Annotated in this window: 56 protein-coding genes (1 of these 56 running past the window's edge); 32 read left to right on the top strand and 24 right to left on the bottom strand. The window is 71.1% G+C overall.

Translation table 11 applies throughout. The features are described from left to right. Positions 1 to 138: 138 nt before the first annotated feature. The 3 genes from G412_RS34015 to G412_RS34025 all read left to right on the top strand — a co-directional run bounded on the left by G412_RS34015 (position 139) and on the right by G412_RS34025 (position 2397). Positions 139 to 606, top strand: coding sequence for a DUF7919 family protein (locus tag G412_RS34015; RefSeq protein ID WP_157839077.1), 468 nt, complete (start codon positions 139 to 141; stop codon positions 604 to 606). A 69-nt stretch (positions 607 to 675) separates the two neighbouring features. Next, the gene (locus G412_RS34020) at positions 676 to 1272 is read left to right on the top strand and encodes a GNAT family N-acetyltransferase (RefSeq protein ID WP_051338283.1); all 597 of its coding nucleotides are present in this window, start codon (positions 676 to 678) and stop codon (positions 1270 to 1272) included. A gap of 51 nt (positions 1273 to 1323) precedes the next feature. After that, entirely contained in the window at positions 1324 to 2397 is a 1074-nt protein-coding gene (locus G412_RS34025; protein ID WP_051338284.1) for a hypothetical protein, read from the top strand. 80 nt (positions 2398 to 2477) lie between these two features. Here the strand turns inward: G412_RS34025 and G412_RS0111110 are convergent, their stop codons facing one another. Continuing rightward, positions 2478 to 3527: an NAD(P)-dependent alcohol dehydrogenase gene (locus G412_RS0111110; protein WP_028812159.1), complete on the bottom strand. Its 1050-nt coding sequence runs from the start codon at positions 3525 to 3527 to the stop codon at positions 2478 to 2480. 119 nt (positions 3528 to 3646) lie between these two features. Here G412_RS0111110 and G412_RS0111115 point away from each other — a divergent pair, with 119 nt between their 5' ends. Together G412_RS0111115 and G412_RS0111120 are read left to right on the top strand one after the other, a co-directional pair. Further along, positions 3647 to 4507 carry a helix-turn-helix transcriptional regulator gene (locus G412_RS0111115; protein WP_028812160.1) on the top strand — a complete coding sequence of 287 codons (861 nt, stop codon included), beginning with the start codon at positions 3647 to 3649 and terminating at the stop codon, positions 4505 to 4507. Next, positions 4504 to 4968: a GNAT family N-acetyltransferase gene (locus G412_RS0111120; RefSeq protein ID WP_028812161.1), complete on the top strand. Its 465-nt coding sequence runs from the start codon at positions 4504 to 4506 to the stop codon at positions 4966 to 4968. Before G412_RS0111115 ends, G412_RS0111120 begins: the two co-directional genes overlap by 4 nt. A 79-nt stretch (positions 4969 to 5047) precedes the next feature. Here the strand turns inward: G412_RS0111120 and G412_RS0111125 are convergent, their stop codons facing one another. The 3 genes from G412_RS0111125 to G412_RS0111135 form a co-directional block, all read right to left on the bottom strand. Further along, complete coding sequence (locus G412_RS0111125) at positions 5048 to 5734, bottom strand: ABC transporter ATP-binding protein (protein ID WP_028812162.1); 687 nt, start codon at positions 5732 to 5734, stop codon at positions 5048 to 5050. 300 nt (positions 5735 to 6034) lie between these two features. Next, positions 6035 to 7303: a L,D-transpeptidase gene (locus G412_RS0111130; protein ID WP_028812163.1), complete on the bottom strand. Its 1269-nt coding sequence runs from the start codon at positions 7301 to 7303 to the stop codon at positions 6035 to 6037. Between the two features lie 201 nt (positions 7304 to 7504). Further along, positions 7505 to 7831, bottom strand: a complete 327-nt coding sequence (locus G412_RS0111135; RefSeq protein ID WP_078606913.1) for a hypothetical protein — start codon at positions 7829 to 7831, stop codon at positions 7505 to 7507. 109 nt (positions 7832 to 7940) lie between these two features. Between G412_RS0111135 and G412_RS0111140 the strand changes: the two genes are divergently transcribed. Beyond that, positions 7941 to 8303, top strand: coding sequence for a hypothetical protein (locus tag G412_RS0111140; RefSeq protein ID WP_037648490.1), 363 nt, complete (start codon positions 7941 to 7943; stop codon positions 8301 to 8303). A gap of 37 nt (positions 8304 to 8340) precedes the next feature. Here the strand turns inward: G412_RS0111140 and hutH are convergent, their stop codons facing one another. The 5 genes from hutH to G412_RS0111165 all read right to left on the bottom strand — a co-directional run bounded on the left by hutH (position 8341) and on the right by G412_RS0111165 (position 14509). Continuing rightward, complete coding sequence (gene hutH / locus G412_RS0111145; RefSeq protein ID WP_037648492.1) at positions 8341 to 9885, bottom strand: histidine ammonia-lyase; 1545 nt, start codon at positions 9883 to 9885, stop codon at positions 8341 to 8343. Between the two features lie 155 nt (positions 9886 to 10040). Next, positions 10041 to 11192, bottom strand: coding sequence for a GGDEF domain-containing protein (locus tag G412_RS0111150; protein ID WP_028812167.1), 1152 nt, complete (start codon positions 11190 to 11192; stop codon positions 10041 to 10043). A gap of 59 nt (positions 11193 to 11251) precedes the next feature. Then, positions 11252 to 12052 carry an enoyl-CoA hydratase/isomerase family protein gene (locus tag G412_RS0111155; protein ID WP_028812168.1) on the bottom strand — a complete coding sequence of 267 codons (801 nt, stop codon included), beginning with the start codon at positions 12050 to 12052 and terminating at the stop codon, positions 11252 to 11254. Positions 12053 to 12093: 41 nt separating this feature from the next. Next, positions 12094 to 13239: an adenylate/guanylate cyclase domain-containing protein gene (locus G412_RS0111160; protein WP_051338311.1), complete on the bottom strand. Its 1146-nt coding sequence runs from the start codon at positions 13237 to 13239 to the stop codon at positions 12094 to 12096. 388 nt (positions 13240 to 13627) lie between these two features. After that, complete coding sequence (locus tag G412_RS0111165; protein WP_028812170.1) at positions 13628 to 14509, bottom strand: biotin--[acetyl-CoA-carboxylase] ligase; 882 nt, start codon at positions 14507 to 14509, stop codon at positions 13628 to 13630. 105 nt (positions 14510 to 14614) lie between these two features. On the opposite strand from G412_RS0111165, the gene G412_RS0111170 reads away from it, so the two are divergent. Together G412_RS0111170 and G412_RS0111175 are read left to right on the top strand one after the other, a co-directional pair. Next, positions 14615 to 16201 (top strand): acyl-CoA carboxylase subunit beta, encoded by a 1587-nt coding sequence (locus G412_RS0111170; protein ID WP_028812171.1) that lies wholly within the window; start codon positions 14615 to 14617, stop codon positions 16199 to 16201. Positions 16202 to 16216: 15 nt separating this feature from the next. Beyond that, the gene (locus tag G412_RS0111175; RefSeq protein ID WP_028812172.1) at positions 16217 to 16423 is read left to right on the top strand and encodes an acyl-CoA carboxylase epsilon subunit; all 207 of its coding nucleotides are present in this window, start codon (positions 16217 to 16219) and stop codon (positions 16421 to 16423) included. A 56-nt stretch (positions 16424 to 16479) separates the two neighbouring features. Here the strand turns inward: G412_RS0111175 and G412_RS0111180 are convergent, their stop codons facing one another. Next, positions 16480 to 17748: an SGNH/GDSL hydrolase family protein gene (locus tag G412_RS0111180; RefSeq protein ID WP_028812173.1), complete on the bottom strand. Its 1269-nt coding sequence runs from the start codon at positions 17746 to 17748 to the stop codon at positions 16480 to 16482. Between the two features lie 72 nt (positions 17749 to 17820). Here G412_RS0111180 and G412_RS0111185 point away from each other — a divergent pair, with 72 nt between their 5' ends. From G412_RS0111185 to G412_RS0111195, 3 genes are all read left to right on the top strand, one after another. Then, on the top strand, positions 17821 to 18453 hold the full coding sequence (locus G412_RS0111185) for a TetR/AcrR family transcriptional regulator (RefSeq protein WP_028812174.1): 633 nt from the start codon (positions 17821 to 17823) through the stop codon (positions 18451 to 18453). A gap of 71 nt (positions 18454 to 18524) precedes the next feature. Further along, entirely contained in the window at positions 18525 to 18653 is a 129-nt protein-coding gene (gene mmpB, locus G412_RS41380) for a morphogenic membrane protein MmpB (protein ID WP_279626767.1), read from the top strand. Between the two features lie 250 nt (positions 18654 to 18903). Next, positions 18904 to 19509, top strand: coding sequence for a Maf family protein (locus G412_RS0111195; protein ID WP_028812175.1), 606 nt, complete (start codon positions 18904 to 18906; stop codon positions 19507 to 19509). Here G412_RS0111195 and pdxR read toward each other — a convergent pair. Next, positions 19490 to 21046 (bottom strand): MocR-like pyridoxine biosynthesis transcription factor PdxR, encoded by a 1557-nt coding sequence (gene pdxR / locus G412_RS0111200; RefSeq protein WP_028812176.1) that lies wholly within the window; start codon positions 21044 to 21046, stop codon positions 19490 to 19492. The genes G412_RS0111195 and pdxR overlap by 20 nt on opposite strands. Positions 21047 to 21144: 98 nt before the next feature. Between pdxR and G412_RS0111205 the strand changes: the two genes are divergently transcribed. Continuing rightward, on the top strand, positions 21145 to 21840 hold the full coding sequence (locus G412_RS0111205) for a B3/B4 domain-containing protein (RefSeq protein WP_028812177.1): 696 nt from the start codon (positions 21145 to 21147) through the stop codon (positions 21838 to 21840). 24 nt (positions 21841 to 21864) lie between these two features. Here the strand turns inward: G412_RS0111205 and G412_RS0111210 are convergent, their stop codons facing one another. Then, positions 21865 to 22350, bottom strand: a complete 486-nt coding sequence (locus G412_RS0111210; RefSeq protein ID WP_425274465.1) for a hypothetical protein — start codon at positions 22348 to 22350, stop codon at positions 21865 to 21867. Positions 22351 to 22713: 363 nt separating this feature from the next. On the opposite strand from G412_RS0111210, the gene G412_RS0111215 reads away from it, so the two are divergent. Continuing rightward, positions 22714 to 24468 (top strand): acetyl/propionyl/methylcrotonyl-CoA carboxylase subunit alpha, encoded by a 1755-nt coding sequence (locus G412_RS0111215; protein ID WP_028812179.1) that lies wholly within the window; start codon positions 22714 to 22716, stop codon positions 24466 to 24468. Positions 24469 to 24758: 290 nt separating this feature from the next. Further along, positions 24759 to 25319 (top strand): TetR/AcrR family transcriptional regulator, encoded by a 561-nt coding sequence (locus G412_RS0111220; RefSeq protein ID WP_028812180.1) that lies wholly within the window; start codon positions 24759 to 24761, stop codon positions 25317 to 25319. A 17-nt stretch (positions 25320 to 25336) separates the two neighbouring features. Here the strand turns inward: G412_RS0111220 and G412_RS0111225 are convergent, their stop codons facing one another. Together G412_RS0111225 and G412_RS0111230 are read right to left on the bottom strand one after the other, a co-directional pair. Continuing rightward, positions 25337 to 26311, bottom strand: coding sequence for a DeoR/GlpR family DNA-binding transcription regulator (locus G412_RS0111225; RefSeq protein WP_078606914.1), 975 nt, complete (start codon positions 26309 to 26311; stop codon positions 25337 to 25339). A gap of 143 nt (positions 26312 to 26454) precedes the next feature. Beyond that, positions 26455 to 27894: an NAD(P)H-quinone dehydrogenase gene (locus G412_RS0111230; protein WP_028812182.1), complete on the bottom strand. Its 1440-nt coding sequence runs from the start codon at positions 27892 to 27894 to the stop codon at positions 26455 to 26457. A gap of 192 nt (positions 27895 to 28086) precedes the next feature. On the opposite strand from G412_RS0111230, the gene G412_RS0111235 reads away from it, so the two are divergent. From G412_RS0111235 to G412_RS0111245, 3 genes are all read left to right on the top strand, one after another. Continuing rightward, positions 28087 to 28524 (top strand): gamma-glutamylcyclotransferase family protein, encoded by a 438-nt coding sequence (locus G412_RS0111235; protein ID WP_028812183.1) that lies wholly within the window; start codon positions 28087 to 28089, stop codon positions 28522 to 28524. Between the two features lie 101 nt (positions 28525 to 28625). After that, positions 28626 to 29456 (top strand): purine-nucleoside phosphorylase, encoded by an 831-nt coding sequence (locus G412_RS0111240; RefSeq protein WP_028812184.1) that lies wholly within the window; start codon positions 28626 to 28628, stop codon positions 29454 to 29456. A gap of 135 nt (positions 29457 to 29591) precedes the next feature. Then, on the top strand, positions 29592 to 31244 hold the full coding sequence (locus G412_RS0111245; protein ID WP_028812185.1) for a phospho-sugar mutase: 1653 nt from the start codon (positions 29592 to 29594) through the stop codon (positions 31242 to 31244). Between the two features lie 524 nt (positions 31245 to 31768). On the opposite strand, the gene G412_RS34030 is transcribed toward G412_RS0111245, so the two are convergent. Continuing rightward, on the bottom strand, positions 31769 to 32443 hold the full coding sequence (locus G412_RS34030; protein WP_051338286.1) for a PH domain-containing protein: 675 nt from the start codon (positions 32441 to 32443) through the stop codon (positions 31769 to 31771). 89 nt (positions 32444 to 32532) lie between these two features. On the opposite strand from G412_RS34030, the gene deoC reads away from it, so the two are divergent. Genes deoC through G412_RS0111265 form a run of 3 tightly spaced genes read left to right on the top strand, consistent with a single transcriptional unit; the run spans position 32533 to position 35853 of the window. Further along, complete coding sequence (gene deoC, locus G412_RS0111255) at positions 32533 to 33483, top strand: deoxyribose-phosphate aldolase (RefSeq protein WP_028812186.1); 951 nt, start codon at positions 32533 to 32535, stop codon at positions 33481 to 33483. 5 nt (positions 33484 to 33488) lie between these two features. Beyond that, a complete protein-coding gene (locus G412_RS0111260) occupies positions 33489 to 34961 on the top strand; it encodes an aldehyde dehydrogenase family protein (RefSeq protein ID WP_028812187.1) in 1473 nt (490 codons plus the stop codon). Continuing rightward, the gene (locus G412_RS0111265) at positions 34954 to 35853 is read left to right on the top strand and encodes an aldehyde dehydrogenase family protein (protein ID WP_028812188.1); all 900 of its coding nucleotides are present in this window, start codon (positions 34954 to 34956) and stop codon (positions 35851 to 35853) included. Before G412_RS0111260 ends, G412_RS0111265 begins: the two co-directional genes overlap by 8 nt. A 66-nt stretch (positions 35854 to 35919) precedes the next feature. Here G412_RS0111265 and G412_RS0111270 read toward each other — a convergent pair whose 3' ends face one another. Beyond that, the gene (locus G412_RS0111270; protein WP_028812189.1) at positions 35920 to 36333 is read right to left on the bottom strand and encodes a hypothetical protein; all 414 of its coding nucleotides are present in this window, start codon (positions 36331 to 36333) and stop codon (positions 35920 to 35922) included. A gap of 114 nt (positions 36334 to 36447) precedes the next feature. On the opposite strand from G412_RS0111270, the gene G412_RS0111275 reads away from it, so the two are divergent. After that, on the top strand, positions 36448 to 37083 hold the full coding sequence (locus G412_RS0111275; protein ID WP_244282918.1) for an ATP-binding protein: 636 nt from the start codon (positions 36448 to 36450) through the stop codon (positions 37081 to 37083). 181 nt (positions 37084 to 37264) lie between these two features. Here G412_RS0111275 and G412_RS34035 read toward each other — a convergent pair whose 3' ends face one another. Next, the gene (locus G412_RS34035) at positions 37265 to 38038 is read right to left on the bottom strand and encodes a SigE family RNA polymerase sigma factor (RefSeq protein ID WP_028812191.1); all 774 of its coding nucleotides are present in this window, start codon (positions 38036 to 38038) and stop codon (positions 37265 to 37267) included. Positions 38039 to 38208: 170 nt separating this feature from the next. Between G412_RS34035 and afsQ1 the strand changes: the two genes are divergently transcribed. From afsQ1 to G412_RS0111305, 5 genes are all read left to right on the top strand, one after another. Next, positions 38209 to 38886, top strand: coding sequence for a two-component system response regulator AfsQ1 (afsQ1, locus tag G412_RS0111285; RefSeq protein WP_176733210.1), 678 nt, complete (start codon positions 38209 to 38211; stop codon positions 38884 to 38886). Continuing rightward, positions 38883 to 40436 (top strand): sensor histidine kinase, encoded by a 1554-nt coding sequence (locus tag G412_RS0111290; RefSeq protein ID WP_028812193.1) that lies wholly within the window; start codon positions 38883 to 38885, stop codon positions 40434 to 40436. Before afsQ1 ends, G412_RS0111290 begins: the two co-directional genes overlap by 4 nt. Beyond that, the gene (locus tag G412_RS0111295) at positions 40433 to 41038 is read left to right on the top strand and encodes a hypothetical protein (protein ID WP_028812194.1); all 606 of its coding nucleotides are present in this window, start codon (positions 40433 to 40435) and stop codon (positions 41036 to 41038) included. The genes G412_RS0111290 and G412_RS0111295 overlap by 4 nt, the downstream gene beginning before the upstream one ends. Before the next feature lie 93 nt (positions 41039 to 41131). Further along, positions 41132 to 41686, top strand: coding sequence for a VanZ family protein (locus G412_RS0111300; protein WP_037648509.1), 555 nt, complete (start codon positions 41132 to 41134; stop codon positions 41684 to 41686). 92 nt (positions 41687 to 41778) lie between these two features. Then, positions 41779 to 41979 carry a PspC domain-containing protein gene (locus G412_RS0111305; protein ID WP_028812196.1) on the top strand — a complete coding sequence of 67 codons (201 nt, stop codon included), beginning with the start codon at positions 41779 to 41781 and terminating at the stop codon, positions 41977 to 41979. 141 nt (positions 41980 to 42120) lie between these two features. On the opposite strand, the gene G412_RS0111310 is transcribed toward G412_RS0111305, so the two are convergent. Next, positions 42121 to 42495, bottom strand: coding sequence for a hypothetical protein (locus tag G412_RS0111310; protein WP_028812197.1), 375 nt, complete (start codon positions 42493 to 42495; stop codon positions 42121 to 42123). 133 nt (positions 42496 to 42628) lie between these two features. Next, entirely contained in the window at positions 42629 to 43777 is a 1149-nt protein-coding gene (locus G412_RS0111315; protein ID WP_028812198.1) for an adenosine deaminase, read from the bottom strand. Positions 43778 to 43879: 102 nt separating this feature from the next. Between G412_RS0111315 and G412_RS0111320 the strand changes: the two genes are divergently transcribed. After that, positions 43880 to 44656 (top strand): alpha/beta fold hydrolase, encoded by a 777-nt coding sequence (locus G412_RS0111320; RefSeq protein WP_078606915.1) that lies wholly within the window; start codon positions 43880 to 43882, stop codon positions 44654 to 44656. Between the two features lie 444 nt (positions 44657 to 45100). On the opposite strand, the gene G412_RS0111325 is transcribed toward G412_RS0111320, so the two are convergent. Then, a complete protein-coding gene (locus G412_RS0111325) occupies positions 45101 to 45388 on the bottom strand; it encodes a hypothetical protein (protein WP_051338288.1) in 288 nt (95 codons plus the stop codon). Between the two features lie 79 nt (positions 45389 to 45467). On the opposite strand from G412_RS0111325, the gene G412_RS0111330 reads away from it, so the two are divergent. After that, positions 45468 to 46568: a calcium:cation antiporter gene (locus G412_RS0111330; RefSeq protein ID WP_028812201.1), complete on the top strand. Its 1101-nt coding sequence runs from the start codon at positions 45468 to 45470 to the stop codon at positions 46566 to 46568. Between the two features lie 44 nt (positions 46569 to 46612). Here G412_RS0111330 and G412_RS0111335 read toward each other — a convergent pair whose 3' ends face one another. Further along, the gene (locus G412_RS0111335; protein ID WP_028812202.1) at positions 46613 to 47566 is read right to left on the bottom strand and encodes a LysR family transcriptional regulator; all 954 of its coding nucleotides are present in this window, start codon (positions 47564 to 47566) and stop codon (positions 46613 to 46615) included. Positions 47567 to 47628: 62 nt separating this feature from the next. Between G412_RS0111335 and G412_RS0111340 the strand changes: the two genes are divergently transcribed. Then, positions 47629 to 48927: an MFS transporter gene (locus tag G412_RS0111340; protein WP_028812203.1), complete on the top strand. Its 1299-nt coding sequence runs from the start codon at positions 47629 to 47631 to the stop codon at positions 48925 to 48927. A gap of 101 nt (positions 48928 to 49028) precedes the next feature. After that, the gene (locus G412_RS0111345; protein WP_028812204.1) at positions 49029 to 50015 is read left to right on the top strand and encodes a sigma-70 family RNA polymerase sigma factor; all 987 of its coding nucleotides are present in this window, start codon (positions 49029 to 49031) and stop codon (positions 50013 to 50015) included. Positions 50016 to 50046: 31 nt separating this feature from the next. Here the strand turns inward: G412_RS0111345 and G412_RS0111350 are convergent, their stop codons facing one another. Continuing rightward, the gene (locus G412_RS0111350; protein ID WP_028812205.1) at positions 50047 to 50910 is read right to left on the bottom strand and encodes a tyrosinase family protein; all 864 of its coding nucleotides are present in this window, start codon (positions 50908 to 50910) and stop codon (positions 50047 to 50049) included. Positions 50911 to 50926: 16 nt separating this feature from the next. Next, complete coding sequence (locus tag G412_RS0111355; protein WP_051338289.1) at positions 50927 to 51499, bottom strand: tyrosinase family oxidase copper chaperone; 573 nt, start codon at positions 51497 to 51499, stop codon at positions 50927 to 50929. Positions 51500 to 51841: 342 nt separating this feature from the next. Between G412_RS0111355 and G412_RS0111360 the strand changes: the two genes are divergently transcribed. Both G412_RS0111360 and G412_RS0111365 read left to right on the top strand, forming a co-directional pair. Then, positions 51842 to 53134, top strand: a complete 1293-nt coding sequence (locus tag G412_RS0111360) for a cytochrome P450 (RefSeq protein WP_028812207.1) — start codon at positions 51842 to 51844, stop codon at positions 53132 to 53134. 159 nt (positions 53135 to 53293) lie between these two features. After that, positions 53294 to 54607: a glycoside hydrolase family 26 protein gene (locus G412_RS0111365; RefSeq protein ID WP_028812208.1), complete on the top strand. Its 1314-nt coding sequence runs from the start codon at positions 53294 to 53296 to the stop codon at positions 54605 to 54607. Here G412_RS0111365 and G412_RS0111370 read toward each other — a convergent pair. Next, positions 54561 to 55667: the 3' portion of a GNAT family N-acetyltransferase gene (locus tag G412_RS0111370; RefSeq protein WP_028812209.1), read on the bottom strand. Its footprint extends 102 nt past the window's final position; 1107 of the gene's 1209 nt are visible here — the last part of the coding sequence; the start codon falls outside the window, past its right edge; its stop codon occupies positions 54561 to 54563. The two genes, G412_RS0111365 and G412_RS0111370, sit on opposite strands and share 47 nt — an antisense overlap.

Genomic DNA, 55667 nt, shown 5'->3' on the forward strand with positions numbered 1-55667 from the left:
CCGCCGCCACACTTACTCCAGGCGGCCCCCACCCCAGACGCAACCACCGCCCCAGGCCGACCAACACCCCCACCACACCCCAAAGCCCCGGCCCCCTCCCATACCCGCGCACCGCAATGCCACTGGTAGACAGCAACCATGACTTACTACGCAGACCTGACGCCGTACACCTACGACACCGACAGGTCTTCACCCGGCACCGGACAAACCGCTGGCCCCGGAGAAACCGCTGGCCCCGGAGAAACCGACGGCCCCGCCTCCCGCGCCTTCCGTGGTCTGCCGCAAGTGAATGTGGGCTGGCTCGCGCGTGTCAGGCCGTATGCCAAGGGCGACGCCCCACCCGGCCTGGTGGACGCGCTCAAAGGCATGCGGCACACCCACCGCGTCGAGCAGACCCGCGGCTATCACTTCTGCCCCTGGTGTGCCGCGAGGCTGCTCGGGCTCGTCGGTGCGCGTGACAACTGCCCGCGCGGCAGTGCCGAGATACGAGTCATCGGTGAGGGCGTCGTCTATGCCGCACCCGAGCTGATCACCCATTACGTCGAGGCTCACGGCTACGCACCACCAGCCGAGTTCGTCCGAGCGGTTCTCGCCTCCAGCGGCTGACAACCCAACACGCCACCCCCCTCCACTTATTCATTGGCCGCCACCAGCCGTTGACGCGACGATCAGAAGATGCCCAGCATCTTCCTGGAGACGGAACGGCTCATCCTCCGCCGATTCCGTGACAACGACCTCGAACGGCTCGTCGCACTCCACAGTGACCCCGAAGTCATGCGCTTCATCAACGGAGGGCGCCCCAACTCCCGCGCCTTCGTCATCGAGCGCGTACTGCCACAGCTGACGCACGAATACCCCTGCATTGGAACCCGCGGTTTCTGGGCCGCCGAGGAGAAGACGACCGGAGCGTTCCTCGGCTGGTTCGAGTTCCGGCCGCTGGCCGACGACAGCGCCGATGTCGTCGAACTCGGGTACCGGCTCGGCCGGGCCGCCTGGGGGCGCGGTTACGCCACCGAGGGAGCCCGCGCCCTGATCGCCAAGGGGTTCACCGAGCTCGGCGTGCGGAGGGTCACCGCGGACACCATGTACGTCAACTCCCGTTCCCGGCGCGTGATGGAGAAGGCGGGCCTCATCTTCGTACGCCGCTGGTTCGGGGACTGGCCCGACACCATCGAGGGCTCGGAGCACGGGGAAGTCGAGTACGCCCTCGAACGCAGCCAGTGGAAGGCTGGCCCCAGCGACGCCGGCCACCCCGCCCAGCGAGTCCAGTAATTGTCCCGCTCGTGCGCATAACGTGACCCTGACCAGCGATGATCACGTATCGTGTTCACGAACCTAGTCACCGTCGTCGGCTTGGCCTGTCTTGCCTGGGCCCTCGTCCATGTGACCCGCCTCGCCCTCCGCAACCAGCAGGCCAAGCGCTTCGACGCCACCGCCTACGGCCTCGTCCCCCGCGATCAGCTCGACAGCCGGCGTCCCGGCCCGCCCCGCGACGAACCCGCCCTGCGCATCGCCGTCGAAGCCGCCTGCCGGGGCGACTGGGAGCCCGCCGCCGGCCTGCTGGCCGCAACCACGGACGACGAGGACTGGGAGGCGCGCTGGCGGCTCGTCGAGGTCTTCGCGGACATCGCCGTCGAGGACGAACACTGGCTGCGGATCTGGCGTGCCGAGCGGCCGAAGGACGCCGACGCCGTCGTCGTACACGCGCATGCCCTCCTCCTGCGCGCCTGGGCGGCGCGCGGCGAGAAGTACGCCCAGCAGACCTCGGACGGCCGGATGGAGCTCTTCGCCGAGTTGCTGCCCACCGCGATGTACGCCGCCCAGGAGGCAGCCAGGCTGGCGCCGCGTGACCCGTCGCCGTGGGTCACGATGGTCGCCGCCGCGCGCGGACTCGGGCTCTCGCACGACGAGTTCCGGCACCTGTGGGCGGAACTGACCGCTCGCGCGCCGCAGCATTACGACGCCCACTGGCAGGCACTCCAGTACTGGTGCCAGAAGTGGTACGGCTCGCACAAGCTCATGTTCAAGTTCGCCAAGGAGGCGGCCCAGTCGGCGCCCCCCGGCAGTCTGCTCTCCGGCATCTACCTGCACGCCGTACACGAGGCCGTACTCCAGGAGGGCGACCAGGCCTACCGCACCTGGGCCACCAAGCCGATGCTCGCCCGCGTCCAGGCAGACCTGGCGCAGGTGGCTGCCCCTGACGATCACCGGCTGCCTGCGATACGGCACCTGCTCGCCGCGACGCTCGTCAAGACCGGGCGTTACGCCGAGGCCCTCGCCCAGTTCCGGCTGATCGGAGGCTGGTGCGGAGCCGCTCCGTGGACCGACGCGAACGACCCCGCGCTGGCCTTCGACCACGCCCGCGGCCTCGCCGCGCTGGGATCCGGCCGCCCGTAGTGGTCAGGCAGGGTGCCCCGCGTACCCCGCCGACCACCCACCACAACCACAACCACAACCACCGGACCGCAGGAGTCTCCTCAGATCGTCGCCACGTCGATCACAAAGCGGTAACGGACATCGCTCGCCAGGACCCGCTCGTACGCCTCGTTGATCTGGCCCGCGCTGATCAGTTCGATCTCCGCGCCCAGCCCGTGCCGTGCGCAGAAGTCGAGCATCTCCTGCGTCTCGGCGATACCGCCGATCATCGAACCGGCCAGCGTCTTGTTGCCGCCGATCAGCGAGAACATGTTGATGGAGTTGGGCTCCTCGGGTGCGCCCACGTTCACGAAGGCCCCGCCCACCTTCAGCAGGCCGAGGTACGCGTCCATGTCCAGCGGCGCGGAGACCGTCGAGACGATCAGGTCGAAGGAACCGGCCAGCTCCTCGAAGGTCTTCGGGTCGCTGGTCGCGTAGAAGTGGTCGGCGCCCAGCTTCAGCCCGTCGTCCTTCTTCCGGAGACTCTGGCTCAGTACGGTCACCTCGGCGCCCAGCGCGTCGGCGATCTTGACCCCCATGTGCCCGAGACCGCCCAGGCCAAGGATCGCGACCTTCTTGCCGGGGCCCGCCTGCCAGTGGTTGAGCGGCGAGTAGAGGGTGATGCCGGCGCACAGCAGCGGTGCGGCGATGTCCAGGGACAGGCCGTCGGGGATGCGGACGGCGTAGTTCTCGTCGACGACGAGGTGCGTGGAGTAGCCGCCGTAGGTCGGCTCGCCGTTCTTGTCGAGAGCGTTGTACGTGCCGGTCGCGCCCTTGGCGCAGTGCTGCTCCTGGCCCGCGAGGCAGGCCTCGCACTCGCGGCAGGAGTCGACGAGGCAGCCCACGCCGACCCGGTCGCCGACCGCGTACTTGCTGACTCCGGCGCCGACCTCCGTGACGATGCCGGCGATCTCGTGGCCGGGAACCATCGGGTAGATGCCCTCGCCCCAGCCGTCACGGACCTGGTGGATGTCGGAGTGGCAGATGCCCGCGTACTTGATCTCGATCATCACGTCGTGCTCGCCGACCGGGCGGCGCGGAACGGAGATCTTCTCCAGCGGAGCCTTGACGGAAGGAGCGGCGTACGCCGCGACGGAGGTAGCAGTAGTCATGGTGGAGAGCCTGCCCGACCTGCGCGGATCCACCCAGCCCCCTGTTGTGCGTACGTCTGCTGTGCGTACCACTGGCGGGGACAGGAACACCGTCGTACGACCGGGGATACTTGGCTGCTATGGATCAGCGCGCCGAACTGAGTGAGTTCCTCCGATCCCGCCGCGCGCGGCTCAAGCCGGAGGATGTCGGCCTGCCCGACTTCGGCAGGCACCGCCGTGTCCCCGGCCTGCGCCGCGAGGAGCTGGCGCAGCTTGCCGGGGTCTCGGTGGCGTACTACACGCGTCTTGAGCAGGGCAATGGCCGGAACGTGTCCATGGGAGTGCTGGACGCGATCGCCCGCGCCCTCCGCCTGTCCGACGCCGAGCGCGATCACCTCACGCACCTCGCCAAGCCGTCGCAGAAGCGGAAGCGCCCGGCGCGGCCGCAGCGTCTGCGGCCCAGGGTGCAGCAGCTGATGGACGCCATGGAGGGGGTGCCGGCGTACGTCATGGGGCGGCGCACCGACGTCCTCGGCTGTAACCGGATGGCCCGCTCGCTGTTCGGCGACATCACCGCGCTGCCTCCCGAGGAGCGCAACATCGCCCGTCTCCTCTTCCTGTCGGACGACTTCCGGAGCGTGTACGTCGACTGGGAGCTCAAGGCGTGCGAGGTGGTCAGCCATCTGCGGCTTGAGGCCGGCTGCCATCCGGACGATCCGCTGCTGTCCGCGCTGGTCGGCGAGCTGTCGGTGAAGAACGAGGTGTTCAGGAGCCTGTGGGCCGCGCACCACGTGAAGGACAAGGGGCACGGCACCAAGCGCCTGCGCCACCCCCTGGTGGGTGAACTGACACTGTCGTACGAGACGCTTCGGCTGCCCGACGACCCGGAGCAGCACCTGATCACCTTCCACGCGGAGCCGGGCTCGCCCTCGCAGGACTCCCTGCGGCTGCTGGCGAACTGGGGTGCGGACATGGACATGAACATGGACGTACGCGGATGATCGACACGGCGGTGACCCTGCGCCGGGCGGCCGGCCCCGACGACGCCGCTGCCGTGGCCGACGTGTGGCTGCGGTCGTACGACGCCGTGCTGCCCACGGTGAAGCGGGCGCACAGCGACGACGGGGTGCGGGACTTCTTCCGGTACGTCGTGGTGCCGGAGCAGGAGACGTGGGTGGCGGAGAGCGGCGGCGCCGTGGTCGGGATGATGGCGCTGGAGCCCGGCCGCATCGAGCAGCTGTACCTGGTGCCGGAGCACCGGGGGCGCGGGATCGGCGACCGCTTCGTACAGCTCGCGAAGGAACGGTCGCCCGGCGGCCTCGAGTTGTGGACCTTCCAGGTCAACGAGCCCGCTCACCGCTTCTACGAGCGGCACGGTTTCGGCGTGGCCGAGCGGACGGACGGCTCGCGCAACGAGGAGCGCGAGCCGGACGTCCGCTATGTATGGGCGCCCGAGCGCTGAACCCGGTCGCCCGAGCGCTGAACCCGGTCATTCGAGCGCTGAACCACCCCCGCGTGATGTGTGGTTCTGCCGGCCGCCCTCAGGCGGCAGTCGCGTTCTCCGTCACCGTGACGCGCCCCTTGCGGATGGTGGCGACGCGCGGTGCGCGGCGGGCGATGGCGCTGTCGTGGGTGACCATCACGAAGGTCAGCCCGTGTTCCTTCCACAGCCCTTCCAGCAGCTCCATGATCTCGTCCCGCATCGACTCGTCGAGGTTGCCGGTCGGCTCGTCGGCGAGCAGCACCTTGGGCCGCTTGACGAGCGCACGGGCGATCGCGACGCGCTGCTGCTGGCCACCGGACATCTCGCCGGGCAGGTGGGCGAGGCGCTCGCCGAGGCCCACTGAGTCCAGTGCCTCCGCCGCCCGTTCGCGCCGCGCCGCCGCCTTCAGCCCGAGGGGTACGAGCGCCGTCTCGACGTTCTCCTGAGCGGTGAGGGTGGGGATGAGGTTGAAGCTCTGGAAGACGAAACCGATGCTCTCGGCGCGGACCTTGGTGAGCCGCGCCTCCGGCAGCGCGGCCAGGTCGACGCCGTCGAGTTCGACGCTGCCCGCCGTCGGCCTGTCGAGGCCGCCGAGCATCTGGAGGAGGGTGGATTTGCCGCCGCCGGCGGGCCCCTGGATGACGAGGCGGCCACCGTCCTCGATGGTGAGGTCGACGCCCGCGAGCGCGTTGATGGTTTCCTTGCCGCGCGCATAGCGCTTGGTGACGCCTCTGAGCTGGTACATGGGTGGGGTCAACTCCTGCGGTACGAGAAAGGGTTTACGCAGGCCAGGCCTCGCGGCGCAGCGCGTCGGCCGGGCGACGGTGAGCCCGATCGTGGAGAGGGAGACGGGCGCGCGGTGAGCGCGACCATGGCGCGAAGGTATGGGCGGCTCGTGATGGCTGGATAAGGCCGGTCTGAGAGCCGCATGAGAAGCCCGCAACGCCGAGGGAACGCGAACGACGGCGGGCGCCACCCCCGGAGTTGAGGGGTGACGCCCGCCGCCGTACTGCTACCTACGGGGAAAGGAGAGGGATCAGACCGGTCAGACCGCGGAACCGGCCTTCCACTGCTCCCAGTCCATGTTCCAGCCGTTGAGGCCGTTGTCCGGCTTGATGGTCTTGTCCGGGGAGTTCTTGACGATGACCACGTCGCCGATGAGCGAGTTGTTGAAGAACCAGGCACCGGGCTGGTTCGGGTCGTTCGCGCCCTTGGCGTCGTTCAGGCCCACGCAGCCGTGGCTGGTGTTGGCGCTGCCGAAGATCGAGTCGGCGCCCCAGTAGTTGCCGTGGATGAACGTGCCCGAGGTGGACAGCCGCATGGCGTGCGGCACGTCCTTGATGTCGTACTCGCCCTTGCCGTCGTCGTCCGTGAAGCCGACCGTCGCACCGTTCATCCGGGTCTCCTTGAACTTCTCGGAGATCACCATCTGGCCGTTGTACGTCGGGTTGTCCGGCGCGCCCGCGGAGATCGGGATCGTCTTGACCGTCTTGCCGTCCCGCGTGACCGTCATGGTCTTCGTCTTGGCGTCGACGGTGCTGACCTGGTTTCGGCCCACCGTGAAGGTGACGGTCTTGTCCTGGACGCCGTAGACGCCCTCGGCGCCCTCGACGCGGTCGAGCTCCAGCTTCATCGTTACCGTGGAGCCGCCCTTCCAGTACTCCTTGGGGCGGAAGTCCAGCCGCTGCGAGCTGAACCAGTGGCCGACGACTTCCTGGCCGCTGCTCGACGTGACCGTGATGCCCTTCTGGACGGCGGCCTTGTCGGTGATCGGCTTGTCGAAGTTGATCGACACCGGCATGCCGACGCCGACCTTGGAGCCGTCGTCGGGCGTGAAGTTGCCGATGAAGCTGTTGGCGGGCGAGAGGGTGGTGAAGGAGCCGTTCTCGTGCGCCTCGCGGCCTTCGGAGTCGGCCGCGGTCGCGGAGATCTTGTACGTCGTCGCGCGCTCAAGCTGCGCGTCGGGCTTCCAGCTCTTGCCGTCGGCGGCGATCGTGCCGGCCACCTTCGCACCGGCGGTCGAGGTCATCGTGACCTCGGTCAGCTTGCCCTCGCTGACGGTGACCTTGGTGCCGCGGTTGATGCTGACGTTGTCGGCGCCGCTCTTGGGGGTGATCGCTATTCGGGCCTTGGAGGTGTCCTTGGCCGCCGCCTCGTCGACCTCGGCCTGCGACTTCTTCGAGCTCTGGGCGCTGCTGCCGCCCTTGTCACCGCCGTCGTTGCAGGCCGAAAGGACCAGAACGCCGCTTAGCAGTGCGGACGCGGCCATGAGGCCCCTGCGCCGCTTGCTGTCCGTCATCACACGCTTCTCCATCGTTGCCGATTCCCCACAAATCCCCTGGGCAGAGCCGCTGGGCAGCATCACCCTGCCAATGTCCTAAACACCTGTACCGATTCGTCCGTTCCACATCTGGGGGGAATGTGGGGAACACCACTGATCACAGTGACCGACGCAGCCACGCCGCCGCCGGTTGCGGCGGCGGCGCGCTTTTCTTCGCCGGCCGCACCGGTGAAGTTACGCGGGGCCCTCCTCGTCGTCCTCATCCAGGTCCCACTCCACGGCGTCGGGGTTGTAGTCGATCCGCTCGCTGCTCCACGAGGCCTGCGCGAGCTCCACTCCGGGTACCTCGCTGATCAGATCGAACGGGTCCACGAGGTGGGCAAGGGCCTCCGCGACGTCTTCCCGCACGGCGGCCTCGGCATGCGTGCGTTCGACGTCCGCCGCGTGGGCGTCTTCCGTTACGTGGGCGAGAGCGGCGTCGGTGAGTTCCTGGGCGTCGGAAATTTCCAGCACCAATTCCACCTGGAGCCGGACAAAGCGTGACGTGTTAGTTGCGTTCATGCTTCGGAGCGTAGGCCTCGGGGCTCTCGCGACTTTCCTGCGACCCGCTGCTTTCATTAGCATCGGCGTACACGGCCAATTCCCGGTTGCCTCAAGGGGGATCGATTACGTGTCCGCACGCCGACCGCTGCTGACCGCCACCGCCGCGGGCACACTGCTGTGTGCTCTGTGGTTCGTCCCGTCCGCCAATGCGACGGCGGAGAAGGAGGCGAAGCCCCAGCCCGAGTCGCAGGCCCAGGCGCGGGCCGAGGCCCAGGCCCAGCCACCGGCCGCGGCCGCCGGAAGAAGCGCCTCGCAGGACGGCACCTCCCAGGACAGTGCCTCGCAGGACGGCGCCTCGCAGGACCTCGTGCTCGCCGACACGGGCAGCGTGGACACGACCCCGTACCTGATCGGCGGCACCGCGTTCCTCGGCGTGGGCGCCGGATTCATGACGTACTCGATGCGAAGGGCCGCGCGTCCGGTCATCTGACGCACGGCCCTCGGCACCGATCCATACTTTGTGCCTCTTACGCGAGCGGCCCCGTCACCGGCTCGACGGCCTCCACAAGCCTGCCCGCCCGTACGAACGCATCGGCCGCGGCGAGGTCGGGAGCCAGGTAGCGGTCGGGTCCGGGGCCTTCCACTCCCGCTTCCCGCACGGCCTTGATGACGGCCTGGGAGGCGGGCGCGGGCGTGAGCCCCTCGCGCAGCTCGATGCCGCGCGTGGCGGCGTACAGCTCGACGGCGACGATCCGGGTGAGGTTGTCGATCGTCGTACGCAGCTTGCGCGCCGCCGACCAGCCCATGGAGACGTGGTCCTCCTGCATCGCGGAGGACGGGATCGAGTCGACGGACGCGGGCGCCGCGAGCCGCTTCATCTCGCTGACCAGGGCGGCCTGTGTGTACTGGGCGATCATCAGGCCCGAGTCGACACCGGCGTCGTCGGCGAGGAAGGGCGGAAGTCCGTGCGACCGGTTCTTGTCGAGGAGCCGGTCGGTGCGGCGCTCGCAGATGGAGCCGAGGTCGGCGGCGGCGATGGCCAGGAAGTCGAGTACGTACGCGACGGGCGCCCCGTGGAAGTTGCCGTTGGACTCGACCCTGCCGTCGGGCAGCACGACGGGGTTGTCGACGGCGGAGGCGAGCTCCCGCTCGGCGACGGTCAGCGCGTACGCGATGGTGTCGCGCCCGGCGCCTGCGACCTGCGGGGCGCAGCGCACGGAGTAGGCGTCCTGGACGCGCGGGGCGTCGTCCTGGTGGTGGCCGGTGAGGCCGGAGCCGGCGAGGACGCGGAGCATGTTGTCGGCGGAGTCGCCCTGGCCGGGGTGGGGGCGTATGGCGTGCAGTTCGGGCGCGAGGACCTTGTCGGTGCCGAGGAGGGCTTCGAGGCTGAGGGCGGCGGTGATGTCGGCGGAGGTGTAGAGCCGCTTCAGGTCGGCGATCGCCATAATCAGCATGCCGAGCATGCCGTCGGTGCCGTTGAGGAGGGCCAGGCCTTCCTTCTCGCGCAGCTCGACGGGGACGATGCCGTGCGCGGCAAGCAGCTCGCCGGCGGGCCGGACGATTCCGTCGGGCCCCTGCGCCTCCCCCTCACCCATGAGGGCGAGGGCGCAGTGGCTGAGGGGTGCGAGGTCGCCGGAGCAGCCGAGCGAACCGTACTCGTGGACGACGGGCGTGATCCCGGCGTTGAGGAGGTCCGCCATGGTCTGCGCGACGTGCGGGCGTACGCCGGTGTGGCCGGAGGCGACGGTCTTGAGCCGCAGGAACATCAGCGCGCGTACGACTTCGCGCTCCACGTGCGGGCCCATGCCGGCGGCGTGCGACCGGACGATGTTGCGCTGCAACTGGGCGCGCAGGTCCTGGCTGATGTGGCGGGTGGCGAGGGCGCCGAATCCGGTCGAGACGCCGTAGACGGGCTCCGGCTTGGCTGCCAGGGCGTCGACGATCTCGCGTGAGGCGGCGAGGGCGGCAAGGGCCTCCTGGGAGAGCTCGACCCTGGCGTTGTCCCGGGCGACGGCGATGACATCCGCTGCGGTCGTTCCGGACGTCCCCAGCACGACTGTGTGCATATCCATATTCAGAACCCTACGGACTGAATCCATTCCTGTCACTACCCGACCACCCGTTGACCCCTTACCGGGGCCGGAGCGAGGGGTACCTGCGGCGCCGTTCCCCTACCCACCCCCTTCCCGACACCGGGGGCAAGCCCCAGACCCCAACCCCCGCCCCCTCACTCCGGCCGCGCCCCCCGGAAACTGCGCCGATCGTGCGGCGCGGCCGGTGGCGCGTCCGCGAGCTGGAGCACCGCTCCGTCCCGCCCCGCCACCACTGGCCGCGCCGACCGCGCCGCCTTCGCCCGGTACTGCGCCGCGTCCGCGAGCCGGAAGAGGCGGCGCGCGGTACGGACCGGACCGATCGGATCACCCGTCGAAGCGACCCCGCACGCGACCCCCTCCCCGAGGTCCATCTCCGCCGCCCGTACGCACAGAGCCTCGGCCACCTTCACCACCGCGTCCGACGACGGCCCGACCGCGAGCAGGCAGAACTCGTCGCCCCCGAGCCGCGCCGCCAGCGCGCCGGGCAGCATCGCGCCGCACACCGACAACACCGAGCCGAAACGTTCAAGCAGCCGGTCGCCCACCGCGTGCCCGAGCGAGTCGTTGACCCGCTTCAGGCCGTTCAGGTCGCAGACGACCAGGCTGACGACCGTCCCGGACCTCCGGTGCCGTTCCACCGCCTCGTCGAGCCCCATATCGACGGCCCGCCGGTTCGCCAGCCCCGTCAGCGGGTCCGTGAACGCGAGCTTGCGGACCTCCTCCAGCAGCTCCGTCTGGGCGATGCCCGCCGCCACCACCGCCGCGAGCACCGTCGCGAAGTCCGCGTCGGAACGGCCGAAGACCGGCGCCCCGGCCGGCCTGGCCACGTACAGCTCCCCCCACGCCTGCCCCCGCAGCACGATCGGCGCGACCACGCACGACCCGCGCCCGCGCCTGCGCAGCGCCGCCACCCGCTGATGGCAGTACCCGGCGGGGCCTGCGGCGGAAGTACCCGTGGCCCCCTCCGCCGTCTCCACCCACGCGTTGGGCTCACCCCCGCCCGCCCACTTCTCGTGCAGGAACTCCGCGATCTCCGGAAACTGGTGCACGGGATACGTCTCCGCCTCGGGGAACTCCTCCTCGCCCTCCGCCCGCGCCCCCGCGTTGACGAGCACCCGAAGCTGCCCCAGCTCGCGTTCCCACACCGAAACCGCCGCGAAGCTGCCCCCCAGCGCCTCCTTCGCCCCCAGCGCGGCCGCCCGCCAGGACTCGCGCGGGGTGCGCGCCGCCGCCATCGCCTGCGCCAGCGTCACGACGGCCCGCAGCCGCACATCCTCACCCATCACCCCAGCTTAGGTAGTTTGGTGAGATTTGTATCGTTTGGCCCTTATTCGCGCAGTGGTCCCTATTCGCCCGGCCACTGGGGTGCGCGCTTCTCGTTGAACGCCGCCACCCCCTCCGCCCGGTCGCCCGAGAAGGCCACCGACCGCCATGCCGCGTCCTCGACCTCAAGGCCCGCCCGCAGGTCAAGACCGTGCCCGAGCCGCATCGCCCGCTTCGCCGCCCGCAGTCCCACCGGCGAGTTCCCGGCGATCCGGGCCGCCAGCGCCAGCGCCTCCTCGCGGTCCTGTCCGGCGTCCACCAACTGGTCGACGAGGCCGAGCGCGGCCGCCTCCGCCGCCTCCACCCGCCGCGCCGTGAACACCAGCTCCGCCGCCCGCGCCGCCCCGACCCGCCGGGGCAGCAGTTGCGTACCGCCGCCACCGGGAATGACGCCCACCGACACCTCGGGCAGCCCGACCACCGCCGTACGGTCGGCCACGATCAGGTCGCAGGCCAGCGCCAGCTCGAAGCCGCCGCCCAGCGCGAAGCCGTGCACGGCGGCGATCGCCGGCATGGGGAGTTCGAGTACGCCCGTGTACGCGCCCCGCGCGACCGGCCGCTGACGTACCAGCTCGGCGTCCGTGAAGGAGTTGCGCTCCTTGAGGTCCGCGCCGACGCAGAACGCCCGCTCGTGGCTGGACGTCACCACCGTCACCCGCACCGCCGGGTCCGCGCCCAGCGCGTCGCACGCCGCCGCGATGGAACGGGCCATGTCCGTGGACACCGCGTTCATCGCCTTCGGCCGGTCCAGGACCAGCTCGGCGACGTACCCGTGCCTGCGTACGCCGACGAACTCTCCGAAGCGTTCCTGTTCCCCGCTCATGCCGCACACCCTCCCGGTTAACGATCGTTACCGGGAGGATCCTAGGTGGCGCGCCTGGTCAGAAGCCATGGCTCGACCGTGCCGAGCCCGCGCACCGGCCGCTGCCACATCGGCTGGAGCGCGAAGCGGTACGAGGGCGGCGCGACACCCTCCTTCTCCGCCACCTCCGCCTCGGCCGCCGCCTGCGCCTCGGAGACCGGCGCGTCACCCGTGCGCGACAGCTCCTCGGCGAGCGCCCCGTCCACCAGGAGCGCGTCCTTGGGCGCTATCGAGGTGAGCCTGCTGGCCAGGTTCACCGTCGTACCGAAGACGTCACCCATGCGGGTGGTGACCGTGCCGAAGGCGATGCCGACGCGCAGGGCCGGCATCGTCGGGTTCGCGGCCATCGTCTCGATGAGCCGCAGCGCGATCTCCGCCGCCGTGCCCGCGTCGTCCGCCGCGTACAGGACCTCGTCGCCGAGCGTCTTGATGAGCCGGCCGCCGTGCGCCGCGACCAGGTCCGCGCAGGTCGTCTCGAACGCCTCGACCAGCTCGCCCAGCTCCTCCTCCTCCAGGCGCCGCGTCAGCCGCGTGAAGCCGACGAGGTCCGCGAAGCCGACCGCGAGCCGCCGGTCGACCATTTCCTCGTCGTCGGCGGCCTGGACGACCCGGCCGGTCGCGGCGGCGAGCTGGCGCCGCCAGACGTAACGCAGGAACTCCTCCAGCTCGGGCAGGAGCAGCTCGACCAGCGGATACGTGACTTCGGTACGGGTCATTCCGGGCTCCGGCGGCTCGGTCAGACCCTCCAGGAAGGAATCGATCTGCCATTCCGCCAGCCGGGCGGTGGTCTGCCCGGTGGACCGGGCGACCTGCACCGCCATCGGCTCGCTGAGCAGCCCCGCCTCGACGAGACCGGCGAGCCGCCGCAGGGCGAGGACGTCGGCCTCGGTCAGGGCCTTGGCCTGCCCGATGTCGGCGAAGCCCATGGCCCGCCAGAACCGGGAGGCGAGGTCCATGGAGACGCCTGCCGTACGGGCGGCCTGAAACGGGGTGTAGCGGCGCTCGGCACCGAGGATGAGCTGTTCGAGGCGGATGGCGAGCGGATCGTCGGTCGGCTCGGCGGTGTGGTCGACGGCGTGGTGGGGCGTGGGGTACGGCGAAGGGTCCACGGCGGCGGGCACCCCGCTCTCGCTGCCGTCCGCCCGCAGGACGCCGCGCCCGGGGCCCGCACCGCCCCCGGAACCGGACCGCGCGTCCGCGCCGGGCGCGCTCTCGTGGGGGTCTTCTCCGGTGGCGGACGTGTCCGCACCCGGACCGGACGGATCTGCCGCACCCACAGGGGACTCCTCACCCACAGGGGACTCCGCACCCACAGGGGTCTCCTCACCCGCACCGGGACCGGACGGCACAACCGCACCCGGCTCCGGCTCCGGACCCGTACCCGAGTCCCGCCGCGCCCCCGCAGAGGACCCCGCGTCGTCGACGGTCACCTACCGCCTCCTGCCCGTTCCCTGCGCACTGCCTTGTGCCCTGCCGATCGTCTGTCGCGCCGATCCGTCGCGGATCGCCTCAACGATACGGCAGGTGTGCCCTAGCTCACTCCCCCGTATCGCGCGTCTCCTCTGTACTCGCCCCCGGCCTGAGGTGTACGACGTCACCCGCTCCCACCGGCTGCTGAACCCCTTCCGCCGTCGCCAGCACCAGCCGCCCGTGGCCGTCGACCGCCACCGCCTCGCCGGTCACCGACCGCCCGCCGGGCAGCTCGGCCCGGACCGTACGGCCCAGCGTGGCGCACCCCGCGGCGTACGCCTCCTGGAGCCGGCTGGCCGCCGGATCGCCGCCGGACGCCCGCCAGGCGCCGTACCACTGACCGAGCGAACGCAGGACGGATCTGAGCAGCGGATCGCGGTCCGTCGAGACCGCTCCGGCGAGTGCCAGCGAGCCGGCGCCCGGGATCGGCAGCTCCTTCTCGGTCAGGCTGACGTTGATGCCGATGCCGACGACCACACCGTCCGCGGCCCGCTCGGCGAGGATGCCGCCGGCCTTGCGCTCCTCGCCACCGACCGTCACCAGGAGGTCGTTGGGCCACTTGAGCGCCGTGTCGACGCCCGCGGACCTGGACAGCGCGGTCGCCACCGAGACGCCGGCGAGCAGCGGCAGCCAGCCCCACTTCTCGACGGGCACCTCCGTGGGCTTCAGCAGTACGGAGAAGAAGAGCCCGGAGCGTGCGGGCGCCGACCAGCGCCGGTCGAGGCGCCCACGGCCCTCGGTCTGCTCCTCGGCGACGAGCACCGCGCCTTCGGACAGGTCTTCCGCCCGGCGGGCCAGGTCGGTATTGGTGGAGCCGACGGTGGGTACGACGTCGAGTGACGTCCACAGACTGCCCTCCCGCACCAGTGCGCGGCGCAGCGCGGGGGCGCTGAGCGGCGGCCGGTCGAGGTTGGACCAGCGGTTGTCTGAAGCATCGGGAGGCGTCATGCAACCCAGCGTAGGTGTGGCAAACGACGCACTGCCGAGCGGCACACGCGCCGCTACGCTACGTGCCAGTAGCCGTCCGCTGACCAGGCAGGGAGCCGCATCCCGATGTCCGAGCCCGAGACCGAGACCGACATCCACACCACCGCGGGCAAGATCGCGGATTTGCAGCGACGTATCGACGAAGCCACGCACGCCGGCTCCGAGCGCGCGGTCGAGAAGCAGCACGCCAAGGGCAAGCTGACGGCCCGTGAGCGGATCGGCCTGCTCATGGACGAGGGGTCGTTCGTCGAGCTCGACGAGTTCGCCCGGCACCGCTCGACGAACTTCGGCATCGAGAAGAACCGCCCGTACGGCGACGGTGTCGTCACCGGCTACGGCACGGTCGACGGCCGCCCGGTCTGCGTCTACTCGCAGGACTTCACCATCTTCGGCGGGTCGCTCGGCGAGGTCTACGGCGAGAAGATCGTCAAGGTGATGGACTTCGCGCTGAAGACCGGCTGCCCGGTCGTCGGCATCAACGACGGCGGTGGCGCGCGCATCCAGGAAGGGGTCGTCGCGCTCGGCCTGTTCGCCGAGATCTTCCGCCGCAATGTGCACGCGTCGGGCGTCGTCCCGCAGATCTCACTGATCGTCGGCCCGTGCGCGGGCGGCGCGGTCTACTCGCCCGCGATCACCGACTTCACGGTGATGGTCGACCAGACCTCGCACATGTTCATCACAGGACCCGACGTCATCAAGACGGTCACCGGCGAGGACGTCGGCTTCGAGGAGCTCGGCGGCGCGCGCACCCACAACACCACGTCGGGCGTCGCACACCACATGGCGGGCGACGAGAAGGACGCGATCGACTACGTCAAGTCGCTGCTCTCGTACCTGCCTTCGAACAATCTCAGCGAGCCGCCGGCCTTCCCGGAGGAGGCGGACCTCGCGACCTCCGGCGAGGACCGCGAGCTGGACACGCTCATCCCGGACAGCGCGAACCAGCCGTACGACATGCACACGGCCATCGAGCATGTGCTGGACGACGGTGAGTTCCTGGAGACGCAGGCGCTCTTCGCGCCGAACATCATCACGGGCTTCGGGCGGGTCGAGGGCCACCCGGTCGGCATCGTCGCCAACCAGCCGATGCAGTTCGCGGGCTGCCTGGACATCAACGCGTCCGAGAAGGCCGCGCGTTTCGTCCGCACCTGCGACGCCTTCAACGTCCCGGTGCTCACGTTCGTGGACGTGCCGGGCTTCCTACCGGGCGTGGATCAGGAGTACGGCGGAATCATCCGGCGCGGCGCCAAGCTGATCTACGCGTACGCGGAGGCGACGGTCCCGCTGATCACCGTCATCACGCGCAAGGCGTTCGGCGGCGCGTACGACGTCATGGGCTCCAAGCACCTGGGTGCCGATCTCAACCTGGCGTGGCCGACCGCGCAGATCGCGGTGATGGGCGCTCAGGGCGCGGTGAACATCCTGCACCGCCGTACGATCGCGGCCGCCGACGACCCCGAGGCGACCCGCGCCGAGCTGATCGCCGACTACGAGGACACGCTGCTGAATCCTTACGTCGCCGCCGAGCGCGGCTACGTCGACGCGGTGATCATGCCGTCGGAGACGCGGCGGCACATCGTGCGCGGGCTGCGTCAGCTCCGTACGAAGCGGGAATCCCTCCCCCCGAAGAAGCACGGCAACATCCCGCTCTAGGAAGGGCCGCTGACGATGATCAAGGTCATACGGGGCAACCCGACCCCGGAGGAGCTGGCCGCCGCCCTCGCGGTGGTCCAGGCACGCGCCGCGGCGGCGGCCGGCTCGCCGTCCGGTGCGCAGGAACCGCCGGCCGCGTGGTCGGATCCGGCCAGGGTGGCGCGGCGCCGGCTGCCGCAGCCGGGGCCGACGGCCTGGGGCCGGACGTACTGGCCCGGCTAGAGAGCACGCAGTGAGGGCCGGACCCGCGCAGGGTCCGGCCCTCGGCTATGGGCGCCTCACCCGGCGTCTCGCAGGACTCCGGCGACGGTCTTCGCCATCAGCCGGTAGCCCGCGTCGTTGGGGTGCAGAGCGTCCCCGTAGTCGTACGCCGGGTCGAGGCGGTCGGCGTCGGCCGGGTCGGCGAGGGCCTTGTCGAAGTCGGCGTACGCGTCGAACTCGCCCGACGTACGGATCCAGTGGTTCACCTCGTCGCTGACCCGCGCCGCGTGCGGGCCCCAGTGGTCGGAGCCCTTGAGCGGCAGCAGCGTCGAGCCGACGATCCGCAGGCCCCTGGCGTGGGCGGCGCGGATCAGCTCGCGGTAGCCGGCGATGAGTTCGGCCGAGGAGACGACGGGTGACGGCTTGTAGGTGGGCTGGTTCTTCGCCTCGCTGAAGCCGATGTCGTTGAGGCCTTCGAGTACGACCACGGTGGAGACGCCGGGCTGGTCGAGGGCGTCGCGGCCGAAGCGGGCGGTGGCGCGTTCGCCGTACCAGGCGGAGTCGTTGAGGACGAGGTTGCCGCCGATGCCCTGGTTGACGACGGGTCGGCCGGTGTGTTCGGCGAGGGCGTCGGAGTAGCGGCGGTCGGTGTTCGGGGTCGAGCCGAAGCTGTCGGTGATGGAGTCCCCGAAGAGGACGATGCCGTCGTTCCTGCCGCGCTCTCCGCCGCCGACCTCGACGCCGGAGAGGTAGTACCAGGACTGGGTGGTGTCGGTGAAGGCGGCGCCGGACGCGTCGGCGCGGTGGTCTCCTTCGGCGCGGTAGGTGTCGGCCCAGGCCTGGGAGTGGAAGGTGGCGGGCCCGGTGGTGCCGGCGAGGTAGAGGGTTACGGTCACGGACTCCCGCCGGTCCAGGGGCAGGCGGGCGGCGTCACTGCGCAGCTCCCCGCGGGCGGGGATCTCGACGGACCGCTTGCCGGAGAAGGTGAGGTGGCGGACGCTGCCGGCTTCGACGGCGGCTCGTTCCTTCTTGGCGGTACGGGCGATGGTGGCGCCCGTGATGCTGAGCGGCGAGGTCCCGTAGGCGTTGGAGAGGCGGATACGGACCCGCTCACCGGCGCCGGTGACGCGCACGACCTGGCGGACGGTCTGACGGGAGAAACCCTCCTGGGACCAGTTGGGGGTGAAGCCGGTGCTGGGGAGCTGCGGGGACGCGCCCCAGGCGGCGGTCCAGTGGGAGGCGGAGTGCGGGGACGGCGACGGCCGGGCGGTGCCGAGGAGTCCGAGGGCGAGGGTGGAGGCGACGAGGGGCACGGCGATGCGGCGGCGGGCGAGCTTGGCGTCCATGACAGCAGCCTTTCCCTAATGGGAAGCAAGTTCCGTTAAGATGTGGGGACCGTACCAGACTCGGAGAGCCTAATGGAGCACAATTCCCGTTTGGAAGCCGCCTCGCTCACGCCGGGGACCGTGCGCCCCGGCGGACGGACCGCGAAGGTCCGTGCCGCCGTACTGGAAGCGACGCAGGAGGCGCTGGTGGAGGGGGGGTTCCACGGGCTGAACCTGGATCGGGTCGCGGCGCGCGCGGGCGTCGGCAAGACGACCGTCTACCGCCGCTGGGGCTCGGCGGCCGCCCTCGTCGCCGACCTGCTGCGCGACATGGCGGAGCAGTCGCTGCCCGCCGCGGACACCGGCTCACTGGAGGGCGATCTGCTGGCCAACGCCCATCTCGTACGCCAGACCCTCACCGACCCCCGCATGGGCCCCGTTTTCCAGGCGGTCATCGCGGCGGCGGCGTGCGACGAGGAGTGCGCGACGGCGCTGAACGGTTTCTACGCGACGCGCATCCACGAGTGGGTGCCGTGCGTGGAGCGGGCGGCGGGGCGGGGGGAGGTTCCGGCCGGGACGGACGCGGGTGAGGTGGTCCGGGCGGTGTCGGCCCCGCTCTACTACCGCTTCGCGGTGAGCCGGGAACCGCTGGGCGAGGCGGACGCGGTACGGGCGGCGGGGGCGGCGGTGGCCGCGGCGAAGGCGGGTTGGTTCACCGGGAATTAGTCCATTGGTACTGGCCCGCCTGAGTACACGTACTCAGGCGGCGGAGCTATTTCGGTCGCAGGATCGAAGGCATGCTGTGGTCCGACCCGGAGAACGAGCCTCCGAAAGAACTGCGCGAGACGCAGGCGATGCTCCGGCGCGCGGGCGTACTGCTCGCGCTCGCGATGGTGCTGGCGATGTTCGTACTCGGCGTCCACTGACCCTGCGGCCGAGTCACACCGGCCCCGCCCGCGGCGCGCTTTCCCCTACCCGCCCCTTCCCGAAACCGGGGACAAGTCCCCGGCCCCCATGAACCTCGGCGGCAGCACGAAACCGGGCCGAAGCCCCCCACCCACCACCACCGCCCCGACGGCCAGGGCCTCACCCCGCAGCCACCACCGGCGCCGAGCCGCCCACCGGCCCGCAGGCACGCACCGCCCACACCCCCGCGCGCCTCGTACGATGAACCGCATGACCGATCCGCGCCGCCGTCTCGTCCTCGCCTCCGCCTCGCCCGCCCGCCTCGGGCTCCTCCGCCAGGCCGGCCTCGCCCCCGAGGTGATCGTCAGTGGCGTCGACGAGGACGCGATCACCGCGCCCACGCCGTACGAGCTGGCGCTCGTACTGGCCGAGGCGAAGGCCGTGTCCGTCGCCGCCCGCCCCGAGGCCGCCGGCGCCCTCGTCATCGGCTGCGACTCCGTGCTGGAGCTGGACGGCCAGGCGCTCGGCAAGCCCGCCGACGCCGAGGACGCCACCGCCCGCTGGAAGTCCATGCGAGGCCGCTCCGGCATCCTCCAGACCGGCCACTGCGTGATCGACACCGCCACCGGCCGCCGCGCCTGTGCCACCGCGTCCACCACGGTCCGCTTCGGCGAGCCGACGGACGCCGAGATCTCCGCGTACGTCGCGACCGGCGAGCCCCTCCACGTCGCCGGCGCCTTCACCCTCGACGGGCGCTCGGCCCCGTTCATCGACGGCATCGACGGCGACCCCGGCAACGTCATCGGCCTGTCGCTGCCGCTGCTGCGCCGGTTCCTCGGTGAGCTGGGGACACCGATCACCGCCCTCTGGGCCTGACTTCGGCCACGACCTCGGAGAGGGCCTCGCCCAGCGTGGCGACCCCCTCCGCGATCCCGCCCGGCGGCGTCGCGGCGTAACCGAGCACGAGACCGGGGTGGCCAGGGCGCTGCCTGTGCCACGACAGCGGCTGCACCTTCACGCCGCGCGCGAGCGCCGCCCCGGCCAGCTCGGTGTCGGCGAACTCCGCCGACCCGAAGGTGATCACCAGGTGCAGCCCCGCCGCCGCACCGTGCACCACCGCCCCCGGCAGATGCTCACCGATCGCCGCGATCATCGCGTCCCGGCGCTGCCGGTGCCGTCTGCGCAGTAGCCGCAAGTGGCGTTCCATCTCGCCCGATTCCATCAGCCGGGCCAGCACAAGCTGCGGCAGCACCGCGTTGCCCAGATCCGCGAACCGCTTGGCGTCCACCAGCGCGTCCCGGTACTTCGGCGGCGCCAGCATCCATCCCACCCTCAGCGCGGGCGCGAGCAGCTTGGACACGCTTCCGGCGTAACAGACCCGCTCCGCCAGCACCGACCGCAGCGCGGGCACCGGCGGCCGGTCGTAGCGGTGCTCGGCGTCGTAGTCGTCCTCGACGATCAGGCCGCCCTCCGCCGCCCACCGCATCAACTCCCGGCGCCGTACGCCGCCGAGCACCACCCCGGTCGGGAACTGGTGCGCCGGGGTGAGCAGTACCGCTCGCGCACCGGTGGCACGCAGTTCGTCGACCCGCACCCCCTCCGCGTCGACCGCGACCGGCGGAGTCTCCAACTGCCGGTCGCGCAAGTGGTGCCGGGCCCCGAGCGACCCCGGATCCTCCACCGCCATCGCGCGAACACCGTCGTCCCGGAGGACCTGCGCCAGCAGCCCCAGCCCCTGCGCGGTGCCGGAGGTGATGAGGACCTCGCCGGCGTCCACCCTGATCCCCCGGTTGCGGGCCAGCCAGTTCGCGACCGCACGACGTAACTCCAGTGCGCCGCGTGGATCTCCGTACCCGAGGCCGGACGCCGACAGGCCTTTGAGTACGGCGCGTTCCGCGCGCAGCCACGCCGTTCGCGGGAAGGCGGCCAGGTCGGGGACACCGGGCGACAGATCGATGCGGGCCGGCGCCGCCCGTAACGCGTCGAAGACGTCGGCGCCGGGCGGCGTTACGGCGAACACCGCCCCGGCAGGGCCGCCAGAACCCGCAGCGCGGACGACGGGACCAGGAGCAGCCGCAGGCGCGACCGGTACCGCGACCGGCGCCGCCACCACCACCGTCCCGCCCCTCCCCCGCCCGGCGACATGCCCGTCCTCCGTCAGGCGCTGGTACGCCTCCGTCACCACCCCACGCGACACCCGCAGTTCGCCCGCGAGCACCCGCGTGGCCGGCAACCGGCTCCCCACCGGAAGGCTGCCGTCCGCTATCGCGTCCCTGAGTCTGCGCGCCAGCCAGTCCGACAGCCCGCCGGCCGGCGCCTCCTCCGGGTTGAGCTGAAGGAAGTCAGAACCGGACGCCGCCGGCGCCACCGGAGTTATGGACCGGTCACAGGCGTTCCCAATGGACCTGTTCACCGGGCCATTGTGGCGCGACGCTGAGGACATGACCACAGCGGCGGGCCTCTCGCGCGGCGGCCGGCTCGCGTTCCCCTGACCCCACGAAAGCAGACTTGATGTATTTCCAGCACGCAAGCGACATCTGGCACGACTTCCCCGAGCTGGTCGCCGGGGTCGTCCGCGCCGAAGGCATCACCAGGGACGCCCCCGCCGACCGTACGGTCACCAAGTACAACGCGATCGCGGAGTCCCGGCTCGCGCTCGCCACAGAAGGAGAGCTGCCCGAGATCCAGGCCTGGCGGCGCGCCTTTTCGAGGATGGGCCACCGGCCGACCCAGTACCGCTGCGCCTCCGAATCGCTCCTCCGGCGGTTCAGGAAAGAGAAGTCGCTCCCCCGGATTCATCCGCTGATCGACGTCTGCAACGCCGTCTCGCTCGCCTTCGCGATCCCGGTGGGCGTCTTCGACGTTTCGGAGATCTCCGGGGATCTGGAAGTACGCCGCGCGACCGGTGACGAGAAGTACGTGACGTTCTCCGGCGAGACGGAGAACCCCGGCACCGGTGAAGTGATCTTCGCGGACGAAGCCGGACAGGCACACTCCCGGCGCTGGACCAACCGGCAGAGCGGCGCGTCGGCCGTCCGCGACACAACGGGCAGTGTGCTGATCATCGCCGAGGCGATGCACGGTTCGGCCCCCGAGGACGTCCGGCGCCTCACCGCCGCGCTCGCCGACGAGTTGAGCGCTCTGTGGCCCGTGACCTCGAAATCCTCCGCGATCCTTACCTCCGTCGCGCCGCGATTCGCGTTCTGAGCTCCCGCGCCCGCCGTCCATCCGTCAGGCCGGGGCGGGAGTCCCGTTCTCCGGCCCGGCCGGCGGAGCGCCCGGAGCGTCCACGGGGCCCGCGACACCATCGGCATCCTGCCGCTCGTCCCGTTTCCCGTACGCGATGACCGACAGGACGATCAGACCGAACGCGGCCATCAGCACGACGAAGGCGGCCCAGCCGACCAGCCCGACGCACAGCGCCCCGAGCACCCCGTGCACCACCGCGCACGCGATCAGCAGGATCCGCCCGAGGCGGCCCGGCGCACGATCCGACAGCGCGGCGCGCAGCAGGACGACGCCGCACGTCACCAGGTAGAGACCGAAGCCGCCACCCATCACCAACGTCGACGTGGACATCACGTCGGGGTCCAGGCCGGCGAGGGACATCGACTGGCCGCTGACGACCTTGCCGAGGATCCAGTGGACGAACACGATCCCGACGGCTTCGACGAACAGCACGGCCGCGGCCGCGGCAGCTATCGGTCTGCGCGCCACGGCGCCCACCTTCTTCCGGCTGTTACCACTGGTACGAACGCGACGCCCCAAACGCTACTAACGGGTAATCCTCTGTACAAGGGGGCGGACGCCGCCGGCCCGAGGGCAAAGAATCATTCGGCCGTTCGTAGGGAGTCGACAAAGAAAGCTGCCGCCCCACTGGCCGGGCGGACAGAGACCTGCGCCACACCTGAGGGCTACTGTGCGGTGAAGGAACCCGTCGTACCGTGGTGCGACAAGGGAATTCGCGACTCGAGCGAGACTCGTATCACGCTCCGTGTGGGCAAGCTCACCATTGGGGATGGGTCGTAGGTCCGTGTCGGCAGTCCCTAAACTCAGCTTGTTTCAAGGAGGGAGCCAATCGTGCGCAAGGTGCTCATCGCCAACCGAGGCGAAATCGCTGTCCGCGTTGCTCGGGCCTGCCGGGATGCCGGGATCGCGAGCGTAGCCGTCTACGCCGATCCGGACCGGGACGCTCTGCACGTCCGCGCGGCCGACGAGGCGTTCGCTCTGGGCGGTGACACCCCGGCCGCCAGTTACCTGGACATGGCCAAGGTGCTCCAGGCCGCCAAGGATTCGGGGGCGGATGCCGTTCACCCCGGTTACGGCTTCCTTTCCGAGAACGCCGAGTTCGCCCAGGCCGTGCTCGACGCCGGGCTGACCTGGATCGGCCCGCCGCCGCAGGCCATCCGTGACCTCGGCGACAAGGTCGCGGCCCGGCACATCGCCCAGCGCGCGGGCGCCCCGCTCGTCGCCGGTACGCCGGACCCGGTCTCGGGCGCCGACGAGGTCGTCGCGTTCGCCGAGCAGAACGGCCTGCCGATCGCCATCAAGGCGGCGTTCGGCGGCGGCGGCCGCGGCCTGAAGGTCGCCCGTACGCTCGAAGAGGTCCCGGAGCTGTACGACTCCGCAGTGCGCGAGGCCGTAGCCGCCTTCGGCCGCGGCGAGTGCTTCGTCGAGCGCTACCTCGACAAGCCGCGCCACGTCGAGACCCAGTGCCTGGCCGACGCCCACGGCAACGTCGTGGTCGTCTCCACCCGTGACTGTTCGCTCCAGCGCCGCCACCAGAAGCTGGTGGAGGAGGCCCCGGCGCCGTTCCTGAGCGAGGCCCAGAACGCGGAGCTGTACCGCGCGTCCAAGGCCATCCTCAAGGAGGCCGGTTACGTCGGTGCCGGCACCGTCGAGTTCCTCGTCGGCGTCGACGGCACGATCTCCTTCCTGGAGGTCAACACCCGCCTCCAGGTCGAGCACCCGGTCTCCGAAGAGGTCACCGGCATCGACCTGGTCCGCGAGATGTTCCGCATCGCCGACGGCGAGAAGCTGGGTTACGACGACCCGGCCGTGCGCGGGCACTCCATCGAGTTCCGCATCAACGGCGAGGACCCGGGCCGCGGCTTCCTGCCCGCCCCCGGCACGGTGACCGCTTTCGCGCCGCCGTCCGGCCCCGGTGTCCGTCTGGACGCGGGCGTCGAGACCGGGGCGGTCATCGGCCCGGCGTGGGACTCCCTGCTCGCCAAGCTGATCGTCACCGGCGCCACCCGTGAGCAGGCGCTCCAGCGTGCCGCGCGTGCGCTCGCGGAGTTCAACGTCGAGGGCATGGCCACGGCCATCCCCTTCCACCGCGCGGTCGTCGCGGACCCGGCGTTCACCTCCGACCCCTTCAGGGTCCACACCCGGTGGATCGAGACGGAATTCGTCAACGAGATCCCGGCCTACACCGTGCCGGGCGCGGACACGGACGAGGACGAGTCGGGCCGCGAGACCATCGTCGTCGAGGTCGGCGGCAAGCGCCTGGAGGTCTCGCTGCCCTCCTCGCTGGGCATGACCCTGGCCCGGACCGGCCTGGCCGCAGGCGCCAAGCCCAAGCGCCGGGCCGCGAAGAAGTCCGGCCCCGCCGCCTCCGGCGACACCCTCGCCTCGCCCATGCAGGGCACGATCGTCAAGGTCGCGGTCGAGGAGGGCCAGGAGGTCAAGGAGGGCGACCTCGTCGTCGTACTCGAGGCCATGAAGATGGAGCAGCCGCTGAACGCGCACCGCTCCGGCACCGTCAAGGGCCTGGCCGCCGAGGTCGGCGCGTCCGTCACCTCCGGCGCCGTCATCTGCGAGATCAAGGACTGACGTCCGGCCGCAGGCCGACAGAGCCGTACCCGAGCTGAGGGCCCCGCCGACACCGGCGGGGCCCTCAGCTCGCAATGGCATCCTGGAGACCGGAGCAGGAGAGGGGCAGGGCCATGGCGACGAGCAGACGACAGCCGCCGGGGGCACCGGGAGCGCCGACGCCCCGGCCGCCGTCGGCGTCCGGGCCGGGGTCCGGGCCGGCGCGCGCGTCGGCGTCAGGGCCTGCGCCGGCCTCCGGGCCCGGGTCTCAGGCGCGGCAGGCTTCCGCGTCGGCGGCGGGTGTGCGGCCCATGCGGGCCGATGCCCGGCGCAACTACGAGCGCGTCCTGGCGGAGGCGCGTATCGCCTTCGCGGAGCACGGCACCGACGCCTCCCTCGAAGACGTCGCGCGCCGCGCCGGAGTGGGCATCGGCACCCTCTACCGGCACTTCCCCACCCGGCACGCCCTGATGAGCGCCGTCTTCCAGGGCGCCGTCGACGAACTCCTCGCCCACTCCCGTGAACTCGCGGACAGCGAGGCGCCCTGCTCGGCGCTCGTCACCTGGCTGCGCGACATCGTCACTCACGCGGGTGAGTACCGGGGTCTTGCCCGCGAACTCATGTCGGCCTCGCGCGACCGGAGTTCGGCCCTGGCGCGATGCAGTACGCCGATGAACGCCGCCGGTGAGCGGCTGCTCGTACGGGCCCAGGAGAGCGGCGCGGTCAGGCCCGACGTGTCGATCGGCGACCTGATGCAGCTGACGAACGCCATCGCGCTTGCCGCTGAACAGGCCCCCGACGACCCGGAACTGGCGGACCGTCTGCTGACGCTGACGCTGAAAGGCCTGCGGGCGGAGACAACGGCGACGTAACGGCGTAACCGCCTGCTTCAGCGGCGGCGCATGTCGGCGACGCGCGCCCGCTCGGCGGATCCCGGCTGTGGCTCCGCCAGCGATCCGGCGCTGCGCAGTTGCGCACCGCCCCCCGGACCGCCCGGATGCGTACGCCGCTGGCCGGGCAGGGGCATGTCGCGACGGGGCTGGCGCCCGGTCGGGACGCCGTCACCCCCGGCGCCCGCCGTTCCCGGCCCCGCGACGGCGATCTGCACTCCCTGATCGGCCAGGGCCTGCAGTTCGGTCGCCGCACGGTCGTCGTGCGGCGGCGGCTCGTCGGTGACCAGGCGCGTGATCACGTCGGTGGGCACCGTCTGGAACATGGTGTCGGTGCCGAGCTTGGTGTGGTCCGCGAGGACCACGACCTCCGCGGCGGCCTGCACCAGCGCTCTGTCGACGCTCGCCGACAGCATGTTGGAGGTGGACAGGCCGCGCTCGGCGGTCAGTCCGCTGCCGGAGAGGAAGGCTCTGGAGACCCGCAGCCCCTGGAGGGACTGCTCGGCCCCGCTGCCGACCAGTGCGTAGTTGGAACCGCGCAGTGTGCCGCCGGTCATGACGACCTCGACGCGGTTGGCGTGCGCCAACGCCTGGGCCACCAGCAGGGAGTTGGTGACGACGGTGAGCCCGGGGACCCGGGCGAGCCGTCTGGCCAGCTCCTGCGTGGTCGTCCCGGCGCCGACGACGATGGCTTCGCCCTCTTCGACGAGTCCCGCGGCGAGGTCGGCGATAGCCGTCTTCTCCGCGGTCGCGAGATGGGATTTCTGCGGAAAGCCGGACTCCCGCGTAAATCCGCCCGGCAATACCGCACCGCCGTGCCGGCGGTCGAGGAGTCCTTCTGCCTCCAGCGCCCGCACGTCCCGCCGTACGGTCACTTCGGAGGTCTGGACGACGCGGGCGAGCTCACGGAGCGATACAGCCCCGTTGGCGCGCACCATTTCGAGGATCAATTGACGACGTTCTGCAGCGAACACGAAACTGACAGTAACCCCAGCAGCCGATAGTTCTCAGCAGTTTGCGCCGAATAACAGAAGTTGTACGCAAACTTCGAGGAGCAGTGGTATAGGCGGCGTACGCCGGATGCGTAGGCCGTGTGAGCGCCCCGCTGCCTCGCCCGTTACGCCTCGGCGGACGTCTTGCGGGTGTGCAGCTGCCGTGCGACCTCGGCGATCGATCCCGACAGGGACGGGTACACCGTGAACGCGTTCGCGATCTGTTCCACGGTCAGGTTGTTGTCGACCGCGATCGAAATCGGGTGGATCAGCTCGCTCGCGTGCGGCGAGACGACGCAGCCGCCGACCACGATGCCCGTACCGGGACGGCAGAAGATCTTGACGAAGCCGTCGCGGATGCCCTGCATCTTGGCGCGCGGGTTGCGCAGCAGCGGCAGCTTCACCACGCGCGCCTCGATCTTGCCCGAGTCCACGTCGGACTGGCTGTAGCCGACCGTCGCGATCTCGGGGTCGGTGAAGACGTTCGCCGATACGGTCTTGAGGTTCAGCGGGGTCACCGCGTCGCCGAGGAAGTGGTACATCGCGATCCGGCCCTGCATGGCCGCGACGGAAGCGAGCGCGAACACCCCGGTGACGTCACCCGCCGCGTACACGCCGGGCGCGCTGGTGCGCGAAACGCGGTCGGTCAGGATGTGGCCCGAGTCCCGCAGCCGGACCCCGGCCTCCTCCAGGCCCATCTCCGCGGTGTTCGGGATGGCGCCGACGGCCATCAGGCAGTGCGTACCGCTGATGACACGCCCGTCGGACAGGGTCACTTCCACCCGGTCGCCGACCCGCTTGGCGGACTCGGCGCGCGAGCGCGCCATGACGTTCATGCCCCGGCGCCGGAAGACGTCCTCCAGGACCGCCGCGGCGTCCGGGTCCTCGCCCGGCAGCACGCGGTCGCGCGAGGAGACGAGGGTGACGCGCGAGCCGAGCGCCTGGTACGCGCCGGCGAACTCGGCGCCCGTGACACCGGAGCCGACCACGATGAGCTCCTCGGGGAGCTCGTTCAGGTCGTACACCTGCGTCCAGTTCAGGATCCGCTCGCCGTCCGGGAGCGCGTCGGGGATCTCGCGCGGGTGCCCGCCGGTCGCGATCAGTACGGCGTCGGCGGTGAGGCGCTCCTCGTTGCCGTCGCTGTACGTGACGACGACCGTGCGCGAGCCGTCGGCGCCCTGCTGGCCCTCCAGCCGGCCCCGGCCGCGCAGCACGCGCGCGCCCGCACGCGTGACGGACGCGGTGATGTCGTGGGACTGCGCGAGCGCGAGGCGCTTCACACGGCGGTTGACCTTGCCCAGGTCGACGCCGACCACGCGGGCCGCCTGTTCGATGTGCGGCGTGTCGTCGGCGACGATGATGCCCAACTCCTCGTACGAAGAGTCGAAGGTCGTCATCACCTCAGCAGTGGCGATCAGGGTCTTCGACGGTACGCAGTCGGTGAGCACCGACGCCCCGCCCAGACCGTCGCTGTCGACTACCGTCACCTCCGCGCCGAGCTGGGCGCCCACCAGGGCCGCCTCGTATCCGCCGGGTCCGCCACCGATGATCACGATCCGGGTCACGAAAAAGTCCGCCTCGCATTGTCAATCCCGGCCCGCCTGCCCGCTCGGCCGGGGATCCGGGGATCGCCCGGGGGGAATGCAGTACGTACTCCATTGTCCCGCACGCTTCAAGGTGCTTCGCCCCGGGGCCTCCATCCGGCCGCACCGCTCTGCTGCCCCCGCTGCCCCACCCCCTCCCGTACCCTCGATCACATGTCGCTCTACGCCGCGTACGCCGGCAACCTCGACGCGCGGCTGATGACGCGCCGCGCACCGCACTCACCGCTGCGCGGGACCGGCTGGCTCAACGGCTGGCGGCTGACCTTCGGCGGCGAGTCGATGGGCTGGGAGGGCGCGCTCGCCACCATCGTGGAGGCCCCGCGCTCGCAGGTCTTCGTCGCGCTCTACGACATCGCTCCGATGGACGAGGACTCCATGGACCGCTGGGAGGGTGTCGGACTCGACATCTACCGGCGGATGCGGGTGCGGGTGCACACGCTGGACGGCGAGGAGCCGACCTGGGTGTACGTCCTGAACGGGTACGAGGGCGGGCTTCCCTCCGCCCGCTACCTGGGGGAGATCGCCGACGCGGCGGAGTCGGCGGGCGCGCCGCACGACTACGTCATGGAGCTGCGCAAGCGCCCCTGCTGACGTCTCGCGGCTGCCTTTGTCCGATCCGACAAGGCAACGATCGCAACACCGTCGGCAGTGACATCTACGCGCGTAGGGGAAGACCGGTTACCCTCGTCGGCGTGAACGCATCTGTTACCCCCGCCCCCACCGACGGCTTCGCCGACCCCCACGCGACAGCCGACGCCGCCGCCGCCCGCCTGCGTGAGCTGACCGGCGCCGAGACCCACGACGTCGCCCTCGTAATGGGGTCGGGCTGGGTGCCGGCCGCCGAGGCGCTGGGCGCGCCCGAGCACGAGTTCCCGGTCACCGAGCTGCCCGGCTTCCCGCCGCCGGCCGTCGCCGGACACGCGGGCACGGTCCGCTCGTACAAGATCGGCGACAAGCGCGCGCTGGTCTTCCTCGGCCGTACGCACTACTACGAGGGCCGCGGTGTCGCCGCCGTCTCGCACGGCGTCCGTACCGCCGTCGCCGCCGGCTGCAAGACCATCGTCCTCACGAACGGCTGCGGCGGCCTGCGTCCGGGCATGCGCCCCGGCCAGCCGGTCCTGATCAGCGACCACATCAACCTGACGGCCACCTCGCCGATCATCGGGGCGAACTTCGTGGACCTGACGGACCTGTACTCGCCGCGCCTGCGCGCGCTGTGCAAGGAGGTGGACGCCACCCTGGAGGAGGGCGTGTACGTCCAGTTCCCCGGCCCGCACTACGAGACGCCCGCCGAGATCAACATGGTCCGCGTCATGGGCGGCGACCTGGTCGGCATGTCCACGGTCCTGGAGGCCATCGCCGCGCGTGAGGCGGGTGCGGAGGTGCTCGGCATCTCGCTGGTCACCAACCTGGCCGCGGGCCTGACGGGCGAACCGCTGAACCACGAGGAAGTCCTCCAGGCGGGCCGCGACTCGGCCACCCGCATGGGCGCCCTCCTGGCCCAGGTCCTCGAACGCATCTGACCCTGCCGGACCCCCGCTCCTCAAACGCCGGAGGGGCTGGATGGTGCTCAGTCACTTCCAGCCCGTCCGGCGTTCGAGGACACGCCCGCCGCAGGCGAATCGCAACGCACCCACACACGAGAGGTGGACCACATCGTGCAGCAGGAGCAGGAGCTCATCGCACGGGCGCGGGCCTGGCTGGCCGAGGACCCGGACAGCGAGACCCGTGACGAGCTCGGCAAACTCATCGACGCCGAGGCTCTGGACGAGATCGCTGCCCGGTTCGCCGGCACACTCCAGTTCGGCACGGCAGGCCTCCGCGGAGAACTCGGCGCGGGCCCCATGCGGATGAACCGCGCCGTGGTCATCCGCGCCGCCGCCGGCCTCGCCGCGTACCTCAAGGCCAAGGGCCAGACCGACGGCCTGGTCGTCATCGGTTACGACGCCCGCCACAAGAGCGCCGACTTCGCCCGCGACACCGCCGCCGTGATGACCGGCGCCGGCCTGCGCGCCGCCCTCCTGCCCCGCCCGCTGCCCACTCCCGTACTGGCCTTCGCCATAAGGCACCTGGGCGCCGTCGCCGGTGTCGAGGTGACGGCGAGCCACAACCCGCCCCGCGACAACGGCTACAAGGTCTACCTCGGCGACGGCTCGCAGATCGTGCCGCCCGCCGACGCCGAGATCGCCGCCGAGATCGCCGCCGTGGCGTCCCTGGCCGACGTACCGCGCCCGGACACCGGCTGGTTCACCCTCAACGAGGAGGTCCTGGAGGCCTACCTCGCCCGTACCGACGAGGTCCTGACTCCGGGGTCCCCCCGCACCGCCCGCGTCGTCTACACGGCCATGCACGGCGTCGGCAAGGAGGTCCTGACGGCCGCCTTCGCCCGCGCCGGCTTCCCCGAGCCCGTGCAGGTGGCCGAGCAGGCCGAGCCGGACCCGGACTTCCCCACGGTCGCCTTCCCCAACCCGGAGGAGCCGGGGGCCATGGACCTGGCCTTCGCCACCGCCCGCCGCGCACAGCCCGACCTGATCATCGCGAACGACCCGGACGCCGACCGCTGCGCCGTCGCCGTGCCCCTGCCCGGCACGGACGACTGGCGGATGCTGCGCGGCGACGAGGTGGGCGCGCTGCTCGCGGCCCACCTGGTCCACAAGGGCGCGAGCGGCACGTTCGCCGAGTCGATCGTCTCGTCTTCCCTTCTCGGCCGGATCGCGGCCGCCGCGGGTGTGCCGTACGAGGAGACCCTGACCGGCTTCAAGTGGATCGCCCGCGTCGACGGCCTGCGCTACGGCTACGAAGAGGCCCTCGGCTACTGCGTCGACCCGGAGGGCGTACGCGACAAGGACGGCATCACGGCGGCGCTTCTCGTCACCGAGCTGGCCTCCGTCCTGAAGTCCCAGGACCGCACGCTCCTGGACCTCCTCGACGACCTCGCCGTCGAGCACGGCCTGCACGCCACCGACCAGCTCTCGGTCCGCGTCCAGGACCTGACCGTGATCGCCGACGCGATGGCCCGGCTGCGCGCCCAGCCGCCCACCTCGCTCGCCGGCCTGACCGTCACCACCGCCGAGGACCTCACACGCGGCACGGACAAGCTGCCGCCCACCGACGGCCTGCGCTACTACCTCGACGGTGAGGTGAAGGCCCGCGTGATCGTCCGGCCGAGCGGCACCGAGCCCAAGCTCAAGTGCTACCTGGAGGCCGTCGTCCCGGTCGCCGGCGCGAGCGAGCTGACGACGGCCAAGGAGCGGGCCGAGGGCATCCTCGCCGCGATCAAGCGCGACCTGTCGGCGGCAGCCGGCATCTGACCCGCCGACACCGCCTCCGGGGCGGCCGGTTCCCTGCCCAGGGGCCGACCGCCCGGACGAGTGGTGTGTACGACAGTCGACGCAGCGCCCCTCCCCTCTCCGCGAGGAAAGGTGACCCGGTATCCCCCGCCGACCGGGGTGGGGCAGTGCATGGCCACGCCCGCCCCCGCCCCACCTGCAACGCCACCGGGGAGGGGACGTGCCGGAGCCCGCCCGCACCACCACCGCCGACGGCGCCGGGGCCACGCCCACCCCCGCCCCACCTGCAACGCCGCCGGGGAGGGGACGTGTCGGGGCGCTCCCCGCAGGGCGTTGAACGCAACCACCGCGAACGAACCAACACCCACCCGAACGTTCGACGCCCGAGGAGACGCCCCGGCGCGGCACCGCCCCCAACGCCCCGCAAAAGGCGACCCCCAGAAGCCGGCGCGGCACCGCCCCCAACGCCCCGCAAAAGGCGACCCCCAGAAGCCGGCGCGGCACCGCCCCCAACGCCCCCGCAAAAGACCCCCGCCGCACCAACCTCACCCAGTGGCGAACAGCACCACAAGCGCCACGGCCCCCACCCCGCACGGCGCGAGGATCTCGTACGCCCAGCGGACGACCGGCTCACCCTGCGCGGTCGGCCGCGACGCGCACCGCTCCGCCTGCTCACGCAGGTCGTCGACGGTCTGGTCGGCCGGCGCCCGGCGCGCCCGCGCGTCGGTGACGTCGGCGGTCGCGGACGTCCTGCCGTACGGGTCGTCCGACGCCTGCCTCGCCTGCTGACGGGCGACACGCTTGCGCTGGCGCAGCGACACGGGGATCGCCCACAGCTGGTACTTCCTGCCGCCCGCCAGCACCTCGCTGGAGTACCCGGCCCGTACCCCCTCGACCGACGCCCACGGCAGCGTGATCGTACGGAAGGGGTTGCGGATCCGGAGCCGGTCGTCGTTGGCGAAGACGGCGGGCCGCAGCGTGAAGGCCACCACCAGCGGTACGGCGAACAGCAGCCCCGCCACGGCTGCCCACGGCGTACGCCCCTCACCGCGCACCAGCGCGTCGCCGCCGACCCACGCGGCCAGCAGCAGCACCAGGACTCCACCGGCGAGGGCGGAGGACGACCGGAAGACCCGGTCGGCGTACGCCGCCTCGGCGGGCGGCCGGCCGGGACTGCCGGGGTTCTCGGGGCTGCCGGGACTGCCGGGGCTGCGTGTCATGCGGCCGATTCTGCCTCACGTCACACCGGCTCGGCGGGGTCCGGGGGTGTACAGGCAGCTACGCGCGTAGATATGCTCATCTGGTGACCATGCCCACCACTGCACCCGCATTCGCCGACGCGACCGCGTCCGACGGTGCGCTGCGCCGCTTCCTGCACGGGCTCCCCGGCGTAGACACCGTCGGCCTCGAAGCGCGCGCCGCGTCCCTCGGCACCCGTTCGGTCAAGACGACGTCGAAGGCGTTCGCCATCGACCTGGCCATCTCGATGATCGACCTGACCACGCTCGAAGGCGCGGACACCCCGGGCAAGGTCCGGGCGCTCTGCGCCAAGGGCGCCAACCCCGATCCGACCGACCGCACGACGCCGCGCGTCGCCGCGATCTGCGTCTACCCGGACATGGCGCAGACCGCGAAGGAGGCCCTGGCCGGCACCGGCATCAAGGTCGCCTCGGTCGCCACCGCCTTCCCGGCAGGCCGCGCCGCGCTCCCGGTGAAGCTCGCGGACGTACGCGACGCGGTCGAGGCCGGAGCCGACGAGATCGACATGGTGATCGACCGGGGAGCCTTCCTCTCCGGTCACTACCTGAAGGTCTACGAGGAGATCGTGGCCGTGAAGGCCGAGTGCGGCGACAAGGCCCGCCTGAAGGTCATCTTCGAGACCGGCGAGCTGTCGACGTACGACAACATCCGCCGCGCGTCGTGGCTCGGGATGCTGGCGGGCGCCGACTTCATCAAGACCTCCACCGGCAAGGTAGGGGTGAACGCCACGCCGCCGAACACCCTGCTGATGCTTGAGGCCGTACGCGACTTCAAGGCGCAGACTGGAATCCAGATCGGCGTGAAGCCGGCCGGCGGCATCCGCACCACCAAGGACGCGATCAAGTTCCTGGTGCTGGTCAACGAGACGGTCGGCGAGGACTGGCTCACCAACGAATGGTTCCGCTTCGGCGCGTCCTCGCTGCTGAACGACCTGCTGATGCAGCGGCAGAAGCTGAGCACCGGCCGTTACTCCGGTCCCGACTACGTGACGGTGGACTGATCACCATGGCATCCGCATCCGCACCCGCACCCGCACCCGCACCCGCACCCGCATTCGAGTACGCCCCTGCTCCCGAGTCCCGCTCGGTAGTCGACATCGCTCCCTCCTACGGCCTGTTCATCGACGGCGAGTTCACCGACGCGGCCGACGGCAAGGTCTTCAAGACCATCTCGCCGTCCACCGAGGAGGTTCTCTCCGAGGTCGCCCGCGCGGGCGCCGAGGACGTGGACCGCGCCGTGAAGGCGGCCCGCAGGGCGTTCGAGAAGTGGTCGGCGCTGCCCGGCTCCGAGCGCGCCAAGTACCTCTTCCGTATCGCGCGGATCATCCAGGAGCGCTCGCGTGAGCTGGCCGTCCTGGAGACCCTCGACAACGGCAAGCCGATCAAGGAGACCCGAGACGCGGACCTCCCCCTGGTCGCCGCGCACTTCTTCTACTACGCGGGCTGGGCCGACAAGCTCGACCACGCGGGGTACGGCGCCAACCCGCGCCCGCTCGGTGTCGCGGGCCAGGTCATCCCCTGGAACTTCCCCCTCCTGATGCTCGCGTGGAAGATCGCCCCGGCGCTCGCCACCGGCAACACGGTCGTCCTGAAGCCCGCCGAGACGACCCCCCTCTCCGCCCTGTTCTTCGCGGACATCTGCCGCCAGGCGGGCCTGCCCAAGGGCGTCGTCAACATCATTCCCGGTTACGGGGAGGCGGGCGCCGCACTCGTCGAGCACCCGGACGTGAACAAGGTCGCCTTCACCGGCTCCACGGCCGTTGGCAAGGCGATCGCCCGCCAGGTGGCGGGCACGCACAAGAAGGTCACCCTCGAACTCGGCGGCAAGGGCGCGAACATCGTCTTCGACGACGCCCCCATCGACCAGGCCGTAGAGGGCATCGTCACCGGCATCTTCTTCAACCAGGGCCAGGTCTGCTGCGCGGGCTCGCGCCTCCTGGTCCAGGAGTCGATCCAGGACGAGCTGCTCGAATCCCTCAAGCGCCGGCTCTCCACGCTGCGCCTGGGCGACCCGCTGGACAAGAACACCGACATCGGCGCGATCAACTCCGCCGAGCAGCTCGCCCGTATCACCGCACTCGCCGACACCGGCGAGGCGGAGGGCGCCGAGCGCTGGTCGGCGCCCTGCGACCTGCCCTCCTCCGGCTACTGGTTCGCGCCGACGCTCTTCACGGGCGTCACGCAGGCGCACACCGTCGCACGCGACGAGATCTTCGGCCCGGTCCTCTCCGTGCTCTCCTTCCGCACCCCCGACGAGGCGGTCGCCAAGGCGAACAACACGCAGTACGGCCTGTCCGCCGGCATCTGGACGGAGAAGGGCTCGCGGATCCTCGCGGTCGCGAACAAGCTTCGCGCGGGCGTGATCTGGGCCAACACGTTCAACAAGTTCGACCCGACCTCGCCCTTCGGCGGTTACAAGGAGTCGGGCTACGGCCGCGAAGGCGGCCGTCACGGCCTGGAGGCGTACCTCGATGTCTGACCGCTTGACTGTCCTCAAGACCTACAAGCTGTACGTCGGGGGCAAGTTCCCCCGCTCCGAGAGCGGCCGGGTGTACGAAGTGACGGACTCGAAGGACAAGTGGCTGGCCAACGCCCCCCTGTCGTCCCGCAAGGACGCCCGTGACGCGGTCGTCGCCGCCCGCAAGGCGTTCGGCGCGTGGTCGGGTGCGACGGCGTACAACCGGGGCCAGGTCCTCTACCGCGTCGCCGAGATGCTGGAGGGCCGCAAGAGCCAGTTCGTGCACGAGGTGACGCACGCGGAGGGTCTGTCGAAGTCGAAGGCGGCCGACGTCGTGGAGGCCGCCATCGACCGCTGGGTCTGGTACGCGGGCTGGACCGACAAGATCGCCCAGATCGTGGGCGGCGCGAACCCGGTGGCGGGCCCGTTCTTCAACCTGTCCACCCCCGAGCCCACGGGCGTCGTCACCGTCGTGGCGCCCCAGGAGTCGTCCTTCCTGGGCCTCGTCTCGGTGATCGCCCCCGTGATCGCGACGGGCAACACGGCCGTGGTCATCGCTTCCGAGAAGTCCCCGCTGCCGGCGCTCTCCCTCGGCGAGGTCCTGGCCACGTCCGACCTGCCGGGCGGTGTGGTCAACATCCTGACCGGGCGTACGCGCGAGATCGCGGTGCCGCTCGCCTCGCACCAGGACGTCAACGCGATCGACCTGACGGGCGCGGACGCCGACCTGGCGCGCGATCTGGAGATCGCCGCCGCGGACAACCTCAAGCGGGTTCTGCGTCCACAGCCTGTGGACGGGACCGCGGCGGACTGGTCGGCCGACCCCGGCACGCACCGCCTGACGGCCTTCCTCGAAATGAAGACGGTGTGGCACCCGACGGGCACGCTGGGCGCGTCGGGCTCCGCCTACTGACCCCATGCGGACGGGCCCGTATCGCCGAGCGGCGGTACGGGCCCGTCCGTGTCCCCGGCAGCCGGATCAGCCCGGCAGCACACCGGTCGCCGGACCCGCCAGCGGCAGCTCCCGCAGCGTGTCGGCCTGCGTGAGCGGGGCGGTGGCCGCCCTCGTGCTGACCGGCTGGAAGTCGGCGACCTGCGTGCCCAGTCCGTTGTCCAGCGGGTCCACGCCCGTCCCGGCGAGCGGGTTCAGGGGGGCGTCCTTGACCGGGCCGACACCGCTGACGGCCGCGGCCCTCAGCCCGCCGGCCAGGGCCTCCATCGTTTTCTCCGCATGGAGATGCGGCAGAGGTGCGTCGATCCCGGTCTCCTCCGGCGCCGGCGCGGCCTGCGCCGCACCGCCGCCCGCGGCAAGGGCCGCACCGGCCGCGGTGACGGCCAGACCTGCGCGCAGCAGAGCGGTCCGCTGGGACTTGGGGCGTGCGTGACGTGCCATGGGATTCCTGCCTGAGTGGGTAATCAAGTGCCCACGCAGAGTAGGTGAGGTGTGACGCTCGATACCAACGTCTCCCCGGTGGGGTCCCCCGGCCGGCTCAATGCCGCAGAATGGTTGCCCGTGAGTTCATCCCCCGTACCCACGCACGTCGTCCTGCTGACCGGTCCCTCCGGCTCCGGAAAGTCGTCGCTGGCCGCCCGTTCGGGCCTGCCCGTGCTGCGCCTCGACGACTTCTACAAAGAGGGTGACGATCCCACGCTCCCGCGGGTGGAGGGGAGCACGGACATCGACTGGGACTCCCCGCTGTCCTGGGACGCGGACGCCGCCGTGGCGGCCATCGGGGAGCTGTGCCGTACGGGGCGTACGAACGTTCCGGTGTACTCCATCGCCACCAGCTCCATCGTGGGCAGGGAGGCGCTGGACATCGAGCGCACGCCGTTGTTCGTGGCGGAGGGGATCTTCGCGGCGGACGTGGTGGCGCGCTGCCAGGAGCTGGGCGTACTCGCTGACGCGCTCTGTCTGCGCGGGCGTCCGGCGACGACCTTCCGGCGGCGGCTGCTGCGGGATCTCCGGGAGGGACGCAAGTCGGTGCCGTTCCTGCTGCGCAGGGGGTGGCGGCTGATGCGGGCCGAGCGGGCGATCGTGGGGCGCCAGACGGCGCTCGGGGCGTACCCCTGCGCGAAGGCGGAGGCACTGGGCCGCCTCGCGGCCGCCGCGGCGGGCCGCCACCGCACCCCGGCAGTGCGCTAAGGCCTGCCCGCCGAAGGCCGGCAGAGGCCGCCGGGCTGGCCCTGCGGCGCTACCCCGCCCGCACCCCCGCAGCACAGCGCGGCGGGGTCGTACAGGCTCCCCCGCCTGTACGGCCCCGCCGCGCTTCCCCCGTGCTCCGCCGTCTCCCCCGAGACGGCGGCCCCCGTATCCCCCGTTACCTTCAGGCCACCAGCTCGCCGAAGGACTCTTCCTCGTCACGGCCGAAGCTGAGGACCTCGTCCTCGCGCAGCCGGCGCAGGGAGCGCCAGATGCTGCTCTTGACCGTGCCGACACTGATGTCGAGGATGTCCGCGATCTCCGGGTCGGTGCGGCCCTCGTAGTACCGCAGGACCAGCATCGTGCGCTGGAGTTCGGGCAGCCGGGCGAGCGCCTGCCAGAGCACGGCGCGCAGTTCGGTGCCGCGCATCGCGTCCGTGTCGTTCGCCGTCTCCGGCAGTTCCTCGGTCGGGTATTCGTTGAGCTTGCGCCTGCGCCAGGCGCTGATGTGCAGGTTCGTCATGGTGCGGCGCAGATAGCCGCCGACCGCCGCCTTGTCGCTGATCCTGTCCCAGGCGCGGTACGTCGAGAAGAGGGCGCTCTGCAGCAGGTCCTCGGCCTCGTACCGGTCCCCGGTCAGGTGGTAGGCGGTCGCGTACAGGGAGGCGCGGCGCTCCTGGACGTAGGCGGTGAACTCCGCCTCCGACACCGAAGTGCCTTCCCCCGTGGCCTCCCGGTACGCCGCTCCCCCGTATCCCCCGTTGCCCCCGTACCCCCCGTTGCCCCCCACAGAACTGTCCGGCACCGCGGCCACGTGCAGAGACTGCGTGCGCTGGCGACCGATGCCGCGAGCGCACCCCCGCCCGCCGCCCACGGCACCGGACTTCTCGGTGCTCCTCGTGACGTCGTGGAGACGCGTGACAACTGCGCTGGAGGTGGTGCTGTGCAGTGCGTTCATCTCGCGCCCCCCGTCAATGGAGTCCGTTGCTGTCCGTGTGCCAATGAGCTTGCCGGGCCAGTTTCATGGCGGTGTCCGCCGACTGTCACAGGCCTGTCACAGGGACGGGAGCGCGATGCGAGTGGCCCAACTGTCGAAGTCGCCCTTCCCCATGGGCCAGAATGACCTCTGTGCCTTTCCTGTTGCTGATCGAGGACGACGACGCCATCCGCACGGCCCTCGAACTCTCGCTGTCACGCCAGGGCCACCGAGTGGCCACCGCGGCGACGGGAGAGGACGGCCTGAAACTGCTGCGCGAGCAGCGGCCGGATCTGATCGTGCTGGACGTGATGCTGCCCGGTATCGACGGGTTCGAGGTGTGCCGTCGCATCAGGCGCACCGACCAGTTGCCGATCATCCTGCTGACCGCGCGCAGCGACGACATCGATGTGGTGGTCGGCCTGGAGTCGGGCGCCGACGACTACGTTGTCAAGCCGGTGCAGGGGCGGGTCCTCGACGCCCGTATCCGCGCGGTACTGCGGCGGGGCGAGCGGGAGGCCAATGACGCCGCCGTCTTCGGCAACGTGACGATCGACCGGTCGGCGATGACGGTCACCAAGAACGGCGAGGATCTTCAGCTCACGCCGACCGAACTGCGGCTGCTCCTGGAGCTGAGCCGCCGCCCCGGACAGGCGTTGTCCCGGCAGCAGTTGCTGCGGCTGGTGTGGGAGCACGACTACCTTGGTGACTCGCGGCTGGTCGACGCGTGCGTTCAGCGGCTGCGGGCCAAGGTCGAGGACGTACCGTCGTCGCCGACCCTCATCCGTACGGTCCGTGGCGTCGGCTACCGGCTGGACTCGCCTTCGTGAGCGCTGCCCCGGCGAAATCCCCGCAGGCGGGGCCGCGCTGGACCAGTCTGCGGCTGCGGCTCGTCGTCGTGTTCGCCCTGGTGGCGCTGACGGCTGCCGTCTCGGCGTCGGGCATCGCGTACTGGCTCAACCGCGAGGCCGTACTGACCCGTACCCAGGACGCGGCGCTGAGCAGCTTCCGCCAGGAGATGCAGAACCGCGCGGCCACGCTGCCGCTGCGGCCCACGCAGGCCGAACTCCAGGCGGCCGCGACGCAGATGGCGGCGGGGGGCAGCCCCGGCTACAGCGTGCTGCTGGTGGACGAGCGGGAGCCGGGCAAGCCGATCGCGGTCACCTCGGACAGCGATGTCCTGACGCTGAAGGACGTACCGCAGGAGCTTCAGGACGCGGTGAACCGGCGGCAGAAGGTCACGGAGGCCAATGAGTTTCCGTACCACCTGTACTGGGTGCGCGTCAGCCCGAAGGGGAAGCCGTCCCTGGTGGCGGGCACGAAGGTGATCGGCGGCGGGCCCACCGGTTACATGGTCACGTCCCTGGAGCAGGAGCGCGACGACCTCAACTCGCTGGCCTGGTCCCTCGCGATCGCCACCGCGCTCGCCCTGCTGGGCTCCGCGCTGCTCGCGCAGGCGGCCGCGACGACCGTGCTCAAGCCCGTGCAGCGGCTCGGGGACGCGGCGCGGCGCCTGGGTGAGGGCAAGCTCGACACGCGGTTGCGGGTGTCGGGGACGGACGAACTGGCCGATCTGTCGCGGACGTTCAACAAGGCCGCCGAGTCGCTGGAGAAGAAGGTCGCGGACATGAGCGCGCGGGAGGAGTCGAGCCGCCGCTTCGTCGCCGACATGTCGCACGAACTGCGTACGCCGCTGACCGCGATCACGGCGGTGGCGGAGGTCCTGGAGGACGAGGCGGACAGCCTCGACCCGATGATCGCGCCCGCCGTGCACCTGGTGGTGAGCGAGACGAGGCGGCTGAACGACCTGGTGGAGAACCTCATGGAGGTGACCCGCTTCGACGCGGGTACAGCCCGGCTCGTCCTCGACGACGTCGACGTGGCCGACCAGGTGACCGCCTGCATCGACGCGCGGGCGTGGCTGGACGCGGTGGATCTCGACGCCGAGCGCGGCATCATGGCGCGCCTCGACCCGCGCCGGCTGGACGTGATCCTGGCGAACCTGATCGGGAACGCGCTCAAGCACGGGGGCTCCCCGGTGCGGGTGTCGGTGCGGCCCGTCGGCCACGAGCTGCTGATCGAGGTACGGGACCACGGGCCCGGCATCCCCGAGGACGTACTGCCGCACGTCTTCGACCGCTTCTACAAGGCGAGCGCGTCACGGCCGCGCTCCGAGGGCAGCGGGCTCGGCCTGTCCATCGCCATGGAGAACGCGCACATCCACGGCGGGGACATCACCGCGTCGAACTCGCCGGAGGGCGGCGCCGTCTTCGTACTGCGACTGCCGCTCGACGTGTCACGGACAGCGGACGGGGACGGAGACGGGGACGACGGAGGGGACGGCGGCGTGCGGGACGGACAGGAGGGCGACAGCCAGTGAAGCGCGGACTGACCCGTCTCACGGCCCTCGCCGCGCTCGGCGCCGCGCTCGCCGGGTGCGGGATCCGGACCACTTCGGTGCCGGTCGACGCGGGCGCCGCGCCGTCCCGCGTGCCGTGCGAGCTGTCGGAACAGGAGCCCGCCGGCGAGGGGGCCTCCGGCGTACCGCTCCAGGTGTATCTGGTCTGCGGGGCGCAACTCGTCCCGGTGGACCGGGCGGTGCGGATACCCGAGGAGAAGCTGTCCGACCGGGTGCGGGTCGCGCAGACACTCCTCGACGAGCTCAAGAAGGAACCCTCGGACGAGGAGAAGCAGGCGGGTTTCACCACGGATGTACGGGAGACACTGGCCGTTTCCAGGGGTCGCAAGGGTGACCCCCGCGACGCGTTGCGGCTGAGCAGCGAGCCGGAGGACCTGCCCACCCACGCGCTGGCGCAGATCATCTGTACGTACGCGGACAGCGCGGCGGCCGGACCGGACCGGTCGGTGGTGCTGGGCGGCCCCTCCGACGACCCGGTGCGCGGTTACCAGTGCACGGCGGCGCTCAAGGCCAGGCCCGAATCGGTGCTGCCGACACTGGGTGAGATCCGACCTTCGCGCTGATCCGCCGGAACCGTCCGGCCGGTGTGCGTGCCTGGCTCGTCACACTGCCGCCCAGGCGGAACCGATCCCACCGGCGTCCGCGTCTTGGGGGGCGTGCGACATGGCTCGGACGGCAGTGCCGTCATCATCCGCCTCCGCGCGGCGGGAGGCTTACTCCTCGTCGCGCATCTGCTGCTCGTGGCGTTACTGACGCTGCGCCCCCTGGACGTCCCCTGGGTGACCGCACCGAACTTCCAGCCGCTGGCCGGCATCGAGGCGGATCTGGCGCTCGGTCCCGCCCGGGCGGCGCGACGTATCTGCGAGGGGCTTCTGCTGCTGGCGCCGCTGGGCGTGCTGCTGCCGATGGCGGGGGGCCGGCTGTATGTGTCGCCGGTGGCCTCGCTGGCCCGTACGGCGCTGGCGGGGACGCTCTTCTCGCTCGGTATCGAGCTGCTCCAGACCGGGGTGCCCGGCCGGGTCGTCGATGTGGACTCGCTGCTGCTGAACACGGCCGGGGTGGCGCTGGCGCACCTGGCGGTCGTACCGATGGGGCGGGCGCGACTGCGCCGCCTGCGGCGGCGGGCACCGGGGAAGGGCCGGGTCCTGCGCCGGGACGAGGTTTCTCAGGGGCCTACCCGGACGATTCCCAGGGTCGGGATCGCCCCGTAGAGGGACGCTTTGAACCGTTCTCGGCGAGCAGTATGGATGTATCGGGAGGCACACCGGAAGTGACCCCCGGACCAGCTCGCGAGGAGCCCGCCATGACCGCCCTTGTCCGCCCCCGTAACGGCCGAGTGATCGGCGGAGTGTGCGCTGCGCTGGCACGGCGCTTCGGCACCTCGGCGACCACGATGCGAGTGATCTTCGTGGCCTCGTGCCTGCTGCCCGGGCCGCAGTTCCTGCTGTACCTGGCGCTGTGGGTATTCCTGCCGGGCGAGAAGACGACGAAGACCGCCTGGTAAGACCGCCTGGTAAGGGCGGCGTACGAACGCGTACGACAGACACACGAAGGGCGCGCACCGGATTCGGTTCCGGTGCGCGCCCCTTCCGCGTGCGGTGCGTCGCTGCGCCGAGCGGGTACGTCGCTGTGCCGAGCGGGTGCGTCAGCCGCCGAGGCCCGGCAGAGCGGTGCCGGCCGGCAGGCCGCCGAGCAGGCCCTTGACCGGGTCGGCGCTGCCGGGCCCGCCCTTCGCCTCGGCCGCCCGGGCCTTGGCCAGGGACTCGGCGGCGGTCGCCGGCAGCGTGGTGGCGGATCCCGTGAGCGCGCTCATCCCGCCGGTCAGAGCCTCGGGGGCGCCGCCGGGGAGCTTGCCGGCGACGTCCTGCGCGGGCAGCGTCGTGGTGGCGGAGCTGACCGCGCCCGTGAGGTCGGGCACGGCCGGGGCGACCGGCGCGGCGGAGGCGCTGCCGGCGGCGGCAGCGGCGAAGGCAGCACCGAGGGCGGCGGCACCGAGGGTCTTGGCAGCAGACTGCTTCATGGAGAAAACGTCCTCGCAAACGGGGAATGGGGGAGCGGCTCTGCAAGCTAGCCACGCCCCGTCTCCGCCGCAAACACGTGAAGGCGGCCGGGAATTGACGTTCCCGGCCGCCTCGGGTGCGGCGTACTCAGCCTCAGACGGAGGAAGAACCGCTGGTGGTGACGGTCTGCCGGAACAGCCATTCGGATTTCAGCTCGGCGTATCCGGGCTTGATCACGTCATTGATCATGGCAAGGCGTTCGTCGAAAGGAATGAATGCTGATTTCATCGCATTGACTGTGAACCACTGCATGTCGTCGAGCGTGTAACCGAAAGCCTCGACCAGGTGCTCGAACTCGCGGCTCATGCTGGTGCCGCTCATCAGCCGATTGTCGGTGTTGACCGTGGTCCGGAAGTGCAGTGTGCGCAGCAGCCCGATGGGGTGTGCGGCGTACGAGTCGGCCGCGCCCGTCTGGAGGTTGGACGTCGGGCACATCTCCAGCGGGATGCGCTTGTCACGCACGTACGCGGCGAGGCGGCCCAGCTTGACGGTGCCGTCGGCCGCGACCTCGATGTCGTCGATGATGCGTACGCCGTGACCGAGCCGGTCGGCGCCGCACCACTGGAGTGCCTGCCAGATGGAGGGGAGCCCGAAGGCCTCACCGGCATGGATCGTGAAGTGGTTGTTCTCGCGCTTGAGGTACTCGAAGGCGTCGAGGTGGCGGGTGGGTGGGAAGCCCGCCTCGGCGCCGGCGATGTCGAAGCCGACGACGCCGTTGTCGCGGTAGCGGTTGGCGAGCTCGGCGATCTCCAGGGCGCGGGCGGCGTGCCGCATCGCGGTCAGCAGCGCGCCGACCCTGATCCGGTGGCCGTTCGCCTTCGCGCGGCGCTCGCCCTCGCGGAATCCGTCGGTGACGGCCTCGACGACCTCTTCGAGGGTCAGCCCCTGCTCCAGGTGCTGCTCGGGGGCGTACCGGATCTCGGCGTAGACGACACCGTCCTCGGCGAGGTCCTCGGCGCATTCGGCGGCGACGCGGAACAGCGCGTCACGCGTCTGCATGACGGCGCAGGTGTGCGCGAAGGTCTCCAGGTAACGCTCCAGCGAACCGGAGTCGGCGGCCTCGCGGAACCAGATGCCGAGCTTGTCGGCGTCGGTCTCGGGGAGGGCGTCGTAACCCGCCTCGCGGGCGAGGTCGATGATCGTGCCGGGCCGCAGACCACCGTCGAGGTGGTCGTGGAGCAGCACCTTCGGGGCGCGGCGGATCTGGTCCGCGCTGGGCGTGGTGGTGGTCTCGCTCGTCATCTGCGCACTCTACTGCCTACGCGCGTAGATCGCCTCTGTCGATACGCAACAGTGACCGTGCGGACGGGTGGAGTACACCTGCGCTTCTGAGACTGTTCTGTCATGGCACAGGAAGCAATCCCGGTTTCCGGGGCCCGGTTGGGCCGGGCGGTCGGAGCGGGCGGAGCGGGCGGGGGCGGTGACCGCACGGTTCACGGTGTGGTCCTGCTGCTTCCCGCCGGCGAACCGCTGTCGGCGCGCGGTCCGTCCCCGCTGGCGTACGCCGGTGTGCGGCCGCTGGCACGGAGTCTGGCCGCGGCGGGGCGGGACGAGGGGCTCGTCGCGCACGTCGTGCGCTACCGCGGCCGTGGCTGGAACGGTACGGACGCGCGGCTCGCGGCGGACGCGAAGTGGGCGGCGGACGAGGTCGTACGGCGCTACGGCGACGTACCGGTGTGCCTGGCGGGGATCGACATGGGCGGCCGGGCGGCGCTGCACGCGGCGGACCATCCGGCCGTCAACTCCGTGCTGGCGCTCGCGCCGTGGCTGCCGGACGACGATGTCGCGGCGGCGGCGGAGCCGGTGAAGCAGCTGGCCGGGCGGCATGTGCTGATCGTGCACGGCACGAATGACGAACGTACCGATCCGGAGCTGTCGTACCGGCTGGCGGAGCGGGCGAAGAAGGTCAACCGCGACACGTGCCGCTTCGAGGTCCACTCCGACGGCCACTCGCTGCGCCAGCACCGGCCGGAGGTGCTGGCGCTTGCGGCCGATTTCGTACTGGGCGCGCTGCTGGGCCAGGGGTACGCCCGCCCGGTGGCCGACGCGTTGGCGGCGCCGCCACCACTGGGCCTACGCATGCCCCTGGCCTCCGGCTTCGGCCACGCACTACGCCGGTAACGCCCCTGGCCCCTGGCCCCACCGTCGCGGTCTCCCCCCACCCCGCCCCTTCCCGCAGCGACACGCCGCGGCTCCGCGCGTGAGGGGCTCCCCGCGTGAAGGGCTCCGCCCCAGCCCCCGGACGCCCTACGGGCGTGCCCTCAAACGCCGGGCAGGCTGGATTCGCCGGGGCAAGCTGGATATACCGCGCGGCAGACACATCCCCGCTCAGCGGCACCCTCCAGCCCCTCCGGCGCTTGAGGAGCGGGGCTTGGGGCGGAGCCCCAGCACACCCCGGCTCACCACGCAGCCCGTCCGACACTTGAGAACCGAGGCCTGGAGCGGAGCCCCAGCACACCCCGGCCACCTCCAGCCCGTCCGGCGCTTGAGGACCGGGGTCTGGGGCAGCGCCCCAGTTCGGGAAGGGGCGGGGTGGGGAAAGGCTCCGCGCGGCGGGTTGGCCGGTCAGGCTTCCGGTGGGGAGACTTCGGCGACCCAGCCGTACGGGAGTTCCGCGCCGTCCAGGGTGATCGCTTCCACCGCGCGCGTGCGGGGGTCGATGTCGGCCGCCACGCCGTCACCCTCGTAGCGGGGGTATCCAGACGCCCCCGTACCGCCGGTCGCTTCCACGACCGCCGTCCGCAGTGTGGACCCGTGGTCGGGATGGCCGGCCGCATCGGCCGCACGGGGCTTGATCTCCACCGTGTAGCGGTCGGGCTGCGGACGCGGCTGCGGAGTGGTCGGCGTAGGCATGCCTTCGACGCTAGCGCCGCCACCGCCGTCCGCGCCGTACGACGCGCGCCCGGCGCACCCCTCTGTCAGGGTCGGTGGCATGATCCGTCTGGTCCGCGCCGGCGCCGCGCACTGGTCGAACACGGTGCCCGTGCTGGCCGTCGTGCTCATGGTCTTCGCCTGGGGGCGCGACCTGCCCGGGCCCGTCGTCGCGCTGCTGGCCGGCTTCCTGGCCGGCGCGGTGCTCGCCGCCGTACATCACGCCGAGGTGGTCGCTCACCGGGTGGGCGAACCGTTCGGCTCGCTCGTCCTCGCCGTGGCCGTCACGATCATCGAGGTCGCCCTGATCGTCACGCTCATGGCCGGCGCCGGCGACAAGAACAGTTCGCTGGCCAGGGACACCGTCTTCGCCGCCGTGATGATCACCTGCAACGGCATCGTCGGACTCTCCCTCCTCGTCGGCTCGCTGAAGCGGAAGGTGGCGGTGTTCAACGCCGAGGGCACCGGCGCCGCGTTCGCCACCGTCGCGACGCTGGCGGGGCTGAGCCTGGCCCTGCCGACGTTCACCACCAGCGCTCCGGGGCCGAGGTTCAGCCCCGCGCAGCTCGTCTTCGCGGCGTTCGCGGCCCTGGTGCTCTACGGGCTGTTCGTGATGACGCAGACCTGGCGGCACCGGGACTACTTCCTGCCCATGACCACGCAGGGCAAGGTGATCGACGTGGAGCAGCATGCCGACCCGCCGTCGCAGCGGGTCGCGCTCTTCAGTCTCGGCCTGCTCGCCGTCTCACTGGTCGCCGTGGTGGGGCTGGCGAAGGGCGTGTCCCCGACGATCGAGTCCGGGGTTGAGGCGGCCGGGCTGCCCGCCTCGGTGGTGGGTGTCGTGATCGCGCTGCTCGTGCTGCTGCCCGAGTCGATCGCCGCCGTACGGGCCGCCGGGCGCGACCGGGTGCAGACCAGCCTGAACCTGGCGCTCGGGTCGGCCATGGCGAGCATCGGACTGACCATTCCGGCGGTCGCCGTGGCGTCCGTCTGGCTGGAGGGGCCGCTGCTGCTGGGCCTCGGCGCCTCGCACATGGTGCTGCTCGCGCTCACGGTGGCCGTCGGCACACTGACCATCGTGCCGGGGCGCGCGACGCCGCTCCAGGGGGGCGTACATCTGTCGCTGCTCGCGGCCTACATGGTGCTCGCCGTCAGTCCGTAATGTCAGTTACTCACTGACGTCAGTCACTCACTAAGGTCAGTTACTCACTCCGGCAGGAGATGGCCCCGGCGCGACAGCAGGAAGCGCTTGAAGGCCGCCACCGGGGGCGTGTCCGGGTGGCCGTCCAGCCAGGCGACGCCGATCTCGCGTACGGCGCGAGGGGCTGTCACCGTCAGCTCCCTGACGCCAGGCCGGGCCACCGCCGGCGGTGGCAGCAGGGCGACGCCGAGCCCGGCTGCCACCAGGCCGCGCAGCGTCTCCGCCTCCTCGCCCTCGAACGCGACGCGCGGCTTGAAGCCCGCCTCGGCGCACAGGTCGTCGGTGATACGCCGCAGCCCGTAGCCGGGTTCGAGGGTGACGAACGCCTCGTCGGCCGCCTCCGCGAGGCGCACCCGCTTGCGGGTGGCCAGGCGGTGGTCGTCGGGGACGACCAGGCGCAGCCGCTGCTCGTCGAGGCGGCGGGCGACCAGGTCGGGGGCGTCCGGGACGGGGGAGGTCAGGCACAGGTCGAGGTCGCCGGCGCGCAGCCGCTCGATCATGGCCTCGCCGTAGTTCTGGACGAGCTGGAAGCGGACCCGTGGGTGATCGGCGCGGAACGCGCGGATCAAGCCGGGCACGGTTTCCGAGCCCATGGTGTGCAGGAAGCCGAAGGCGACCTTGCCGGTCGCGGGGTCGGCGTCGGCCCGTACCGAGTCCGCCGCCCGCTCGACCTCGGACAGCGCGCGCTCGACGGTGGTGAGGAAGGTGCGGCCCGCGGGGGTGAGGGAGACCGTGCGGCCCTTGCGGGCGAAGAGGGCGACGCCCAGGTCCTCCTCCAGCCTGACCATGGCGCGCGAAAGCGTCGACTGCGGGACGGCCAACTCGTGGGCGGCGCGGGTGACGTGCTCGTGGCGGGCGACCGCCGCGAAGTGGGCGAGGCGCGGCGCGAGTACCTGCTGAATGTCTTCTTCGTAACTACTGGGTGACAGCCGGGGCCGTGAGCTCGGGTTATGCAGCATGGGATTGATTATCGCGCGTTTGTGCATTGGACGCATGAAGCTGCCGTGTCTACGTTCGATGCATGCCTTCTGCCAGTACCAAGGCGTCCACCACCCACGTGGGCGCCGACGCCGTTGTTGTCGAAACCGACTCCCGTCTCGCCCCCTCCTCCCCCGGCTACCGCCGCATGAGCTTCGCGCTCTTCGCCGCCGGGGTGGCGACCTTCGCCCTCCTCTACTCCACCCAGGCGCTGCTGCCGCTGATCTCCGCCGACTTCGGCGCGAGCGCGAGCGCCGCCAGCTGGACCGTCTCGGCCGCCACGGGTGCGCTGGCCCTGTTCGTCCTGCCGATGAGCGCCCTCTCGGAGCGCTTCGGGCGCAGCCGCCTGATGACGCTCTCGCTGGCGGTCGCCGTCGCGGTCGGCCTGCTGATTCCTTTCGCGCCCTCGCTGGAGTGGCTGGTGGCGCTGCGCGCCGTGCAGGGCGCCGCGCTGGCCGGTGTGCCCGCTTCCGCGATGGCGTATCTCGCGGAGGAGGTCCGGCCGAAGGCGCTGATCGCGGCGATCGGGCTGTTCGTTGCGGGCAACTCCATCGGCGGCATGAGCGGCCGCATCGTCACCGGCTGGGCCGCCCAGGTGTGGGACTGGCGCGCGGCGCTCGCCGCCGTCGGCCTGATGGCCGTGGTGTGCGTGGTGGTCTACCGGCTGCTGCTGCCGAAGGCCCGTCACTTCACGCCCGGTTCGCTGAACCCGAAGGCGCTGGCGAAGACCGTCCACGGTCACCTCGCCGATCCTCTGCTGCTGCGTCTGTACGCCATCGGCGCGCTCTTCATGACGGTCTTCGGCGCGGTCTACACGGTGATCGGCTACCGGCTGGTCGAGGCCCCCTTCAGCCTCCCGCAGGGCGTCATCGGATCTGTCTTCCTGGTGTACCTCGTCGGTACCGTCTCCTCCGCGGCGGCCGGAAAGCTGGTGGCCCGCCTGGGCCGCCGGGGCGCGCTGTATCTGGCGGTCTCGACGACGGCGGCCGGTCTGCTGCTCTCGGTGGCCGATTCGCTGGCCGCCGTCCTGGCGGGCCTGGTGCTGATCACCGCCGGTTTCTTCGCTGGGCACGCGGTGGCGTCGTCCTCGGTCAGCCGTACGGCGAAGACGGGGCGGGCGCAGGCGTCCGCGCTCTACCAGTCGGCGTACTACCTGGGCAGCAGCGTCGGCGGCACGCTCGGCGCGGTGGCCTTCCACGCCGGGGGCTGGGCGGGGACCGTGCTCCTCGGGCTGGTCGCGGTGCTCGGCGTCGTATCGATCACGCTGTACGGGACCCGGGTCGCCAGGGTCGAACGGCGGCAGCTCGTGGCGCTGCGGACGAGGGGCGCGGCGCGGGCCTGAGTCCCTCCGGTGGGGCGGGTTTCGCGGCTGGGCCATGATTGTCAGTGGGGTCCGGTAACTTCCCAAGGGCTGGTGCCAAAGGCGGCGAGTGGGGTGGACCGATGAGTGATGCCGTGACGACGCAGGATCTGGATTCCCGGCTGGAGAAGCACCGGACCGAGCTGACCGGCTACTGCTACCGGATGCTGGGGTCCGCCTTCGAGGCGGAGGACGCCGTGCAGGACACGATGGTCCGGGCGTGGCGGAGCTTCGACAAGTTCGAGGGACGCTCGTCGCTGCGGTCGTGGCTGTACCGCATCGCGACGAACGTATGCCTGGACATGCTCAGCGCGGGCAACCGCAGGGCCCGCCCCATGGACCTCACGGCCGCGACCCCGGTGGCGCAGGCCGCGCTCAACTCCCGTCCCGAGATCACCTGGCTGGAGCCGGTGCCGGACGGGCGGGTGCTGCCCTCGGTGGCCGACCCGGCCGAGACGGCCGTGTCGCGCGAGACCGTGCGCCTCGCGTTCGTCGCCGCGCTCCAGCACCTGCCGCCCAAGCAGCGGGCCGTGCTGATCCTGCGCGAGGTGCTGGCCTGGAAGGCGAGCGAGGTCGCGGAGCTGCTGGAGACGACGGTCGCTTCGGTGAACAGCGCGCTCCAGCGGGCCCGCGCGACGATCGCCGAACACGGCTCCAAGGAGACGGCCACCGCCGATCCGCTGGACGAGGAACAGCGGAAGCTGCTGGAGCGGTACGTTGCGGCCTTCGAGGGGTACGACATGACCGCCCTGACCGCGCTGCTCCACGAGGACGCCACGCTGTCCATGCCGCCGTACGACCTGTGGTTGCAGGGCCACGACAACATCGTCGGCTGGATGCTGGGCGTCGGCGAGGTCTGCCGGGGCTCCAAGCTGGTGCCGGTCGTGGCCAACGGCACGCCGGCCTTCGCCCACTACCACCCGAGCCAGTCCGGCGACGGCGGCTTCGAGCCGTGGGCGCTCATGGTCATCGAGATCGTGGACGGGAAGGTCAGCGGGATCACGTCCTTCCTGGACACGAAGCGCTGGTTCCCGCTCTTCGACCTGCCCGCGCGGCTCGAAAAGGAGTAGGAGCTGTCCGGCGGATTATGGGGGACAGACCCTAGGCGTAGCGGTAGACGCGGCTGTGGTCCAGCAGTTGCGCGGGCGTCACATTCCACGGCGGCATCGGCTCGTTGAGGCTGAAGACCCGCCCGTGCTGCGGGTCGGACGCGGGCAGCTTCTCGCGCGGCAGATAACCGGAGCGGGGGTGGGCCTCCTGCCAGCGGTCCCAGAGCAGGTCCAGGAAGGCGTGGTGGAGCCAGAAAACCGGGTCGTCGGGCGAAGTGGCGCCCATCATCACACCGCCGACCCAGCGGTGGACCCGGTTGTGGTTGTACGTCGTGACCGTGCCGCCGCGCCCCCATCCCTCGAGCCTGTTCCGGAAGCCCTTGGCCGCGGTCGAGTCCCACGGCGCCGCGTCGTACAGCGGGTCGCTCAGCGCCTTGGCCACGTCCTGACGGGTGGGCAGCGAGACGGGGTCGGAGGGCCGGCCCAGGTTGCGGGTGAGGAAGGCGCGGTCACCGATCCGTCTGCGGAGGTTCCAGTTCCCGTTGGCGTGGGCGAACGCCCCCGTCGTCACCTTCCTGTCGCCGGCCCTGCCGTTGCCTCCGAGGAAGTCCTCGGCCCACAGCGAGGCCGCCGGAGTGTTGTCCTTCGTCCAGTCCCAGTACGGGACCGAAACACCGGGATCGACGGCCCGCAGGGCGCGCTCGAACTCCAGGAGGAAGCGGCGGTGCCACGGGAGGAAGGAGGGCGCCATGTGACTGACGCGCGGCCCGCCATCGGCGTCCGGGACGTAGTACCGGCCGTGCATGGTCACGAACTCGTCGTAGCGCCCCGAGCGCTTGAGTTCCAGGAGCGCACTGACCAGGCGCTTCTTCTCCGTTCGGGTGAGGTCGCGCTGGTTCTTCCGGGTGTAAACCACGTCTGCCCTCCCGGCTTCAGAGGCTGTGCTGGGGGGACACCGACAACTGGGCGTCGCCCAGCTCGTCCACCGCGGCGCGTGCCGCGCCGATGAGCGTCGGGAACGACTCGTAGTGGTTCACCAGGCTCAGATAGCTGCCGTCGGCGCGCCGCATGATGTGCAGCGGCCGGCCGTCGATGCGCACCTCGACGTCTCGTACGGCGGTGACGGTCATGGCGTCACCGGCCGCCCCGGCGCGGTCTGCCTTGCAGGCCGGCCTCGTGGGCAGCGCGGCCCTCGCGGTCGCCTGGATGTGCCGGCCGCGGTATGTCTCGGCGAACCGCTCCTGTGCCGCGTCCGCCACCCCGGCCGGCTCGGCCGCCCCTGCCAGCCCTGTCGGCCCCGCCGCCTCTGCCAGTCCCGCCGCCTCTGCCGCCTGCGGGCCGTTCGCCGGGCGGGTGCCCGCCACGAGCCTCTTGGTGACGATGGGGGCGAGCGCCCCCGCGGTGCCCGCGATCACGCCCACCGCGAAGGCGCCGCGCAGCAGAATGCGGCGCGTCAGGGAGGCCCCTCGCACGGTCGCTGCGCTCCTGCGCGTGATCAGGTCCATGCTGAATACCCCTTGCCGCTCGCGTTGTTCCACTCTTTCGACGTACGCATGCCTCGGTGCTGACAACAACGACGCATCGGCGAAACAGTTCTCGTAGGCGGCCGGCGCTCCCCTCAGTCCGGGCCTTCCAAGACGGCGCGCGGCGCACCCAGGTCCCCTTCAAATGCCGCCGCGACACAACCTCGGGTGGTCAACTTCATCGGTAGGTGAATTCCCTCTGCCTCGCAGACACGCTGTTGCTCTGCAAGAACGAGCCAAACACCCGAACCAGTGCATAGTTCCCCCGTCCGCAGCAACTGGTTCGGGCCAAAACGACCGCCCGAGCTCCTGAAGGGTGTGGGTATGAAGATCCCGACGCAGGCGTCCACGCAGCAGATGCTGCGCGCGCACAACGCCGATCTCGCCGATCCGCTGTTCTGGCAACTGCCGCGCTCCGAACGGCTGAAGGCCTTCGCGCTGCTGCGCGGGCTCGACGCCCCGGTGCTCTTCGGGGAGAGTCCGGGCTCCTCCCGCCGGGCCGGGAGAACCGGCAAGGGCTTCTACGCGCTGGTGAAGCACGCCGACGTGATGGAGGCGAGCCGGCAGCCGAGACAGTTCGCGAGCGCTCCGGGGGTCACCACTCCGGAGCCGGCCGCCTGGGCCAAGGCGGTGTTCGGGAACTCGATGGTCAACATGGACGGCACCGAGCACGCCACGATGCGCAGGATCGTCTCCCGCGCCTTCACGCCGCGCCTGCTCGCCGCCGCGGAGGAGGACATCCGGGACGTCGCCAGGCGTGTGGTGGACGAGATGCTCGCCGAGCGGCCGTGCGACTTCGTGCCGTCGGTCGCTTCCCGTATGCCGTTCGAGGTCATCTGCAACCTGATGGGAATCCCGGAGCGCTACCGGCCCGAGATCGCCGACCGCGTCAACCACGCGTCCGAGAACGTCGGCGTGCGGCGCGGCGTGCGGGCCCGGCTGCGGGTGCCCGGACGCGGTCTGCGCGCCCTGGCCCATATGCAGCTCGTCATGGCGAAGCTCGCCCGTGAGCGCCGCCGCCACCCCACCGGTGACCTGATCTCGGCGCTGGTACGCGCGGACATCGACGGCCAGTCGCTCTCCTCCCGCCAGCTCGGCGCCTTCTTCTCCCTGCTGCTGGTCGCCGGGGTGGAAACCACGCGCAACGCGATCGCCCACGGGTTGACGCTTCTCACCGAACACCCCGAGCAGCGCGAGGTGTTGGCCGCGGATTTCGAGCAGTACGCCGACGGGGCGGTGGACGAGATCGTCCGCCACTCGACGCCGATCATCCAGTTCCGCCGTACGGTCACGACCGAATGCGCGCTGGGCGGCCGGGAATTTCGGCCCGGCGAGAAGGTGGTGCTCTTCTACGCCTCCGCCAATCGCGACGAAGCGGTGTTCACGGACCCCGATGTCTTCGACATCACCCGGAACCCGAATCCGCATCTGGGATACGGCGGGGGCGGGCCGCACTACTGCCTGGGGTCACATCTGGCCCGGCAGGAGATGAAGGCGCTGTTCCATGAACTGCTGACCCGGCCGCGAGATCTGCGGGCGGTGGGAATTCCGGAACTCGTCGACTCGAACTTCGACAACCGCGTCCGCACGCTGCGTTTCGCTTTCGAACCGTCCTGATCCGGTCCCGCCAGAACCATCAATTTCACTCGCGTGGCCGATTTGAAGGAGGGCCCTTGTCGCCAATGGCCTACTGACGAGCATTCAGACAGCCCATTAGTACGACTTCCTGCCTACTGTCGAAGCGTCGGCAACAACGACCGATCGGTAGGAGGAGTCATGTCAAAGAGGCGCCGTCTCACCGGCACCTGTATCGGCACGGTTGCCATAAGTCTCGCCGTCGCCGGTGGTGTTTTCGCGGGAGGGGCCCTGGCATCCCCCACCGAGCCCCCGTCCCCGGGTCCGGCTGTGAGTCCCGAGCCGGGCCCGGCTGTGAGTCCCGAGCCGGGCCCGGTCCCGTCCGAAGGGCCCCCGTCGGCCATCGGCGCGTATCTCGACTACGGCCCTGACGGCGTGACACGAATGGCTGAGCTGTCGCAGTGGCTGGGCGGTGCGGAACTGTCGGTCGGGCACACCTACCTGCCGGGCGACCTCTGGGTGAACATCGAAGGCCGTCCCGAGTTCCTGCGGTACTGGGCGGACTGGCGGCGCGGCGCGCAGGACCGGTTGTTCGTCCTCAATGTGCCCATGCTGGAGCGGAACGAGGAGCACCTGTCCGACAGCGAGGTGCGCGACATGCTTGAGGAGGGCGCCGAGGGAAGCTTCGACCACCACTTCCAAAAACTCGCCACGCGCCTGGTGAAGCTCGGCGTACCGGACACCGTGATCGTCCTCGGCTGGGAGATGAACGGCACCACGTACTCGCATCGCTGCGGGCCCGACCCCGACTCCTGGAAGGAGTACTGGCACCGCATCGTCACGGCGATGCGTACCGTTCCCGGCCAGAAGTTCCGCTTCGACTTCGCCCCGAACCGGGGCATCGACGCGATTCCGTGGACCGAGTGCTATCCGGGCGACGACGTCGTGGACATCATCGGCATGGATTCGTACGACCAGCCGCCCGGCGACACGTTCGACGACCAGGTGTCCGATCCGTACGGGCTGCAGAAGCAGGTCGATTTCGCCGCCGAGCACAACAAGGCCATCTCCTACCCGGAGTGGGGGCTCTTCCGCAACGGTGACAACCCCGAGTACATGAGGGGGATGCTCGACTGGATGGCCCAGCACAAGCCGCTCTACCAGACCATCACCGACTACTGTCCGCACGGCGTCTGGCAGTGCGACGAGAACCCCCGGTCCTCGGAGGTGTTCCGTTCGAAGCTGTCCGGGTGGCGGATGCCCGTGACGCAGACGCCGGTCGCGCCGGCGCCCACACCCTCGCCGTCGGCCCCGACGCCGCCCCAGGCACCCACGCCGTCCGCGACGAAACCCTCGGAGGTCAAACCGGTCAAGCCCACGCCCACCGAGCCCCCGAAGAAGCCGGACTCCGGGAAATGGTGCGTGCCGAGGGAGATGGGCGAGTGGATCAACCAGTGGCTGGGCGACTTCACGTTCTGTGTGCAGCCGGAATCCCCGGAGCGCTGGAAATCCTGACGGTGCCGTCCGCCCGCCAGCTGTTCACCCGGTCCCGCCAGTCGCGCGCCGCGGGAAAGCGCGTACTCACGGTCTCGGCGGCCCGGTCCCGCATGGTCACCTGCGACTCGCGCACGCGCAGCAGGGGTTCCAGGCCAGGCCGGGCCAGCAGCAGCCGCTGGTTGGTGACGGTCTCCGGCCGCCAGTGGTTCTTGTACGGTTCCGATCCGCGCAGCAGGCTCAGCACGCCCCGGCCGGAGTCCGCCGCCAGGTGCGCCTCCTGGCGCAGCAGCATCGTCGTGACGTCCACCTTCTTCTCCCGCAGCCCCGGATCGGCCCCGTACAGGTAGCCGCCGGAGAGCAGACCCGACTGGAGGGTCATGCTCACGGCGATCACCTCGCCGTCCAGCCGGAACTCCGTGACCGCGGCCTCGCCGTCCCTCAGCATCCGGCTCGCGGCGCGCACCAGGTGCTCGGCGAAGCGCGGCCTGAGGTGTTCCACGTTGACGCCGCGGCCCCGCCACTGGAGTTCGTGCAGCCTCAGCAGACGGCCGACCGCGCCGGGCACCTCGTGCCCGGCGACCACGTGACTCTCGATCTTCAGTGCGTCGATCTTGCGCAGCTTGGCCCGTACGCGCTGGGCGCGGCTGCTCTGCATCCGCTTGACGAGGTCGTCGATCGGCTCGGCGGGCAGCTCCATGCAGGTCGAGTCCGTGAGCCGGGCCCGGGCGCCGGTCCACCTCTCGTACAGCCGCTCGGCCGCCGCTCCCGGCCGTACCTCCCGCAGGTCGATCACCGCCTGCCGGGCGGCACGGTCGAGTCCTCGTTCGAGTGCTCGGATCGCGCTCGTCGCCTCTTCGTCGTCGACGAGTACGTCGGAGAAGTCGGAGATCGCACCGCCGATGGGCACGAGCAGCGGCATCGGGCGGTGTACGAGCATCAGCGGCGCGGCGCCGATCAGCCGGCCGTCACGGCGGGCCAGTACGACGCGGAGCCGGCCGTTCCGCCCGTACGAGAGCCACCACGAGTGGAGCCAGGCGTGGCTCTGGAACGGCGTCGCCGCGGCGCAGCGGCGACGGAG

Origin of the sequence: Streptomyces flavidovirens DSM 40150 (assembly GCF_000429085.1) — a bacterium.
Classification (GTDB): Bacteria; Actinomycetota; Actinomycetes; order Streptomycetales; family Streptomycetaceae; genus Streptomyces; species Streptomyces flavidovirens.

What these genes read in the sequence shown, in the direction of transcription:
- G412_RS34015 (WP_157839077.1), top strand. Translation starts at nt 139, where the DNA reads ATGACTTACTACGCAGACCTGACGCCGTACACCTACGACACCGACAGG.
- G412_RS34020 (WP_051338283.1), top strand. Translation starts at nt 676, where the DNA reads ATGCCCAGCATCTTCCTGGAGACGGAACGGCTCATCCTCCGCCGATTC.
- G412_RS0111110 (WP_028812159.1), bottom strand. Translation starts at nt 3,527, where the DNA reads ATGACTACTGCTACCTCCGTCGCGGCGTACGCCGCTCCTTCCGTCAAG.
- G412_RS0111115 (WP_028812160.1), top strand. Translation starts at nt 3,647, where the DNA reads ATGGATCAGCGCGCCGAACTGAGTGAGTTCCTCCGATCCCGCCGCGCG.
- G412_RS0111120 (WP_028812161.1), top strand. Translation starts at nt 4,504, where the DNA reads ATGATCGACACGGCGGTGACCCTGCGCCGGGCGGCCGGCCCCGACGAC.
- G412_RS0111125 (WP_028812162.1), bottom strand. Translation starts at nt 5,734, where the DNA reads ATGTACCAGCTCAGAGGCGTCACCAAGCGCTATGCGCGCGGCAAGGAA.
- G412_RS0111130 (WP_028812163.1), bottom strand. Translation starts at nt 7,303, where the DNA reads ATGGAGAAGCGTGTGATGACGGACAGCAAGCGGCGCAGGGGCCTCATG.
- G412_RS0111135 (WP_078606913.1), bottom strand. Translation starts at nt 7,831, where the DNA reads ATGAACGCAACTAACACGTCACGCTTTGTCCGGCTCCAGGTGGAATTG.
- hutH (WP_037648492.1), bottom strand. Translation starts at nt 9,885, where the DNA reads ATGGATATGCACACAGTCGTGCTGGGGACGTCCGGAACGACCGCAGCG.
- G412_RS0111155 (WP_028812168.1), bottom strand. Translation starts at nt 12,052, where the DNA reads ATGAGCGGGGAACAGGAACGCTTCGGAGAGTTCGTCGGCGTACGCAGG.
- G412_RS0111165 (WP_028812170.1), bottom strand. Translation starts at nt 14,509, where the DNA reads ATGACGCCTCCCGATGCTTCAGACAACCGCTGGTCCAACCTCGACCGG.
- G412_RS0111170 (WP_028812171.1), top strand. Translation starts at nt 14,615, where the DNA reads ATGTCCGAGCCCGAGACCGAGACCGACATCCACACCACCGCGGGCAAG.
- G412_RS0111175 (WP_028812172.1), top strand. Translation starts at nt 16,217, where the DNA reads ATGATCAAGGTCATACGGGGCAACCCGACCCCGGAGGAGCTGGCCGCC.
- G412_RS0111180 (WP_028812173.1), bottom strand. Translation starts at nt 17,748, where the DNA reads ATGGACGCCAAGCTCGCCCGCCGCCGCATCGCCGTGCCCCTCGTCGCC.
- G412_RS0111185 (WP_028812174.1), top strand. Translation starts at nt 17,821, where the DNA reads ATGGAGCACAATTCCCGTTTGGAAGCCGCCTCGCTCACGCCGGGGACC.
- mmpB (WP_279626767.1), top strand. Translation starts at nt 18,525, where the DNA reads ATGCTGTGGTCCGACCCGGAGAACGAGCCTCCGAAAGAACTGCGCGAG.
- G412_RS0111195 (WP_028812175.1), top strand. Translation starts at nt 18,904, where the DNA reads ATGACCGATCCGCGCCGCCGTCTCGTCCTCGCCTCCGCCTCGCCCGCC.
- G412_RS0111205 (WP_028812177.1), top strand. Translation starts at nt 21,145, where the DNA reads ATGTATTTCCAGCACGCAAGCGACATCTGGCACGACTTCCCCGAGCTG.
- G412_RS0111220 (WP_028812180.1), top strand. Translation starts at nt 24,759, where the DNA reads ATGCGGGCCGATGCCCGGCGCAACTACGAGCGCGTCCTGGCGGAGGCG.
- G412_RS0111235 (WP_028812183.1), top strand. Translation starts at nt 28,087, where the DNA reads ATGTCGCTCTACGCCGCGTACGCCGGCAACCTCGACGCGCGGCTGATG.
- G412_RS34030 (WP_051338286.1), bottom strand. Translation starts at nt 32,443, where the DNA reads ATGACACGCAGCCCCGGCAGTCCCGGCAGCCCCGAGAACCCCGGCAGT.
- deoC (WP_028812186.1), top strand. Translation starts at nt 32,533, where the DNA reads ATGCCCACCACTGCACCCGCATTCGCCGACGCGACCGCGTCCGACGGT.
- G412_RS0111260 (WP_028812187.1), top strand. Translation starts at nt 33,489, where the DNA reads ATGGCATCCGCATCCGCACCCGCACCCGCACCCGCACCCGCACCCGCA.
- G412_RS0111265 (WP_028812188.1), top strand. Translation starts at nt 34,954, where the DNA reads ATGTCTGACCGCTTGACTGTCCTCAAGACCTACAAGCTGTACGTCGGG.
- G412_RS0111270 (WP_028812189.1), bottom strand. Translation starts at nt 36,333, where the DNA reads ATGGCACGTCACGCACGCCCCAAGTCCCAGCGGACCGCTCTGCTGCGC.
- G412_RS34035 (WP_028812191.1), bottom strand. Translation starts at nt 38,038, where the DNA reads ATGAACGCACTGCACAGCACCACCTCCAGCGCAGTTGTCACGCGTCTC.
- G412_RS0111305 (WP_028812196.1), top strand. Translation starts at nt 41,779, where the DNA reads ATGACCGCCCTTGTCCGCCCCCGTAACGGCCGAGTGATCGGCGGAGTG.
- G412_RS0111310 (WP_028812197.1), bottom strand. Translation starts at nt 42,495, where the DNA reads ATGAAGCAGTCTGCTGCCAAGACCCTCGGTGCCGCCGCCCTCGGTGCT.
- G412_RS0111315 (WP_028812198.1), bottom strand. Translation starts at nt 43,777, where the DNA reads ATGACGAGCGAGACCACCACCACGCCCAGCGCGGACCAGATCCGCCGC.
- G412_RS0111320 (WP_078606915.1), top strand. Translation starts at nt 43,880, where the DNA reads ATGGCACAGGAAGCAATCCCGGTTTCCGGGGCCCGGTTGGGCCGGGCG.
- G412_RS0111325 (WP_051338288.1), bottom strand. Translation starts at nt 45,388, where the DNA reads ATGCCTACGCCGACCACTCCGCAGCCGCGTCCGCAGCCCGACCGCTAC.
- G412_RS0111330 (WP_028812201.1), top strand. Translation starts at nt 45,468, where the DNA reads ATGATCCGTCTGGTCCGCGCCGGCGCCGCGCACTGGTCGAACACGGTG.
- G412_RS0111335 (WP_028812202.1), bottom strand. Translation starts at nt 47,566, where the DNA reads ATGCTGCATAACCCGAGCTCACGGCCCCGGCTGTCACCCAGTAGTTAC.
- G412_RS0111340 (WP_028812203.1), top strand. Translation starts at nt 47,629, where the DNA reads ATGCCTTCTGCCAGTACCAAGGCGTCCACCACCCACGTGGGCGCCGAC.
- G412_RS0111345 (WP_028812204.1), top strand. Translation starts at nt 49,029, where the DNA reads ATGAGTGATGCCGTGACGACGCAGGATCTGGATTCCCGGCTGGAGAAG.
- G412_RS0111355 (WP_051338289.1), bottom strand. Translation starts at nt 51,499, where the DNA reads ATGGACCTGATCACGCGCAGGAGCGCAGCGACCGTGCGAGGGGCCTCC.
- G412_RS0111360 (WP_028812207.1), top strand. Translation starts at nt 51,842, where the DNA reads ATGAAGATCCCGACGCAGGCGTCCACGCAGCAGATGCTGCGCGCGCAC.
- G412_RS0111365 (WP_028812208.1), top strand. Translation starts at nt 53,294, where the DNA reads ATGTCAAAGAGGCGCCGTCTCACCGGCACCTGTATCGGCACGGTTGCC.